Raw genomic sequence first — 54,551 nt, forward strand, 5'->3', positions numbered from 1 at the left:
CCATGCCGTTGGGACCGACGACGCCGATCTTCGCGCCGTGCAGGAACGACAGCGTGACGTTGTCGAGGACCACCTTGTCGCCGTGGGCCTTGCGAACGTTGCGCAGAGAGAGGACGTATTCAGCCACGCGCCAAATCTACGCAGCGACCACCTCACCGTCGCGCTCGGGGTCGCTGCCCGCGCCGGAGGCGGCGACCTTGACGAAGCTCGAGGTGCCGCGGGTGAGGTCGTGACCGATGGTGACGGCGTCGATCTCCAGGGCCACGACCTCGACGCCGCTCTTGTTGACGTACGTGCGGTGGTCGAGGCGCCCGTGGACGACCACCGCATCGCCTTGTCGCAGCGATGGCTCGCCGTTGGTGGCGAGCCGGCGCCAGGCGCTCACGGCGTACCACTGCGTCTCGCTGTCGACCCACGCACCGCTCGAGCGGTTGAAGTGGCGCGGGGTGCAGCCCAGCCGGAAGCTGAGGACGGGTACGCCGCCGACCTCGCGGAGCATCGGCGTGGTGCCGATCCAGCCCTGGACGGTGAGCATCGTCTGGTTCATCGGATCTCCCTTCGTCGGTGCCGGCCGCGGGAGCGACCGGGCGACGACGAGTCCACCCCATCGGTACGACGACCGGTGCCGGCGCGCCGGCATGCTGTGGAGAGCGCTGGTGGAGAACCACTCCTGTGGATGCGCGACGGATCCTTCAGGCAGTCCTGGTGCGCCTGGGACCGGGTCTCGTGACGCCCTTCGGCCGCTGTCCGCGGGTTCGCAGGCTCACCCGCGGGCGGCCTCCACCCCCCGCCGAAAGGCTGCGTACGACGCGAGCTCGGTGCGCAGCGGCTGCACCACGTCGCTCTCGAGGACTTGGTGGACGACCCCACGCAGCCGCTCGTCGGCCTGCTCGGCGCGCTGGCGGGCCAGGCCACGGACCAGCATCCGCCCGAGCGCGGAGAGCAGCAGGCCGAGCACCAGTCCCCCGAGGCCGAGCACGGCCGGCAGCGGGAGGCCGGCGACCTCGGTGAGGTTCCCGGTCGTCCCCTGGATGGCGGCGACGCCCCACCAGACGAGCCCGCCGACCGCGGCGAGCAGGAGCAGCCAGTGCAGCACCCGGACCAGGCTCACCCAGGCGGGCAGCCGGCCGCCGAGGTCGACGCCCTGCAGGCCCTTCTCGAGCTGGTCGCCGGTGGCGGCCAGCCGGGGCGTGATCACGTCGCGGACTCGCGGCGACCAGGCCGGCCCGACCCCGTCGGACGCCTCGTCGGCGAGGGCGCGGATCGTGGTGTCGACGGCCGCACGGTCCAGCGGCGCGACCGCGGGCTCGCCACCCACGATGTCGTCGCCGCGGCGCGGCAGCGCGAGGGGCGGCCAGGTGACCGCGCCCCGGGCCCGCTCGGCCACGGTGCGCTCGATGCCGTCGACGACGGCGGAGACACCGGCCGCGTCGGCGATGCGGTCCTCGACCTCCTCGACCCGACGACCGGGGAGCTCGCGGGCCGGGGTGGTGCCGCCGGCCTGCTCGAGCCGGCCCGCGGCGGCCACGATGTCCGCCTCGACCCGCAGGGTGGTGCTCTGCTTGTCGTGAACGCGGCGCAGGATCTCGGCGCGCAGCTCGGCCATGCCGATGCCCTCGCGAGCCGAGATCGGCAGCACGGGGACGTTGGGGAGCCCGTCCTCGGCGAGCAGCCGCCGGACGTCGTCGACCATCGCCTGGCGGCGCTCCACCGGCACCGTGTCGATGTGGTTGAGCGCGACGAGCATGACCTCCTGGTGGGTGCCCATCGGCTTGAAGTAGCGGTCGTGGACCGCCGCGTCGGCGTACTTCTGCGGGTCGAGGATCCACACCATCAGGTCGGCGACGGCGACGAGCCGGTCGACCTCGAGGTGGTGGGCGACCTCGGTGGAGTCGTGGTCGGGCAGGTCGAGGAGGACGACGCCGTCGAGCTCGGACTCCGAGGGGGTGTCGAGCATGGAGTCGCGCATCGTCTGGTGGCGCGGCGGGATCCCGAGCCAGTCCAGCAGCTCGCCGGCCCCCTGGCTTCCCCACACGACCGCGGTGGCCCAGGAGGTCGTGGGGCGACGGATTCCGACGGAGGAGAGCTCGAGCCCGGTCAGGGCGTTGTACGTCGACGACTTGCCCGAGCCGGTCGCGCCGGCGATGGCGACGACCGTGTGACGAGCCGAGAGACGCAGCCGGCCGGTGGACTTGTCGACCGCCGCGGCGACCTCGTCGAGCAGTGCGTCGGCCACCCGGCCGCGCGCCGCCTCGACCGCGGCGCCGAGCCCGTCGACGCGGGCCGCGATCGGCGTGCCGCGGGTCGCGAGGTCGCCCGGGATCGCGTCGGTCCCCTCAGCCAGCGGTGTTGTCACAGGTGTCCACCCGTCCCCTTCTTCGCCGCGGCGAACCGCAGGTCGTCCACTCGTCGCGCCGCCTGGCGCAGCTGGTCCGGCGCGTCGGGCTTGAGCTCCCACTGCGCGGCCGGCGCGAGGTACCGGGCACGCTCGGCGCCCATCAGCATCGTGAGCCGGCGGGCCAGGGTGCCGCGAGCCTGGTCGACCACGCGGGCCGCGCCGGCCTCGCCGATCGTGCTGTCCAGCAGGGTCCGGCCCAGTCGCACCGACTCGGCCGCGGCGCCCTGGACGTCGGGACCGGCGAGCGCCACGACGCCGAGGGTGACCGCGAGGCCGCGGGCGCCCAGGGCCAGGAAGCGCGCGCTGTGGCGCGCGTCGCCGGCCTCGTGCTTGACCAGCTCCTGGAGCTCGTCGTGCCAGGCCCGGATCTCCTGCTCGGCCTGCGAGCGCAGCCCACGCCCGGCCCGGGCGAGGTCGTCGGTCGTCGACTTGAGCAGCGCCTCGCCGTAGGACCGCTCGCGCCAGGCCGCGGCCGCCGTCGCGGCGGCCCGCTCGGCGTGGTCGGCGGCCAGCGCCTCGAGGCCCATCTCGATCGCGACGCCCACCCGCTCGGCCTGCTGCGGCTTGCCCTTGATCGCATTGACCAGCCGCTCGCGCACGAAGCCCACCTTGGCCTCCAGCGTGCGGGTCAGCTCGCCGCTGCCGACGAACTCCTGCCAGCGGGCGAGCAGGTCGCCGCGCAGCAGCGTCCCGTCGCCACCGGCGGCGAGCAGCGCGGCCTGGGCGTCGTCGTAGACCTGGTCGGCGACGGTGAGCAGCTCCCCCACCGACTCGACCTGGAGCGCGACGGCGTCGGCGATCGGGAACGCCTTGCGCGTCACGGTGCGCACCGCGCCGGCGACGGTCTGGTTCACGACGTCGCGCTTGGCGGCGACGTCGGAGGCCAGCGCCGCGAGCCAGCCGTTGATCTCGGTGCCGTACGACGCCGGCAGCAGCCCGTCCTCGCTCACCTCGCCCTGCGGTACGGCGAACAGCGGGCTGTCCTTGAGCCCGCGGGCCGCCATCATCCGCGCGAGGTGGACCGAGACGGTCGCGACGTCGTCAGGCGAGGTACGGCTCAGCACGAGGGCGACGGCGGTGTTGCGCTCGACGGCGTTCTTGAGGTGGTCCCACGGGACCTGGTCGGAGTAGCGGGCCGCCGAGGTGACGAACAGCCACAGGTCGGCGGCGGCGAGGAGCTGGGCGGCCAGCTCGCGGTTGCGCTCGTCGACCGAGTCGACGTCGGGCGCGTCGAGGATCGCCAGCCCGCGGGGCACCGAGTCGCTGGGCACCAGCTGGATCGCGAACTGGTCGGTCGTGGGCTGGGCGACCCGAGCCAGCTCGGGCAGCAGCCGGTCGGCGCCGAACCAGCGGCCGTCCTCGGGGTGGTGGACCAGGACGGGCGAGCGCGTGGTGGGCCGCAGCAGGCCGGGGATGGTGACCCGGCTGCCGATCAGGGTGTTGACGAGCGTGGACTTGCCGGCGCCGGTCGAGCCGCCGACGACCACGAGCAACGGCGCGTCGATCTCGGTGAGCCGCGGGATGATGTAGTCCTCGAGCTGCTCGATGATGTGCTCGCGGCCGACCCGCAGCGCGTCGACGCCGGGGAGGTCGAGCGGCAGCGGCGCGTTGAGGAGGGATCCGTGCAGGCGGACCACCTCGGTGAGCATCCTGCTCCCGAGGAAGGTGTCGCTGAGATCGGCGCCGAGGGTCATCGCTGGGGTACCACCTGTCCGGGGAATGCGATCCGTGGCCGGACCAGCTGGATCCGGCTGAGGAAGTCCTGGCCACGCACCTGCCAGTCGGCGGGCGCGGTGCCGCGCAGCAGCCGATGGTGCAGATAGCCGAGCTCGATGGCGGCCTGCTGGTAGTCGCGCATCGCGCGCTCCGCCTCGGGGCCGCCGGCCCGCCGCGCGTGCCGGCGGGCCTCGCGCCGGGCCCGCAGGTCGACCACCCAGCCGATGTCGGTGGCCGGCAGCAGGCCGCGCTGCGCGGCGTCGGTGAGGGCCACCCGCAGCAGGTGGGCCTCGGTCTCGCGGGCCCACCAGGCGAGCGTGATCATGCCGATGAAGGCGGGCGCCATGATCACGACGTACACGATCGCGAAGGAGCCGAACCCGAAGACGGTGGAGCCGTTCCAGGTCGCGTGCGCGAGGACGGCGAGCAGGTAGCCGCCGAGCGGAGCGAGCCAGCGCACCGCGCGGCTGCGCGAGGAGACTGCCAGCCCGACGCCGACGCCGGTGAACGCGGTGAAGAGCGGGTGCGCGAAGGGGCTGAAGACGCCGCGGACCACGAAGGTGCCGGTGATCGCCTCGATGCCGCCGGGGCCCATCCCGTCGGTGCCGTTCCAGGCCGCGGCGAGGTAGAGGATGTTCTCGGTGAAGGCGAAGCCGACGCCGACCATGCCGGCGTACACGATGCCGTCGAGGATCCCGTCGACCTCCGCGCGGCGCCACCACAGCAGCAGCACGAGGAACAGGCCCTTGCTGGCCTCCTCGATCACCGGCGCGACGACGGCCAGCGAGAAGGTGTCGGTGAACCCGACCACCAGGCCGCCGAGACCCTGGACCACGATCGCGGCCATGGTCGCCACGAACGCACCCCAGGCCAGGCCGGCGACGAGCAGCGCCCGCGGCTCGGGCTCGTAGCGGTCCAGCCACAGGTACGCCGCCAGCACCGGCCCGACCGGCAGCGCGGCGAGCGCGGTCGCGAGCAGGGTGATGGCGGGGGCGCCGGACAGCGCGAGGATCAGCAGCGTGAGCAGCGCGCCGAGCACCACCGCCACGGTCACGACGACCGTGAAGGCGAGGCTGTCGCGGCGGGCTGCGGGCATGGGGGAACCCTATCCGGAGCGGCTGCTCCGCCCCCGATCGCCGGTGAGATGAGCGAGCGTACATTGGTCGGGTGAGTGCGGACACCCCCAACGACAGTGCCCCGAACGCCCCCAAGACCGAGCAGCACGACCCGGCCGTGCCCGAGGCCTACGCCGCCTTCATGCGGACCGGCTGGGACGAGCGCGAGGACGACGTCGCCCGGCACCCGGTCGCCGACCTGGCCGCCGCCCGCCGGGCCCGGCTGGCCGAGGCGTTCCCGGGCGAGCGCCTGGTGCTGCCCGGGGGCGGCTACAAGGTCCGCGCGTACGACACCGACTACCGGTTCCGCGCCGACACCGCCCACGCCTACTACTCCGGCAACCACACCTCCGACGCCGTGCTGGTGGTCGAGCCCGACGGCTCGTCGGTGCTCTACGCCCGGCCCCGCTCGGGGCGTGAGAGCGACGAGTTCTTCCGCGACCGGCAGTACGGCGCGCTGTGGTCCGGCAAGCGCCCCTCGGCCGGCGAGCTGGAGGCCGCGCTCGGCCTGAGCGTCAAGCACGTCGACGAGCTCGAGGCCGACCTGGCTCGCGGCGCGAAGACCCGGGTCCACCGCGGGGTCTCGGCGAGCGTCGACGGACTGGTCGCCGGCGACGATGCCCGCGACGCCGAGCTGGCGCGGGTCGCCTCCGAGATGCGCCTGGTCAAGGACGCCTGGGAGGTCGCCGAGCTGCGGGCAGCCGTCGACGCGACCACGCTCGGCTTCGAGGACTGCGCGCGCGAGTGGGACCGCGTGATCGAGCACGGCGAGCGCTGGCTCGAGGGCACCTTCTTCCGCCGCGCCCGCACGATGGGCAACGACCTCGGCTACGACTCGATCGTCGCCAACGGCTCGCACGCCACGACCCTGCACTGGATCGAGAACTCCGGCGCCGTCGTACCCGGTGACCTGATCCTGCTCGACATGGGCGTCGAGGGCGCGAACCTCTACACCGCCGACGTCACTCGCACCCTCCCGGTCAGCGGCACCTTCACGCCGCTGCAGCGCGACCTCTACACCCTGGTGCTGCGCTCGCAGGAGGCCGCACTGGCCGCGTTGCGTCCCGGCGAGCGCTTCCTCGCCGGCCACGACGCCGCGATGCAGGTGCTCGCCCACGGCCTCGACGACCTCGGCCTGCTCCCGGTGTCGGTCGACGAGGCCCTCTCCCCCGACTCCCGGGTCTACGCCCGCTGGACCCTCCACGGCGTGAGCCACATGCTCGGCATGGACGTCCACGACTGCGGCCAGGCCGCGCCCGAGGCGTACCGCGAGGCGAGCCTGGTCGAGGGCATGGTGCTGACCGTCGAGCCGGGCCTCTACTTCCAGGCCGACGACCTGCTCGTCCCCGAGGAGCTGCGCGGCATCGGCATCCGGATCGAGGACGACGTGGTGGTCAGCGCCGGCGGCGTCGAGAACCTCTCCGCGGCTCTCCCCCGCACCCCGGACGCCATCGAGGAGTGGATGGCGGCCCTGCGCGGGTGAGGTGACCTCGGTCACGCTAGTTTTCTACGTCCAGGCATGAAGGAGAGAGCGATGGCGGACAAGACGATCGTGACCGGAGTCGACGGCAGCGAGACCGCGCTGGCGGCGGCCGAGCGGGCGGCGGTGCTGGCCGGCGCCCTGGGCGCGCGGCTGCACGTGGTGTCCGCGTACGGCAAGTTCGAGCAGGAGACCGTGAGGATCGGCAGCGACACGATGTTCCTCAGCTCCGAGAAGGACGCCGAGGACGTGGCTGCCAAGACCACCACGACCCTGCGCGCGGCGTACCCGGACGTCGAGATCACCAGCAGCGCCGCCGAGGGCAAGCCGGGTGAGGCGCTGGTGGCGACCGCCGAGGCGCTCGGCGCCGAGCTGATCGTGGTCGGCAACAAGCGGGTCCAGGGCATCGCCGGGCGGGTGCTCGGCAGCATCGCCCGCGACGTCGCGGCGCACGCGTCCTGCGACGTCTACGTCGCGCACACGCACCAGAGGTAGTCCCGCCGCCGCTCCCGGGTCGCCTGCGACTTCCGAGTAACCCCGGGGCGGGACGAGACTGGGGCCGTGCCCTCCAAGACCGCCACTGCCTCGTCGTACTCCATCACGATGCGCCTGCACACCACCGTCGACCACGGTGTCGTGGGCGAGGTCGCCACCGCGATCGCCAGCGCGGGCGGGATGGTGACCGCGATCGACGTCGCCGACTCCAGCGCGCACCGCCTCACCGTCGACGTCACCTGCTCGGCCGCCGACGCCGAGCACGCCGCCGAACTGCAGGCCGCGGTCGCCGCGGTCGACGGCGTCGAGGTCCACAAGGTCTCCGACCGGACCTTCCTCATCCACCTCGGCGGCAAGATCGAGGTCGCCTCCAAGGTCCCGCTGCGCACCCGCGACGACATGTCGCTGGCCTACACCCCCGGCGTGGGCCGGGTCTCGATGGCGATCTACGAGAACCCCGAGGACGTGCGCCGCCTGACCATCAAGGGCAACGCGGTCGCCGTGGTCACCGACGGCTCGGCCGTGCTCGGCCTCGGCAACATCGGCCCCGGCGCCGCGCTGCCGGTGATGGAGGGCAAGGCCGCGCTGTTCAAGAGGTTCGGCGAGATCGACGCCTGGCCGATCTGCCTCGACACCCAGGACACCGACGAGATCGTGCGCGCGGTCGAGCTGATCGCGCCCGGGTTCGGCGGCATCAACCTCGAGGACATCGCCGCCCCACGCTGCTTCGAGATCGAGGCCCGGCTGCGCGAGCGTCTCGACATCCCGGTCTTCCACGACGACCAGCACGGCACCGCCATCGTCGTCCTCGCCGCGCTCACCAACGCCCTGCGGGTAGTGAAGAAGGAGGTCGGCGCGGCGCGCGTCGTCGTGTCCGGCGGCGGCGCGGCCGGCACCGCCATCGTCAAGCTGCTGCTCGCGGCCGGCGTGCAGGACGTCGTGGTCGTCGACCGGCACGGCGCGCTCGTCGCCGGTGACCCCGGGCTGTCCGAGGCGCACCAGGAGCTGGCCGCGCTGACCAACCGCGCTCGTCGGACAGGCGGGCTGCAGCAGGTGCTCGAGGGCGCCGACGTGTTCATCGGCGTCAGCGCGCCCGGCATCCTCAAGCCCGAGTGGATCCGGACCATGGCGACCGACCCCGTGGTCTTCGCGCTCGCCAACCCGGACCCCGAGGTCGACCCGGCGGCCGCCGCCCGGTTCGCCGCGGTCGTGGCGTCGGGCCGCTCGGACTTCCCGAACCAGATCAACAACGTGCTCGCCTTCCCCGGCGTGTTCCGGGGCCTCCTCGACGCTCGGGCCTCGGAGGTGACGATGGAGATGATGCTGCGGGCCGCGGAGGCGATCGCGCACGTCGTGCGCGACGAGGAGCTGAACGCGTCGTTCATCATGCCGTCGGTGTTCCACCCCGAGGTGCATCACGCGGTGGCCGCGGCGATCGCGCACCAGGCAGAGTGAGCCCGGGCTCGGGGATCTCGCGGAAGTCCGAGGCGAACCAGACGCCCGCGCGCTGGTTGTTGCGGCTGGGCGTGATGCGGAGGGTCACGGATCCGGCGTGGTCCTGGGGCCGGACGTAGTAGCACTCGTCGGTGTCAGGGCAATAGACGCAGAACAGGTCGATCTCGGCCTTGTCGATCCGACGCGTGTGCGTACCGTGCTGGTCGGCCCACGACGACTTGAACGCGACGAACACCCCGCCGGACACCGCCGCGGGGTACTTCACCTGGATCCGATGGAATCGCCCGTCAAGGTAGGCCGCCAGGTCGAAGGGCGCGTGCTCGGTCATCGGCACGAGGACCTGGTATCCCTTGCCGACCAGGTCCGCATATGCCTTGGCGACGCCGAGATCGCCCTTGTCCTTGGTGTGGTGCGCCATGCCGCCTCCCGAGTCGCATCGCCGAAACCGGGCCATCGTGCCGGCCCGGCTCGACACAAATGTCGTAGCCGCCGCGGCCCCATCAAGAAGCCGGGCTAGCCTTGGGGAAGGCCTCCGTAGCTCAACTGGATAGAGTCGTGAGCTTCTACCTCACTTGTTGCGGGTTCGAGTCCTGCCGGGGGCGCCAGGCCCGGAGTTGGGTGGCTGAGAGTGACCTATCGATCACTCTCAGCGACCCAACTCCCCGTTCCGGGCCGGGTTAGACTGGCGCGACTCCTCAGACAAGTAGACAAGGTCAGCCATGCCCGCCCAGGTACGACGCGAGCCGCTCGCCGACCAGGCGGCCGAGCTCCTCCTCGCGCGGATCCGCGCGGGCGAGTGGCAGCTCGGCCAGCGCCTGCCCGGGGAGACCACGCTGGCGCCCCAGCTGGGCGTGGGCCGGTCGACCGTGCGCGAGGCGATCCGTCAGCTCGCGGGACGCGGTGTGCTGACCACCCGGCAGGGCGCGGGGGTCTTCCTCACCGCGCTCGACGTCCGGGAGGACTGGGACCTGGTGCTGCGGCGGGCCGACATCGTCACGGTGATCGAGGCTCGCACGGCGATCGAGGCCGAGGCGGCGGCGCTGGCGGCCGAGCGACGCACGCCCACCGAGCTGCGCGCGATCCGGCGGGCACTGGCCGACCGGGCCGAGCGTCGTACCGACATCGAGGCCCATGTCGACGCCGACATGGCCTTCCACCGCGCCGTGGTGGTCGCGGCCCACAACCCGGTCCTGGTCGAGCTGTTCGACGGCTTCGTCCCGCGCAGCCGCACCGCGATGGTGGAGATGCTGCGGCTGCGGCCCGGCTTCGACCACGCCACCGACCACGAGGCGCACGACCTGCTGTGCCGGGCGATCGCCGAGGGCGACGCCCCCTCCGCGGCCCGGCTGAGCCGCACCCACCTCACCTCGCTCAAGGAGAGCCTGACATGAGCAGCACCGTCCTCGACCTCAACGACGTCGTCTTCCGCCGCGGCGGCGGCGAGATCCTCCACGGCGTCGACCTGACCGTCCGGGCGGGCGAGCACTGGGCGCTGCTCGGGCCCAACGGCGCGGGGAAGAGCACACTGCTGGGCTTCTGCAGCGCGCAGGTGCATCCGACGTCCGGGACGGTCGACGTGCTCGGCCGCCGGCTGGGCCGGGTCGAGCTGCAGGAGCTGCGCCGCCACATCGGGCACGTCAACCCGCGCCACCCGCTGCAGTCCGGGCTCACCGTCCACCAGGTCGTGCTGACCGGGATCACCGGCACCATCGAGCTGCCGATGCGCTGGACGCCGAGCGCCGAGGAGATCGAGCGGGCCGACGAGCTGATCGTGGAGGTGGGCCTCTCCCACCGACGCGACGCCCGCTGGCCGAACCTCTCCCAGGGCGAGCGCGGCCGGGCCCTGATCGCCCGCGCGCTCACCGCCCAGCCCGACCTGCTGCTGCTCGACGAGCCGACGACCGGGCTCGACGTCGCGGCCCGCGAGCAGCTGCTGGGCGTGCTCGACCGGCTGGCGCACACCGCGCCGGAGGTGGCCTCGGTGCTGGTCACCCACCATCTCGAGGAGCTGCCGACCACCACCACCCACGCACTGCTGCTCGCGCACGGCCAGGTCGTCGTCGCCGGCCCGGTCGCCGAGGCGGTCACCACCGAGACCATCACCCGCACCTTCGAGCACCCGATCGAGGTCGACCGCGACGGCGGCCGCTGGCGGGCCCGGGCACTGCCCCCGGCGCGCCTCCACAGCGCCTGAGCCCGTTCGTCGTAGAAAGGAACCAGCCCCGCGGGAGGTATGAGCCCCGTGGGGCTCGTTCGTCCCTACCCCGGGTAGGCGGCGATCTCGGCCCGGACCCGGTCCTTCACGTCGTCGGGGGCGAAGGACGCGTCCACCCCGGCGCGCGCGAGGTCGGCCAGCCCGGACTCGTCGAGACCGAGCAGGTCCGCGGCGATCTCGTACTCCCGGTTCAGCGTGGTGCCGAACATCGGCGGGTCGTCGGAGTTGATCGTGACCACCACGCCCGCGTCCACGAACCGCGGCAGCGGATGCTCGGCGAGCGAGGCGACCGCGCGGGTCGCGACATTGGACGACGGGCAGACCTCGAGCGGGATCCGGTGCTCGGCGAGGTACGCGAGCAGCGCGGGATCGGCGGCCGCGGACGTGCCGTGGCCGATCCGCTCGGCGCCGAGGTCGCGCAGCGAGGTCCAGATGGTCTCCGGACCGGTGGTCTCCCCCGCGTGCGGGACCGAGTGCAGCCCCGCGGCCCGGGCCGCGGCGAAGTGCGGGACGAACCAGTCACGCGGCACCCCGATCTCCGGGCCGCCGAGCCCGAAGGCGACCAGGCCCTCGGGCGCGTGGTCGAGTGCGAAGCCCAGGGTCGCGTCGGCCGCGGGTACGCCCGACTCCCCCGGGACGTCGTAGATCCAGCGCAGCACCAGGCCGAAGTCGCGCTCGGCCGCGACCCGGGCGTCCTCGATCGCCTCGGTGTACGCCTCGATCGGCATCCCGCGGTCGGGGTCGTGGGGCAGCACGGAGGTGTACGGCGTGCAGGTGAGCTCGGCGTACCGGACCGACTGACCCTCGTGGAGCTCGCGCGCGATCTCGTAGGTGAGGTAGCGCACGTCCTCGGGGGTGCGGACCAGGTCGACGACCGCGAGGTAGACCTCGATGAAGTGGGCGAAGTCGCGGAAGGCGAAGAAGTCCCGCAGCAGGTCCGGGTCCGAGGGCACCGTGCCGGGATGCCGCGCGGCCAGCTCGGACACGATCCGCGGTGAGGCGGAGCCGACGTGGTGGACGTGGAGCTCGGCCTTGGGCAGGCCGGCGACGAAGTTGCTCAGCACGCGCCGATCCTGCCAGCCCGCCTCCCCCGCGGTCACTCGAGTGCCGCGACCAGGTTGCTGGCCATGTCCTGGATGGTGCGCCCGTCCTGGTAGACCTCGCCGTCGAGCAGGATCGTCGGCGTGCCGGTGACCCCGCTGTCACCGGCCTCCTTGGTGGCCTTGTCGACCCACGCCTTCTGCGCGACGCTCTCGATGTCGGCGCGCACGTCGCCCTCGGTGGCGCCCGCCTCGACGGCGAGCTTCACCAGGTCGTCGTTGGTGACCGAGTCCGGGTCCTTCTCGGAGGGCTGGTTCTCGTAGAGCAGGTCGTGGAACTTCTTCGCGACGTCCGGGCCGGACTTCTCCAGGACCACCGCGAAGGCGCTGGTGGCGCGGATCGGGTAGTCGCCGAGGCTGCTGAGCAGGTCGAAGGGACGGTACTCGACGTAGACCTTGCCGTCGGCCGCGAGCCGCTCGAGGTCCTTGCGGGTCGAGCGCTCGAGCTGGCCGCAGTAGGGACACAGGAAGTCCTCGTAGATGACCACCGCGTGCGGTGCGTCCGAGCTGCCGATGGTCACGCCGTAGTCGCTCGAACCGGCGCCGGCGGCCTTGACCTCGTCCTTGTTGAGCAGGCTGATGCCGATCGATCCGCCGACGATGAGCACCATCACGACGAGCACGCCGCCGATGGTGAGGATCCGGCGCCGGGCCTCCCGCCTCTTCTGGGCGGCCCGCATCTCGGCGGCCTTCTGCGCCCGCGCATTGGCCTTCGAGTTCGACGACATCAGCTCACGGCTCCTTCGGTGGCGGCCCGCTCCTCGGGCCGGTGGGTGAACAGCAGGGAATCCAGGGACAGCCGGGTGCGGCGCAGGGACACGACCAGCAGGGACGCGGCCAGCAGCGCGGCGTCGCGGGCGATCTCCCAGGGGTACGCCGACGCGGCGCCCGCCTTGGTCCCGCCGCCGCCGAAGCAGCCGCAGTCGATCTCGATCTCGCGCGCCCAGACCGAGGAGATGCCGACGATGAAGGCCACGAACAGCAGCGCCGAGACCGCGGCGGCGCCGCGGGCGAACACGCCCAGCACGAGCGCCAGGCCCACGACCAGCTCCACGGCGGGCAGCGCGATCCCGACCAGCTCGGCGAGCGAGGACGGCAGCAGCTGGTAGGCGCGCACCGCGTTGATGCTCGCGTCGGGCTCGGTGATCTTCAGTCCGCCGGCGACGATCCACACCGCACCGGTCACCAGACGGGCCGCCAGACCCGCCCAGGCCAGCGTGGATCGCCCGGTGTCCCTCATGCCGGTGAGGCTAGCCGGACCCGCTGAGCGGCTGCTGAGAACCCGGCGGTGCGGCGTCGTACGGCGTAGGGTGCAGCCTCGTGAACGAACGACTGGTCTGGATCGACTGCGAGATGACCGGCCTCGACCTCGGGGCGGACGCCCTGATCGAGGTCGCGGCGCTGGTGACGGACTTCGACCTCAACGTCCTCGGCGACGGCGTCGACGTCATCATCAAGCCGCCCGCGGAGGCGCTCGACCAGATGATCGAGTTCGTCCGGAACATGCACGAGTCCTCGGGCCTGCTCGCCGAGCTCGAGAAGGGCGTGACCCTGCGGGAGGCCGAGGAGCAGGTGATGGCCTACCTGCGCGAGCACTGCGGCAAGGACAGCCGGCCGCCGCTCGCCGGCAACTCGGTGGCCACCGACCGCGGCTTCGTGGCCCGTGACATGGCCGAGCTCGACGCCTTCCTGCACTACCGCATCGTCGACGTGTCCTCGATCAAGGAGCTCTCGAGGCGCTGGTTCCCGCGGGCCTACTTCAACGCGCCGACCAAGCGCGGCAACCACCGCGCCCTGGCCGACATCCAGGAGAGCATCGAGGAGCTGCGCTACTACCGCGACACCGTCTTCGTGCCTCTCCCCGGCCCGGACTCCGACGCCGCCAAGGACGCCGCCGCCCGACACGGCGGCTCGATCACCGGTCTCGGCGGCCGGGAAACCGATACCGATTCCTGATTCGGGAGCGCTAGCCTCTACACTCGTCCCCGGCTTGCAAGAGTCATGGTGGGTATAGCTCAGCTGGTAGAGCGCCGCGTTGTGGTCGCGGATGTCGCGGGTTCGAGTCCCGTTACTCACCCCAACGAGTCCGGCCCCGGTCCTTCAGGACCGGGGCCGGACCGCTTGTCGCCTCGGCTATCTCTTGGCCACGACCTTGGCCAGGGCGCTCCACGCGCCCTGTCCGGCGGTGTTGACAGCCGCCATCCGGACCCACGCCTTCCTGCCCGCCTTGCCGCGCACGACCGCGCGCAGGCCGGTGACCGGCACCGTGCGCCACGGCCCGCCCCGCCTGGTCCGCACCTGGACGACGTACGACGACGCGCCGACGGCCGCGGCCCAGGTCACGACCACCTTGCGATGCCTCGTGGCCCGGACCTTCGGCTTGGCGACGGGGCCCGGGGGCTGGGCGACGGGCGTGATCACGACCGGGCCGACGGGGGTGGCTGTCGCGACGGCGCTCCAGGGGCCGGCGCCCTGGGCGTTGACGCCCCGGACCCGGAAGTGGACCGGGACGCCGTTGGCGAGCCCGGAGACGTCGTACGACGTCGTGGGGACGGTGGCCAGGGTGGTCCACGGGCCGGTGGCCGAGGCGGCGCGCTGGACCTCGTAGCCGGTCGGGCCGGGCTCGCCGACCGAGGCGGGCGCGACCCAGGCCAGCGCGGCCGCGCCGTCGCGCGGCTGGGCCTGCACGCCGTTCGGCGCACGCCAGGGTGGCAGGGTGGCGAGGTCGCGCCGGACCGGGACGTCGGTGAGCGTGTCCTGGCCCGCGACCAGGCCGATCAGGGCCGGTGCGGGCTGCAGCGTCCAGGGGCCGGGGTCCGACAGGGTCAGCTCGGAGTACTGCGAGGCCGAGGCGGAGACGCCGGTGACCTGCCAGCCGCCGGAGGCGTCCGTGGTGGCGCAGTGCGGGATCTCCTGGAACCAGGTCCGCACGCACACCTCGATGCCCTCGACCGGTGGCTCGCCCGGGTCGCGGGTGCCGTCGGCGTCGAGGTCGAAGTAGAGGGTGCCGTGGGCGGCGCCGTGGGGGTGGGCGACGACCCCGGTGGCCGCGGTGGCGACGCCGGGTCCGACCGTGATCGTCGAGGTGGCCGGCGTGGTCAGCGACCAGCCGGCGAACGGCTCGACCGCCTGGGTGACGGCGTAGTCGCCCGGCGGCAGGCCGGTGACCGACCACTGGCCGTCGTGGACCGGCACCGTGAGGTCGATCCCGTTGCCCGGCGCCGGCCCGACGACATGGACCGTTCCGAGCGCCTCGTCGGGCAGCGCCGGGTCGCCGCCGGGTTGCCCGTTGCCGTCGACGTCCTCGACGAGGCTGCCGTGCAGCGAGCCGGTGGCGTCGTACAGGCCGATCTTGACCGCGCCGGGGCCGTCCGCGCCGACCCGGCCGTAGCGGGCGGCCTGGTTGACGGCGTACCGGCTCGCGGAGCGCGGCGGGTCGAGCCGGTAGACGCCGTCGGGCAGGCCGGTGAAGGTGACCTTGCCGTCGCCGTCGGTGCTGCCGGCGCAGCCGTCGGAGACCGACTCCCCCGTGGCCGAGCACGACAGCGGCACGCCGGACACGGGCGTCTCCCCCGCGTCCTGCTGCCCGTTGGCGTTGCTGTCGCGGTAGACCAGCGCGGTGAGGCTGCCGCGGTGCCCGGGCGTCGCGTCGACGGCCGCCAGCCCGTAGTCGACGCCCTGCCAGCCCCAGCCGGTGGCGTCGATCGGCAGCCGGTACGGCGCCGCCGGGCTCAGCAGGGCACGCCGGTCGCTCGCGGCGGCCGCGTAGGGCCACACCAGCCAGGTGCCCGGGGTGTTCGAGCTGTCGTGCCAGGTGCCGTCGGCCGCCACGTCGACGGTGTGGTCCAGCACCGCCGCGCCCTCGGCGTCGAGGGTGACCGCCTTGATCCGGATGCCGGCGGCGGTGCCGAGGCCGGGCTCGCCCGGTCCCTGGGCGCCGTTGCCGTTGCTGTCGGCGTACACCTTGCCGTCGAGCAGGTAGCCGCTCTGGTTGGCGAGAGAGGGGGTGACCACCTCGAGCGTCGGGTCGCTCGCCACCGGCGACTCGTTGCCGCCGGCGTCGAGCGCGTGGATCCGGTAGGTGTGGCCGGTGCCGGGGCTGAGCCCGGTGTCGATGAAGGTGGACACGTCGAAGGCGAGGTCGGCGACCGGGGTGCCGTCGCGGAACAGCCGGTAGCGGACCGGCGCGCCGTGACCGGTGACCCTCGGCAGGGTGAGCGTCACCGAGTCGAGGCCGGGCGTCCCACTGGTGATCGGGCCCGACCAGGTCCACGGCCCGACCGCGGTGCTGGTCGTCGGCGTGAAGGTCACCTGCAGCGGGGCACTGAGGTTGCCGGCCGCGTCGGTGGCCACCACCGCGAAGGTGTACGACGTGCCGACGGCGAGCCCTGTCAGCTGGTACTGCGTCACCCCCGGACCGACCTGGTCGATCGCCACGCCGTCGGCGCCGAGGATCCGGAAGCCGGTGATCGCGATGTTGTCGCTGCGGGTGGTCGCCGACCAGTCCAGCGCGCCGCCGGCCAGGTAGTTGAGCGTGCCCATCAGCTTGGGCGGGCAGCCGTCGTACGGCGGGGTGATGGGCGGCGCGAGGAGGGTGGCGGCACCCCCGCCGTTGACCAGGTGGTGGTAGCCGTCGGCCTGCCGGAGATAGGCGAGCGTCGTGGTGCCGGCGGGATCGGCGATGCTCTCGCTGTAGATCGTCGAGCCGTCCGGCGCGTAGAGGGTGCCGAGCCAGACCTGGTTGACGCCGTCGTAGCGGACGTAGGCGACGGCGGAGCCGTCGGGCGCGAAGGTGACCCGCGGGGAGAAGATCCCGTTGCTCGGGGCCGGTCCACTGCCGGTCGGCGTGGGACGGTCGGCGTTGAAGAACTTCGGCGTCCGGGGTGCGGTGTTGCTGGCGCCGAGCGCGATGAAGCCGTCGTCGGGCCCGAACGTCACCTGGTCGGGCAGCGCCGGGGTGTAGGTGGTCGGCTCGTCGACGACAACCTGTCCCGTCACGGCGTCGACCACCTTGGTGATGCCGAACGCGTTGTTGGACCCGTCCCGGGTGGCCGCGGCGATGAACTCCTGGCTCGGGCTGAACCCCACACGGATCTCGTTCATGTCGGAGCGCAGCGACCGCTGCCCACCGGCGAGGAGCGAGGTGGCCGGCTCCGCGCCGTGCATCCGGAAGGCCATCCAGCGGTAGCTGTTGCCCTGGGCCTGCTTCGTCGCCAGGACGACGGTGTCCTGGTCGGTGCTGAACCCGAAGCCGACCAGCGAGCCCGGCAGGATGTCGTCGACGACACGGGTCTGGTCGTCGGCCGTGTAGACCCTCAACCCCGTCGCCGCCTCGCCGTTCGCGGTCGTGGCGAAGACCTCGGCGTAGTACCGCAGCGACTGCTGGTCCTGCGATGAGAAGTAGGTTCCGAGGGAGCTCGACCCGAGGGGCACGATCGAGGAGCCGGTGGCGAAGGCCCCCGTCTGCCCGATCACCTGGCAGGTCCGGTCGTTGGGCGCTCCCTTCGTGGCCCGCGCCGGCGCCGGGACCCCCACGATCCCGGCCGCCAAGACGGCCACGACCACGGCCACCATCCCCACCCTCGTCCACCCCTGCATCACCCCAGCCTCCGCGAGCCCGCACCGGTACGGCGTCAGGGGGCGACCCGCATCTTTGGCTTGGTCCGCGGCAGATCTCTGACTAAAGTCAGAGAATGCTCACGGACGTGCTGCGGCGCTTCAACCGCACCTACACCCAGCGCATCGGCGTCCTCGACGAGTCCTTCCTCGGCACCGGCCGGCCGCTGGCGGTGTCGCGGCTGCTCTTCGAGGTCGGCCGCGCGCCCGGCGTGAGCGTGCGCGAGCTCCGTGACCGGCTCGGCCTCGACTCCGGGCAGCTGTCCCGGATGCTGCGCCGACTCGAGGCCGAGGGCCTGGTCGCGACCGAGCCCGACCCGGCCGACCGACGACGCCGGGTGGTGCGCCTGACGCCCGCCGGCGAGGCGGCGTACGACGACCTGGAACGCCGCTCCGAGGAGCGCGCCGTCGAGCTGGTCGCCCCGCTGACGCCGCGCCAGCAGGAGCGGCTCACCGAGGCGCTGCGCACCGCCGACCTGCTGGTGCGCGCGGCGACGGTCCGGCTCAGCGAGGTGACCACGGAGCACCCGATGGCCCGCGAGGCGACCCGGCGCTACGTCGCCGAGCTGGACGCCCGCTTCCCCGGCGGCTTCGACCCGGGCGGCCCGGACGCCCCCGAGCCCGGGGCGACGTACGTGATCGCGACCTCGGACGGCGAGCCGGTCGCGTACGGCGGCATCCGCCCGGTGCTCGATCACGAGACGGCCGAGATCAAGCGGATGTGGGTGCACGGCGACTGGCGCGGGGCCGGCCTGGGCGCGCGGATGCTGCGCCACCTGGAGGACCTGGCCGCCGCGCAGGGCCACCACCGCGTCGTCCTCGACACGAACGGGACCCTGCGTGAGGCGATCGCGATGTACGAGCGCTCCGGCTACGAGCGGGTCGAGCGCTACAACGACAACCCGTACGCCGAGGCCTTCTTCGCCAAGGCCCTGTAGCTCAGCCGCCGATCGGCAGCCCGAACCGGCCCTTCTGGAAGTCCTCGTAGGCGGCCATCACCTCGGCCTTGGTGTTCATCACGAACGGCCCGGCCCAGGCGATCGGCTCACGGATCGGCTGCCCGCCGACGACGATGACGTCGAGCTTCGGCGAGCGGCTCTCCTGTCGGTCGTCGGCGGTGATGGTCAGGTAGTCGCCGGCGCCGAGGACGGCCGTCTGGCCGGTGTGGACCGGACTCGGCTCGGTGGCGCCGACCGCGCCGGAGCCGTTGAGAACGTAGACCAGCGCGTTGTAGTCGACGTGCCACGGCAGGTCGAGGCGGGCACCGGGCTCGAGGGTGGCGTGGACGAGCGTCATCGGGCTGTACGTCGAGCCCGGGCCGGCGTGCCCGTCGACCTCTCCGGCGATCACCCGGACCAGCGATCCGGCATCGCCGCTGGTGAGCAGCGCGACCTCGCCGGAGCGGATGTCCTGGTAGCGCGGGTCGTTCATCTTGTCGGTCCTGGGCAGGTTCACCCACAGCTGGATGCCGTGGAACAGCCCGCCGGCCTGGACCAGCCACTCGGGCGGCGTCTCGATGTGCAGCAGCCCGCTGCCGGCGGTCATCCACTGGGTGTCGCCGTTGGTGATGCTGCCGCCACCGCCGTGGCTGTCCTGGTGGTCGAAGACGCCGTCGATGATGTAGGTGACCGTCTCGAAGCCGCGGTGCGGGTGCCACGGCGTGCCCTTGGGCTCGCCCGGCGCGTACTCCACCTCCCCCATCTGGTCCATCATGATGAACGGGTCGAGGTGCTTCATGTCGATGCCGGCGAACGCACGCCGCACCGGGAAGCCCTCCCCCTCGTAGCCCTGCGGCGCGGTGGCGACCTGCCGGACCGGGCGGGGCTGGTCGCCGAGCCCCGGCGCTCTCAGGCGCGGGAGGACGGTCAGGTCGTCGACGGTGATGGCAGGCATCGCATCCACCTCCAGGTGGCTGGTCGGGTTGGTTGCCATGTCAACCATAACGCACCTCCGGGCATTCCCGCACCCCTAGAGTGCGATCCATGACCCGGGGGAAGTACGACGTCGTCGTCGTGGGCGCCGGCCACAACGGCCTGACCGCGGCGGCCTATCTCGCCCGCGCCGGACTCTCGGTGCTGGTGCTCGAGCGGCTCGGCCACGTCGGCGGCGCCGCGGTCTCGGCCCAGGCGTTCCCCGGCTTCCCGACCCGGCTGTCCCGCTACTCCTACCTGGTCTCGCTGCTGCCCGACCGGATCGGCGCCGACCTCGGACTCGACCTGCGACTGGTGAGTCGCCCGACGGCGTCGTACTCCCCCACGGTGCGCGACGGGCATCCCACCGGGCTGCTCGTGGAGCGCGTCGAGGGCGAGGCGACCCGGGCGTCCTTCCGCGAGCTGACCGGCAGCGACGAGGAGTACGGCGCCTGGCGCGCCTTCTACGACGACGTCTCCGGGCTGGCGCGGGCCGTCGCGCCCACCCTGACCGAGCCGCTCGCCACCGACGCCGCGATCCGCGCCCAGGTCGACCCGCAGATCTGGCGCGACGTCGTGGAGCAGCCGATCGGCGTCGCGATCGGCCGTCGGTTCCGCGACGACCTGGTCCGCGGCGTCATCGGCACCGACGCGCTGATCGGCACCTTCGCCTCCCTGCAGGACCGCTCACTGGCCCAGAACCGGTGCTTCCTCTACCACCTGATCGGCAACGGGACCGGCGAGTGGCGGGTGCCCGTGGGCGGGATGGGCGCGGTCACCGACGCGCTGGCCCGCGCGGCCACCACTGCCGGGGCCGAGATCGTCACCGGTGCCGGAGTGAGCGCGATCCGGCCGGCAGGGGCGGGCGAGCCGGTCGAGGTGCGCTGGCACGACGGCTCCACGGAGCACCGGGTCGAGGCGTCGTACGTGCTGGCGAACGTGGCGCCGTGGGTGCTGCGGATCCTGCTCGGCGAGGAGGAGGACCCGACGACCAAGCCGGAGGGCGCGCAGATCAAGGTCAACCTGCTGCTCTCCCGGCTGCCCCGGCTGCGCTCCGGCATCGCTCCGGAGGTCGCCTTCGCCGGCACCCTGCACCTCGCCGAGACCGCCTCCGACCTCGAGGTCGCCTGGGCCGCCGCCCAGCGCGGCGAGCTCCCGGATCCGCTGCCCGGCGAGGTCTACTGCCACTCGCTGACCGACCCGAGCATCCTCGGCGACGTCCCGCCCGGCACCCACACCCTCACGTACTTCGGCCTGCACACGCCCGCCCGGCTGTTCGAGCACGACCCCGAGGGCATGCGTGCCGAGGCTCTGCGCCGCGCGATCGCCTCCCTGGACGCGGTGCTCGACGAGCCGATCGACTCCGTGGTGCTGCGCACCCCGTCCGGCGAGCCGTGCATCGAGGCCAAGATCCCCCAGGACATCGAGGCCGACCTCGCCATGCCCGGTGGCCACATCTTCCACGGCCACCTCGAGTGGCCCTGGACCTCGGCCCGCGCCCGGCTCGAGACGCCCGGCGAGCGGTGGGGCGTGCAGACCGGCCATCCCGGCGTGCTGCTGTGCGGGTCCGGCGCCCGCCGGGGCGGCGCAGTGTCGGGCCTGGGCGGGCACAACGCCGCCCAGGCGGTCCTCGAGGCCCGGTAGGCCATGCCGATTTCACCCGGATCGGACTACGCTGGTAATGTTCGATCTCGCGTTCGACGCACGCGCCATTAGCTCAATTGGCAGAGCAGCTGACTCTTAATCAGCGGGTTCGGGGTTCGAGTCCCTGATGGCGTACAGATCAAGAGGCCCGGTCGGATGACCGGGCCTCTTCGCATCTCCGCTCCGTCACCCACCCCAGAGAGCCGTGCGCCCCACCTCCCTGCTCGTCACCGTCCTGCTGGCTCTCGGCGTCCTCGCGACAGCCCCCACGCCGGCCCGGGCCGACGGGCCCCCGGATGCCGGAGGTACGTCGCCGACGAGCACCCGCACCTTCGAGGTGGTGGCCCATCGGGGCGCCAGCGGACGTCACCGCACGGAGAACGGCCTGCGCGCACTGCGGCACGCCGTGGCGCTCGGAGCGGACCGCGTGGAGCTCGACGTGCGACCGACGGCGGACGGCCGCCTCGTCGTGATGCACGACTCCCGGCTGAACCGGACGACGGACTGCGCCGGCCGGGTCGACGCCTGGACCCTGACTCGGATCCAGCGGTCCTGCCGGCTCCGCGACGGCAGCGAGGTCCCCTCGCTGGACGCCTACGTCGCCGAGGCCCGCCGGCTCGAGGTCGGCCTGCTCATCGAGCTCAAGCAGGCGCCCGGCTGGCGGAGCCGGACCTGGCGGCACCTGCGCGCGTCCCTCGATGCGCTCGACCACGCCGACCTCCGACTGCTGTCGTTCAGCCCGGCCCTTCTGCACCGAGCCGCGAAGGCACTCCCCGACGTAGCGACGGTCTGGATCGCGCACCGCTTCCGGCCGAGCGTGCGGCGGGTCGCGAAGGTCGCCGACGGCGTGTCGCTCGACGCGCGCTTCGTGACACCACGCCTGGTCAAGAGACTGCGGGCCGCCCGTCTCCTCGTCCTCGGGCAGGTGTCCAACCGGCGCGCCGACTGGCAGCGCTACCTGCGCGCAGGCGTCGACGCCGGCAGCACCGACCGCCCGGCCGACCTGTCCAGGTGGTGGCACCGGCGTCAGCCGGTCACGGACTGACCCGAGGGCCCTCCTGCGCCGGCCGCACGGCGCTTCCGAGCGTGGAAGCGACCCGGCGCCTGCAGGGGGCAGCGGTGGTCCGCCTGCCTGGCCCTGCTCACGTCCCGCCCCGGGCTGAACCGCCGGCGACCCGGGTACCGGGTGACCTGACCCCAGGAGGTACCCGTGCTCGACGACCGCAACGACATCGCGGCCGCCCTGACCGAGGCGGCCCGGTCCATCAACAGCCACCGCTCACTCGACGACACCCTCGACGCCATCGTGCGCGCCGCCCAGCAGACCGTGCCCGGCTTCGAGCACGTCGGCATCTCAATCACCCACGGCAACGGCCGGATCGAGACCCGGGCCGGGACGGGGCGGCTGGTGTGGGACATCGACGAGCTGCAGTACAAGCTCCACGAGGGCCCCTGCTACGACGCGATCACGTCGGGCGGCGTGACCATCATGGAGGACATCGCGACCGAGGGTCGCTGGCCGCGGTACGTCGAGGAGGCGGCCCGGCACGGCCTGTCCGCCCAGATGGGCCTGCAGCTCTACAGCGACGACAGCACCCTGGGCGGCCTCAACTTCTACTCGTGGCGGCCCGGCATCGATCCCGACGCCATCCAGCTCGCCGAGCTGTTCGCCGCGCACGCCTCGATCGCGCTGGGCCGGGCACGGCACGTGTACCAGCTCAACGAGTCGGTGACGACCCGCCAGGCGATCGGCACGGCGGTCGGCATCGTCATGGAGCGCTACCGGATCCCCGAGGACCGCGCGTTCCAGTTCCTGGTGCGCGCGAGCAGCACCGGCAACGTCAAGCTCCGCACCATCGCCCAGGAGGTCGTCGACTCCGCGAACCGGGAGTTCGCCGGGCAGACACCCGAGCGCCGGTGACTCAGGCCTCGGCGCGAAGCACCTGCTCGGACGGGAACCACTGGGTCTGGACGTGCCCCTCGGACTCGTAGGTGACCAGCGCCCTGAGCCGCTGGCGGTCCCACTTGAGCACCAGCCCCGGCACGGGTGGGCCGTCGACGGTGACCTGGACACGGACCTGCTCGGACATGCGGGCTCCTGCTGCGCAGTGGGGTCGGCACGACCCCGAGGCAGCCCGCGTCCTGAGCTGCGCCCCCTACGCTACCGCCGCGCCGACGTGTGGTGCATCAGCAGCTCCTCGGCGAGCACCACGCCCGCGGTGTCGAGGGCGGGCGGGTCCAGAACGGTGGCGGTGGGCCCGGCGGTGAGCAGCAGCCGGCCGACGCGCTCCTCCACGGGCGGCAGCAGGTCGAGGTCGACCACGACGTCGCGCTCGTCGTCCTCCACGAAGCCGACCTGCTCGGCGTAGAAGTCCGCGACCCACCGCGACTGCTGGGGCAGCAGCACCCGGACCTGGGTCGTGGCGCGCTGGCGGGCGAGATGGCCGGCGAGGTCGTCGGGGACCTCGAAGGTCCGGTCGAGCACCTCGGCCGAGCGGATGTTGGAGAGCAGGAAGGTGCGGATCCGGCCCCGGTCGTCGACCGGGCCGGCGTCGACCTCCCAGCCACGGCGGGTCTGCACGAGCCGGTACGGCTCGATCTCACGCTCGCGCACGCCCGGCGCCCAGGCCCGGGAGTAGACGACCCGGACGACCCGCTGCTCGTCCCGGGCCCGGCGCAGGTGCGGGAGCAGCGGGCTCGACGCGGCCGACGGCGCCTCACCGGCGCCCCCGGCGGCGTCGCCGAACATGGTCTGGGCGAGCACGTCGAGGGCCTCGGCGAGCTCGGCGTTGTCGGGCTCGATGTCGAGCAGCGCCTGCGCGGCGGCGTGGACCCGGGCGAGCTCGCCGGCGTCGACGTACTCGACGCCGAGGTCGATCGGGCTCTCCGAGACCAGCCGGACCACGTCGGCGGTGCCGGGGTCCTCGGTGGCGCCGTCGGGGCCGAGGAACTCCAGCACCTCGGGGCGCGAGAGGCCCCACACCCCGCCGACGTCGGCGGTGTAGAACGCGAGCAGGTCCTCGCGGAGCTCGGCCACGGTGGTGTCGAACTCGGCCGCCAGGTCGGGCAGCGCGAGTCCGTCGGGGTGGGCGGCGAGCAGCGCGAACACCTCCGGCAGCCGGGCGATCCGGGTGACGTACCTGGGGACGCTGCTCATGCCGTGGCCTCCTCGCCGCGCGCGGCCGCCAGGAAGGCGACCAGGTCCGCACGGGCCTGCGGCGGGCCCTCGATCCGGACCCGGTCGTCGAGCTCGACCAGGCGGGCGTGCAGCGCCGCGCGGTGGGTGACGCGGTAGTGCAGCAGCACGTCCTCGCCGTCGGCGGCGACCGCGGCCGGCTCCCCGAGCCAGCGGCGTACGTCGGGCTCGAAGTCGGCCGCGGCCCGCAGGGTGACCTCGAGGGGCGGGTCGATCTCCCACGACATCGGGTGCAGCGCGGCGTGTCGCGCCGGCGGCAGCGGGCGCGCGGTGCGGGGGTCGTCGACCTCGACGTCGAGCATCCGGGAGACGACGAAGGTCTTCAGCGCGGCGTCGGCGACGTCCTCGACGCCGCGCAGGTACCACACGCCGTTCTCGGTCCGGACCGACTCGGGGTGGACGACCCGCGGGGCGCCCTTGTAGCCGAACCGCAGCAGCCGCTGGTCGCGCACCGCGTCGACCACGAGCCGCAGCGCGTCGGGGACGGCGAGCTGGATCGTGGCGCCGCCCGGCTCCCCCGCGCCGCTCGCCGACGCCAGGCCGAGGCGCTGGACCAGGTGGCCGCCGTCGGCGAGCAGCAGGGCCCGGCGCAGGGCGGCCTGCTGACCGAGCGAGAGCCGCACCCGCAGCCGGTTGTCGACGGTCGTCATCCGGTACCAGGCCGGCTGACCGGCCGGGGCGACGTTCTCGATCCGCCAGCCCTGGTGCTCGAGGTGCCGGATGTCGCGCTTGAGCTGGTCGTGACCGGGGGTGTCGGGGAAGCCGGCCACCTCGTTCAGCCTCTCGGCGCTGACCCCCTGGTCGGGGTGCGCCTGCAGCATGGCGGCGATCCGCACCAGCCGCTCCATCGGTCCACGCTGGTCGCGTCCCGGGCCGTTGACCACCGTCGTCCCCCTGTCCCTCGTATCAGTCCTCGAACGCGCCGTGCCGACCGGCTCCGCCGGCGAACCGCGTCGCCCCCGCGAGCGTATCGGCGTCCAGGGAACGCAGCCCGTGCTCCCACTCCAGGGCCAGGGCGTCCGCGAGGCCCAGCCCGTGCTGTCCGTACGACGACAGCCGGTCCCCGCGCAGGCAGGTCTGCGGGAAGCCGGCGAGCCGGGTGGCCAGCGCCACCGCCTCCTCGAGCACGGCGCCGGGCGCCGAGACGCGGTTGGCCAGGCCGATCCGCAGCGCCTCCTCGGCGCCGACCTCGCGTCCGGTGAGGATCAGGTCGAGAGCGTGGGAGTGGCCGATCAGCCGCGGCAGCCGGACGGTGCCGCCGTCGATGAGCGGCACGCCCCAGCGCCGGCAGAAGACGCCGAACGCGGCGGTCGGGTCGGCGACCCGCAGGTCGCACCACAGCGCGAGCTCGAGACCGCCGGCGACGGCGTATCCCTCGACGGCGGCGAGGACCGGCTTCGACAGGAGCATCCGGGTCGGCCCCATGCCCGCGGGACCGGCGTCCGGACCGGCACCGGGCGCGCCCACCTCGACCCGGCCCTCGGCGACCGCCTTGAGGTCGGCGCCGGCGCAGAAGACCCCGCCCGCGCCGTACAGGATCGCGACCGAGGCGCTCTCGTCGGCGTCGAACGCCGTGAACGCCTCGGTCAGCAGCCGGGCGTGCTCGGCGTCGACGGCGTTGCGCACCTCGGGCCGCGACAGCGTGACGACGGTGACGGGACCGCGCTTCTCCACCTCGACGGACATGGCCACGAGGCTAGACCGTGGGGTCTACAGATAGAGGCCGGCCGCCTCGTCGCCGAGCCGGTCGGCGGCGACCGCGTGGATGTCGCGCTCGCGCATGACGACGTACACCTCGCCGGAGACCTCGACCTCGGCCTTGTCGTCGGGGTCGTAGAGCACCTTGTCGCCGGTCACCACCGAGCGGCAGTGGGGCCCGACCGCGACCACACGCGACCAGGCCAGGCGGCGGGCGCCCATGGCGGCGGTGGCGGGGATGACGATGCCGCCGGAGGACCGGCGCTCGCCGGCCTCGCTGTCGGCCTCGCACAGGATGCGGTCGTGCAGCATCTTGATGGGGGTCTTGTCGGACACAGGCTGCTACCTCGGCAGGTCAGCGGGTGATCTTGCGCAGGACGACGAACAGCGCGATCACGCCGACGACGCCGCCGACCGTCTTGAGGATGTTGTCGGTGCGCGGCTCGCCCGTGGCGGGGTCGACGTAGTGCGCCTTCACCTGGGCGACCTCGCGGCTCACGACGGTCTTGGGGTGCGAGCGGTACAGCAGCTGGTCGATCGTGCCCGCGAGGCGCTCACGGGCCTCCTCGATCTCGCGCTCGATGTCAGAGGGAGTCTCACTCACCGGGGCAGGCTATCAATGGGGACCGCACGTGGGTCGAACCCCCACGGGAGTTCCAGCCGGTGGGCATGCATGAGGGCCTCGTCGGTGAGCACGTCGTAGGTCTTCCCGTCGGCCACCACGCGGCCGGCGCTGAGCACCACGGCGCGCGGACACAGCTCCAGGGCGTAGGGCAGGTCGTGGGTGACCATCAGCAGGGTCACGTCGAGGCTGCGCAGGATGTCGGCCAGCTCGCGCCGCGAGGCGGGGTCGAGGTTGGAGCTCGGCTCGTCGAGCACGAGGATCTCCGGCTCCATCGCGAGCACGGTCGCGACCGCGACCCGGCGGCGCTGGCCGAAGGAGAGGTGGTGGGGCGGGCGGTCGGCGAAGTCGGCCATCCCGACCTGTTCGAGAGCGTCCATCACGCGCCTGTCGAGCGCCGCGCCCTTGAGGCCGAGGTTGGCCGGGCCGAAGCCGACGTCGGCGCGCACCGAGCCCATGAACAGCTGGTCGTCGGGGTCCTGGAACACGACGCCGACCCGGCGCCGGATCTCGAGCAGGTTCCGCTTGGTCACCGGCAGGCCGCTGACCGCGACGCTGCCCTCGCCGTGGCCGGTCTCGCCGGACAGGATGCCGTTGAGGTGGAGCACCAGCGTGGTCTTGCCGGCGCCGTTGGGCCCGAGCAGGGCCACCCGCTCGCCCCCGTGGACGTGGAGATCGACGCCGAAGAGGGCCTGGTGGCCGTCGGGATAGGCGAAGGCGAGGCGCCGGACGTCGAGCACCGGCGTCATCGCACAGCCTCCGGCAGCTTTCCGTCGTACCCCCGGGACAGCATGGCCAGATGCACCCGCTCCCCCCTCTCGTACGACCTCACGAACAACGCGCCGAGCGTACGCGCCAGTGCCGGCCAGTGCCGCGGCGAGCGTGGGTCGACGCCGCGCGAGCGCATCGCGGTGACCATCCGCCCGAGGTCGCCGGTGACGACGTCGAGGTAGCGGATCATGAAGCCCATGATCTGCACGATCAGATCCGGCATCCGCAGCCGCTGCAACCCCCGCAGCACCTCCGTCGGCTCGGTGGTGGCGGCCAGGGTGAGCGAGGCCAGCACGCCCAGGGTGCCCTTGGCGACCAGTCCCCAGGCGGCCAGCAGCCCGGACTCGGACAGGGAGATCTCCCACCCCCCGAGCAGTACGCCGACCCGCGGGCCCTCGGCGACGAACGGCATCAGCGCGGCGAAGACCAGGAACGGCACCTCGACGACCATCCGCGGCAGCAGATAGGTCAGCGGCACCCGCGCCAGCAGCACCACGCCGAGCAGCAGCGCCAGGTAGCCGCCGAAGACCGGGTACCACTCGCGGGGCGTGGCGACGACCGTCAGCACGAAGCCGAGCAGCAGCAGGATCTTGAGGTGCGCCGGGGCGCGATGGACCACCGAGTGCCCGTGGAAGTGCAGCCGGTGGCCGTGCCCCGCGCCCACGGCTCAGTCCTGCTCTTGTTCGACCGGGGTGCGGCGGCGCAGCACCCAGAACAGCCCACCGCCGATGCCGAGGCTGAGCAGGACGCCGGCCACGCCCGCGATCCCCCCGCTCAGCCGCGCGTCGTCGACGCCCCTGGTGCTGTAGTCCGCGAACGGGCTGCCGGTGTCGACCGGGTCCTTCGCCGAGTCGAGGAAGCCGGTCTGGTGGGCGACGTACTCCAGGCCGTCGGGGTGGCTGCTGGCGTAGTAGCTGCCGACACCGGCGATGAGGAGGGCGACGAACAGCCCGATCAGGAGGAAGCGGCGGCTCTTCACGCGACGACCTCCCCCGGAGTGAGCAGCGCCCGTCTCCGGGCGAGTCCGCGGGCGCCGTGGACCAGGTCGGGTCGCGCGGCGACCACGGCGCTGATGACCAGGCCGGTGATGACGGCCTCGCCGATGCCGATCACGGTGTGCCAGCCGACCATGGCGGCGAACACCTTGCCGGTGGCGATGTCGGCGGTGCCGCCGATGGCGAACAGGAGGGTGAACGCCGTCGCCGCGACGGGTACCGACACCAGCGCGCCGAGCGCGGCGGCGAGCGGGACCGAGCCGATCCTGCGGGGCAGCACGCTCAGCACGATCCGGAACACGCCGTACCCGACGAAGACGCCGACCAGGCCCATCAGCGTGATGTTGGTGCCGAGCGCGGTCAGGCCGCCATCGGCCATGAACAGGCCCTGCACGAGGAGGACGACACTGATGCACAGGGCGCCGGTCCACGGTCCGACCAGGACGGCGGCGAGGGCGCCGCCGAGCAGATGCCCGCTGGTGCCCGCGCCGACCGGGAAGTTGATCATCTGGCACGCGAACACGAAGGCGGCGACCAGGCCGGCCATCGGTGCGGTGCGGTCGTCGAGCTCGGCGCGCGCCTTGCGCAGCGCGATGCCGACGCCGGCCGCGGCGACGACGCCGGTCGCGACCGAGGTCGGGGCGTCGAGGAAGCCGTCGGGGACGTGCATGGTTGCTCCTCCACTCGATCCGGTGTTCGGACGCCCGGCACCGGGGTAGTTAGATGGTCACGAGCACCGACCACCTTATTGCATGCTGCTTGCAACAGCATCACCGCGTCAGGAGAACCCCTTGAGCGACCAGACCAGGCTGGCAGCGGGCGACCGCGCCCCGGACTTCTCCCTCGCCTCCGACCAGGGCGGCGAGGTCGACCTGTACGACCTGCTGAAGCAGGGCAGGAAGGTGATCGTCTACTTCTACCCGGCCGCGATGACTCCTGGCTGCACCAAGCAGGCCTGCGACTTCACCGACTCGCTCGACGCGCTCCAGGGCGCCGGGTACACCGTGGTCGGCATCTCGAAGGACACCACGACCAAGCTGGCGAAGTTCCGCGAGCGCGACGGGCTGACCATCACCCTGCTCGCCGACCCCGAGCTGGCGGTCCACCGGGCCTACGGCGCCTACGGCGAGAAGAAGCTCTACGGCAAGCTCGTGGAGGGCGTCATCCGGTCGACCTTCGTGATCGACACCGACGGCACCGTCGAGCTGGCGCAGTACAACGTCAAGGCGACCGGTCACGTGGCCAAGCTGCGCCGGGACCTCGGGCTCCCCGTCCCGCCCGCCTGACCCTCCCTCCCCGTACCTGACCCGTACCTGAAGGACACCCGATGAAGCTGCACCAGTCGCTCGCCGAGCTCGCCCGCGACCACGGCACCGCGCTGTTCCGCGACGCGACCGCGTTCCGCGGCTCTCTCGACGACTACCTCGACGAGGGCCAGGCCTCCAGCGGCACCATCAACCTGCTCACCGACGCGGTCCGGCTCGGGGCGCTCGACGGCCTGGTCACGATGCTCGACAGCGGCGCCAACCCGGCCGACGCGGTCGAGTCGGCGGGGCAGCGGCTGGCCCGCGACCGCGGCAGTGCCGACGTCCGCGGCTGCCAGTGGGCGATCGCGGTCCTCGGCTTCGCGCTCGGCAAGGTCCCCGAGTCGCTCGTCGAGGGGCTCGACCCCGACGCCGGCACGTCCGCCCCGCCCAGCCACGGCCCGGGCGGCACCGCGCCGACCCAGCCTCCGCTCACCTCGCCGGTCCACCAGCCGATGACCTCGCCGGTCCAGCAGCCGTTCTCGGCGCCCGGCCAGCAGCCGCCGATCGTCTCGCCGACGCACCAGCCCGGACCGCCGTCGTACCCCGCTCCGGGCCAGGCCTCGTGGTCGCAGCCGACGCCGCGGAAGAAGTCCAGCACCGGCTTCATCGTCGCGGCCATCGCCGTCGCGCTGGTCGTGGTCGTGGCCGGGATCATCGGCATCATCGCGATCGCCGGCAGCGACGACGACAAGCTGGCCGACGACCCGACGTCGAAGACCACCGACACCGGCTCGGAGAGCACCGACGAGCCGACCGACGAGTCGACCGACAAGAAGACGGACAAGCCGAGCGGCAACGCCGCCACCGGCACCGGCTACGAGGTCGGGCTGCCCAAGGGCTGGATCGACGGCACCGACGACTTCACCGCGCAGAACCCGGGCCTGAGCACGCTCGACCGGGTGTTCATCTGGGGCGCGACCTTCAACACCGCGCGCGGCAACGTGATCGTGGAGACCCAGTCGTCCTACGGCAGCACCGACCCGGCCGACCTGGCCGACGACTGGAAGTCCGCGCTCACCTCCGACGACGACACGGCGTACACCACCGACATCGACGACACCACCATCGGCGGCGAGAACGCGCTCGGGGTCGACATCACCCGCACCAACGACAACGGCATCGACGTCGCCCAGCGCTCCTACCTCGTGATCAGCGGGGACACGGCGTACTCCATCACCGTCTCGCTCAAGGACGGCGACGACGACGTGCTCACCAAGTTCGACGAGATCCTCGGCGACTGGCACTGGACGGAGTAGTCGGTGAACGGACGCGCCGAGGCAGCCATCGGGGCGTTCGCGGCCGCACTCCTGTGGACCCTGGTCGCCGCGGGGCCCGCACACGCTGACGACGGCCCGACCCCGGCCGTGGGCGCGCCGACCGACCCGGGCGCCGCGGCCGAGGCGGCGCTCGCCGAGCGGTTCGCACCCGTGCTCAACCTGGTGCATCAAGAAGAGGCGTGCGGTCCGGGCGAGGCATACCCGCCCAGCGAGGTCGAGGTGCTCTTCGACAACCCCACCGTGGCCCTCCGGGGCCCGTGGACGCCGCGGGACCTGGTGCGAGTCGGGCCCTCCGCCGAGGATCTGGCGCCCGGGCTGCCGGGCTACGAGCTCGACCTCCCCGGCAACCCGCTGGCTCCCGGATGCGACTACGAGCGCTGGGCGAAGCGCCAGTGGCGCGGCACCGAGCCGACGATCTACGCGCACGTCGCCACCGAGAAGGGCGTGAGCGACCGGATCGCGCTGCAGTACTTCTTCTTCTACGCGTTCAACGACTACAACAACAAGCACGAGACCGACTGGGAGCGGATCCAGCTCGAGTTCGAGGCGCCCGACGCCGCGACCGCCCTGGCCGAGGAGATCGAGCCGGTCCTCGCCGTCTACTCCCAACACTACGGCGCGGAGAAGGCGGCCTGGGGCGACGACAAGCTGGAGGTCGAGGACGACACGCATCCGGTCGTGTACGTCTCGGCCGGCTCGCATGCCAGCCAGTTCTCGGCCGGCGTCTTCATGGGCAACAGCGCCGCCACCGGGTTCGGCTGCGACACGACCGCCGGCGACCACGACGTCATCCGGCCGGCGGTGAGGTCGATCCCGTCCGACCCCGAGCTGGCACGCGCGGCGTACCCGTGGATCACCTACGAGGGCCACTACGGCGAGGTCGGCCCGAAGCGCTTCTACGACGGACCGACCGGCCCGAACCGCAAGCAGGCCTGGACCAAGCCGTTCACCTGGTCGGCGAAGGCACGCGCCTCGTCGATCGCCCTCCCCGGCGGGGCGGCGAGCAGCAACGCGGTCGCGGAGACCTACTGCGACCTGGTCGGGCGCGGCAGCGACCTGTTCCGGCGCTACGTGGACGCGCCGTGGCGGGGGCTGGTCGTCTTGGTGGCGGCGATGCTGGTCGCCGGCTGGCTGGTGCGGCGTACGCCGTGGACGACGACCAGCCTGCCCCTGCGGGCGGGGCGGTCCAGCGGCCAGGTGGTCGCGGCGTCGCTGGAGGTGCTGCGGCAGCGACCGGCCCTGTTCGCCCGGACGATGGCACCCCCGGCGCTGCTGAGCGTCCTGGCGGCGGTGCTGCAGGGCGTCGCCGTGACGAGTGCGGTCCCGGGCTGGCTCGGCGGCCTGGCCGTGCTGCTGGGCGTGCTGTCCCTGCCGGTCTCGGCAGGCGCGCTGGCTGTGGTCCTCCAGGCCCTCGACACCCACGGCCTGCACGCGCGGGTCGGCCTGCGCGCGGCGTACGGCGTGAGCCTGCGTCGCCTCGCCGCCGGCCTGCCGGCCGTCCTCGTGACCGCGCTGCTCGTGGTCGGCCTCACGACCTCGATCGTGCTCGCGCCGCTCGCCCTCGTCGCGCTGACGGCCGGCGTGCTGCTCGTCCCCGTCGTGGTGCTCGAGCGGCGCGGCGGCTTCGCCGGACTGCCTCGCAGCATCCGGCTGATCCGGCACTCCGTCGGCACCCTGATCCCGGTGCTGGCCCTCGGCCTGCTGCTGCTCACCACCGTCGGCGCGGTCGTGGCGGCGCTGCTGTTCGTGGTCGTCCCGCTGCCGTTCGTGGTCCTCAACGTCGTGCCGTCGGTGGTGCTCGGCGCGGTCTGGCCGTTCGTCGCGCTGATGTGCGTCTACGCCTACGGCGCGGCCTCGGAGCGGTCGGCTCAGGCGAGCCAGGACCGGGCCGCGACCACCAGCGCCGCCACCCCGGACTCCAGCGTGGGACCGGCGAGCGGGGCGTAGCGCGGCGAGTGGTTCGAGGGCAGGTCCGCGACGACCTTGCGGATCTCCTCGACCGTCGTCGCGCCGGCGAACAGCGCCGGGTCGGCCCCACCGAGCAGCCAGTAGGCGCAGGGCGCGCCGGCGGCATCGGCCAGGATCCCGACGTCCTCACTGCCGGTGACCGGCCCCGGGTCGACCACGATCCACCGGGCCGCGGCGGCGAACGACTCCCGGACCCGATCGCTGGCCGCCGCGTCGTTGACGACGGGCGGGAACGAGTTGAGCACCTCGATCTCGGGCTCCTTCGGCGCCCCGGCGGCCGCCGCCTCGGCCCGGACCATCCGCTCGACCGTGGCCAGCACGCTCGCGCGCACCCGTTCATCGGCGGTCCGGATGCTCAGCCCGAGCACCGCGCTGTCGGGGATCACGTTCGGCACGACGCCCGCGTGGAAGGAGCCGACGGTGACCACGACGGTGTCGGTGGCCGCGACCTCGCGCGAGACCACCGTCTGCAGCCGCTGCACGAGCGCGCCGCCCATCACGATCGGGTCGACGGTGGCCTCAGGACGCGAGCCGTGGCCGCCCGAGCCGTGCAGGGTGACCCGCAGCGCGTCGGACGCCGCGAACGCCGGGCCCGACCGGAGGCCGAGCACGCCGACCGGTACCGGCGCGACATGCTGGCCGAGCACGACGTCCGGCGTGCCGAACCGCTCGAACAGGCCGTCGTCGACCATCGCCCGCGCCCCGCCGCCGCCCTCCTCGTCGGGCTGGAAGACCAGCAGCAACCGGCCCTGCCAGCCCTCGTCGTCGGCGAGCTCGGCCGCCGCGCCGAGCAGGCAGGCGGTGTGCATGTCGTGCCCGCAGGCATGCATCACCGGCACCGTCTCGCCCTCGGCGTTCGTGGCCGTCGCGGTGCTGGCGTACGGCAGGCCGGTGTCCTCGCGCACCGGCAGCGCGTCCATGTCGGCGCGCAGCAGGACCGTACGGCCCTCGCCCCGCTGGAGCACACCGACGACACCCGTGCCGCCGACGCCCGTGGTGACGTCGTACCCGAGGGCCCGGAGCTGGTCGGCCACGATGCCGGCGGTGCGCCGCTCCTGCCGGCCGAGCTCGGGGTGGCGGTGCAGATCCTCGTAGGTCGCGATGAGGGCGTCGAGCTCGATGGTCATGGCCCGATCCTGCCCGGGCTCCCCCGAGGCGGCAATCGCCCGCGCCCGGCCTCGATGAGCAACTCCAAGGGGTCGTGCGTTGAGCGCCGCTCGGCGCCGCGTCGGCAAGGCGTCGGCGCGAGGGCATGCTGGGCGCACGTCGAGCGTCGGCAACGCAGCCGACGTGGATGCTGGGTGGGGCTCGGCGTGCGAGAGCTTGGAGTTGCTCATCTAGACTCGTCCCGCTCACGCCGGAGTGGTGGAACTGGCAGACACGCGGCACTTAGGATGCCGTGCCTTCGGGTGTGCGGGTTCGAGTCCCGCCTTCGGCACCTCGGGTTCGACGAGCCGTCCACGTCGTCGATCCACGCTCATCCTCGCCGAGCGTCGGGCAAACCTTGCCCACGCTCGGCAAGGTCAGGCTCAGGGTCCGCCGAGCAGGCCCGCCACCAGTGGTGCGACCTCGCGCAGCGCCTTGCCGCGGTGCGAGACGGCGTCCTTGTCCTCGCGGGTGAGCTCCGCGGTGGTGACACCGGGGTACTCGTCGGCGACGAACAGCACGTCGTAGCCGAAGCCGCCGCTGCCGCGGGCCTCGCGGATGACGTGGCCGTCCATCCGGCCCTCGACGACCAGCTCGCGGCCATCGGGGTGGACGACGGCGACCGCGCACGCGAAGTGCGCCGTACGACGCTCGTCGGGCACGTCGTGGAGCTGGGCGAGCAGCAGCTGGTTGTTGCGGTCGTCGGACTTCGGGGGCCCGGACCAGCGGGCGGAGAGCACGCCCGGCATGCCGTTGAGCGCGTCGACGCACAGGCCGGAGTCGTCGGCGAGGGTGGGCAGGCCGGTGGCGGTGACGCCGGCGCGGGCCTTGAGCAGCGCGTTGCCCTCGAAGGTCGGCTGGTCCTCGACCGGCTCGTCGAAGGGCGTCACGTCGTCGAGGCCGACGACCTCGACCGAGGACAGGTGATCGGCGAGGATGCGGCGCATCTCCTCGAGCTTCTTGGCGTTGCGGGAGGCGACGAGCACCTTCACGAGCCGAGCGCCTCGCGCTGCATGCGGGTCAGGTCGGCGCAGCCCTTCTCGGCGAGCGCGAGCAGCGCGTCGAGCTCGGCGCGGTCGAAGGCGGCGCCCTCGGCGGTGCCCTGGACCTCGACGAACTTGCCGTCGCCGGTCATCACGACGTTCATGTCGGTCTCGGCGCGCACGTCCTCGACGTAGGGCAGATCGAGGCGGGGGGTGCCGTCGATGATGCCGACGCTGACGGCGGCGACCGAGCCGGTGAGCGCGGCAGGGACCCGGAGCTTCGCGCAGGCGTCGGCGAGGGCGACGTACGCGCCGGTGATGGCGGCGGTGCGGGTGCCGCCGTCGGCCTGGAGCACGTCGCAGTCGATCTGGATGGTGTTCTCGCCGAGTGCCTTGTCGTCGATGACGGCGCGCAGCGAGCGGCCGATCAGACGGCTGATCTCGTGAGTGCGGCCCCCGATCCGGCCCTTGACCGACTCGCGGTCGGAGCGGGTGTTGGTGGCGGCGGGGAGCATCGCGTACTCGGCGGTGACCCAGCCGAGCCCGGAGCCCTTGCGCCAGCGCGGAACACCCTCGGACGCGGACGCCGCGCACAGCACGCGGGTCCTGCCGAACTCGACCAGCACCGAGCCGGCGGGGTGATCGAGCCAGTTCCGGGTGATCTTGATGGGGCGCAGCTCGTCGTCGGCGCGGCCGTCCTCGCGAGTGGTCATGGCGCCCAACCTATCGAGCGGCCGCCAACGCCCTGCGCACCGCCCACGGGCCCAGGGTCACGGGCCGTGGCGGAGCCCGCTACGCGCGGGCCCCGCCACGGTGACGTGTCCGGCAACCTTCGGCGAAGGGCCGGGGCGGGTGCTACTTGACCTCGGCGCGCATCACCCGGATCCAACCGGCGACGAACGGCAGCACGATCCAGATCAGCGAGGTGACGCCGAGCTGGGCGTACTCCTTCCCGCTCAGCTCGAACTCACCCTCGAGCAGGGGCGACTGGGCGGTGCCCAGGTCGAGCCAGGGGGCGGCGTCGTGCAGGCCGCTGATCGTGCCGAAGATGATCGACGACGCGATCGGGAGCACGAAGAAGACCACGATGGCCGCCGGCGTGTTCAGCAGGATCAGGCCGTAGGCGAGGCCCTGCAGGATGGTCAGCAGCTGGAACGCGAAGAACAGCAGGAACACCGTCAGGCTCAGGTCGGCGAACCTCCCGTCCGCCCCGCCCACCAGGGTGAAGAGGGTCGCGATCACCACCGCGGCGACGAAGGCTCCCGCACCCCAGATCAGGGCGGCCACCACCTTGGAGGCGATCACCCGGGTGCGCGAGGGCTCCAGGGCGAAGGTGACCATCGCGGTGCGCTGGGACCACTCCGTGGTGACCAGCAAGATGCCGAGCACCGGGAGCAGGAAGCCCTGCGGGGTCGCGGCGAACCCGACGAAGTTGCCGAAGACCCGGTCGTCGGCGTCCGCGACGGCGAAGAAGATCACCATGGCCAGTGCGGTGATGGCGACGATGGTGCCGAGCAGCCAGACGCCGGCCCGGGTGTCCCAGGTCTTGCGGACCTCGACGCCGACCAGACGCAGGAACGGCGTCCGCGGGGTGCTGCTGACGTCCAGGGTGAGGGTGGGCTGGGCGGGAGCAGTCATCACTGCACCTCCTGGATCGTCGTGGGAGCCGCCAGGCCCTCCCGGGCCGTGGCGGAGGTGAGCTCGAGGAAGAGGTCCTCCAGGCCGGCGCCGCCGGAGCGGAGGTCGGTCAGCACGACACCGGCCTCGAGCGCAGCCCGGCCGACCTGCTCGGTCGTGGTGTTCACCTTGAGGCCGTCGCCGGCCGGCTCGACGACGTGACCGGCCCGCTCGAGCGCCGCGCCGAGCGCGGCGTTGTCGAGGGAGGTCACCATCGTGATGGCGGCGCCGTCGCCGGCCGCGGCCAGCAGCGTCTTCTTGTCGCCCTGGGCCACGATCCGGCCGTGACCGATGAGGATCATCTCGTCGGCGATCAGCTCGACCTCGTGCAGCAAGTGGCTCGACAGCAGCACCGTGCCACCGCGGTCGGCGTAGCCCTTGAGCAGGCCGCGCATCCAGCGGATGCCGGCCGGGTCGAGACCGTTGGCAGGCTCGTCGAGGATCAGGACCGAGGGGTCGCCGAGCAGGGCGTGGGCGATGCCGAGACGCTGCTTCATCCCGAGGGAGTAGTTGCGCAGCCGGCGCTTGGCCTCCGAGGAGGTCAGCCCCACGAGCTCGAGAAGCTCGTCGACCCGGGAGTCCGGCAGGCCCATGGTCTTGGCGCCGATGGTGAGGATCTCCCGGCCGGTGCGTCCGGCGTGCTGGGCCGAGGCGTCCAGCAGCACGCCGACGTGGCGACCGGGGTTGGGGATGTCGTGGTAGTCCAGGCCACCGATGGTGACCCGGCCGTGGGTGGCCGGCGTGAGGCCCACCATGACTCGCATGGTGGTCGACTTGCCGGCGCCGTTGGGCCCGAGGAAGCCGGTGACCCGGCCTGGCTGGGCGACGAAGCTGACGTCGTCGACGGCGGTGAACGCGCCGTAGGAGACAGTGAGGCGATCGACGGTGATCATGGGTCCAGCCTGCCCGACCCACCCCCGGGACACATCGAACCGGCGTCGCGAGTCGCCCCGACCAAAGTAGGTGGTGGCCCGGTCCCCGGACGCTGCCGTGCGCCTGCCCGCAGGGCCTAGGGTCTGCTGTCGTGGAGGAGCCGACGCCGGACGACTACCAGCCGCGCCTGCGTTGGTACAACCAGGCCTGGCGCTACCTGCTGGCCCTCGCCATCGGCCTGGTCGTGTGGGTCCCGGTGGTGGACGCCCAGGTGGACCGGAGCCCCTGGCTGTTCTGGGCCGATCTCCTGATCGGCGTGCTGGCCTTCGTGCTCGTCTCCTTCCGCCGCCGCTGGCCCTTCACGATCGCGGTCCTCACGCTCCTGATGGCCCCCGTCAGCTCGCTGTCCGCCGGCCCGGCCTCCCTCGCCACGGTGTCGCTGGCCACCCGCCGCCGCTGGTGGCAGGTGATCACCGTCGGCCTGCTCAACGTGGTGTTCAGCCTCGTCTACTACGCCGTCCAGCCCAGCGACCCCGTCGACCCGTGGTGGGTGAACCTGGCCGTCACCGTCGCCGTGGTGATGGCGATCACCGCCTGGGGCATGTACATCGGCTCACGCCGCGAGCTGATCTGGACCCTGCGCCAGCGGGCCGAGACCGCCGAGGCCGAGCGTGACCTTCGGGCCTCCCGGGCACGCTCCAACGAGCGGGCCCGGATCGCCCGCGAGATGCACGACGTGCTCGCCCACCGGATCTCCCAGATCTCCATGCACGCCGGCGCCCTGACCTACCGCGAGGACCTGTCCGCCGACCAGATGCGCAGCAGCGTCGCCGTCATCCAGGCCAAGGCGCACGAGGCGCTGACCGACCTGCGCGAGGTGCTCGGCGTGCTCCGCGACGTCGACGGCGCGACGGGCGCCGGTCCGCTCACCGGCCCCCAGCCGACGTACCGCGACCTCGAGGCGCTGATCGCGGACGCCCGCGCGGCCGGCGCCGCCATCGCGTACGACGACCGGCTGGCCGGGCACGACGAGGAGCCACCCGACGCCGTCGGCCGGACGGTCTACCGGATCGTGCAGGAGGGCATCACCAACGCCGGCAAGCACGCCCCCGCCGCCACCCTGCGGATCACCGTGAGCGGCTCCCCCGCCGACGGCGTCGAGGTCGTGCTCCGCAACGCTCTCGGCTTCGGCCCCACCCGCACCCCCGGCGCCGGACTGGGCCTGGTCGGGCTCACCGAGCGGGCCGAGCTGCGCGGCGGCACGCTGGAGCACTCCGTCGAGCGCACCCCGGCCGGCGACGTGTTCGTGCTGCGCGCCTGGCTACCGTGGGCTGCCGAGCCCGCCCAGGGAGAGGACCACCCGTGAGCGACCAGATCCGCGTCATCGTCGTCGACGACGACCCGTTGGTGCGCTCCGCACTGACCCTGATGCTCGGCGGGCAGGCCGACATCGCCGTCGTCGGCGAGGCCGGCGACGGGCGGGCCGGCATCGCCCTGGCCCGCGAGCTGACGCCCGATGTCGTCCTCATGGACATCCGGATGCCCGTCCTCGACGGCCTGGCCGCCACCCGGATCCTGCACGCCGACCCGAACCCTCCGCGAGTGATCGTGCTGACCACCTTCGACGCCGACGACTACGTCGTGGGCGCCCTCGCCGCCGGCGCCGACGGCTTCCTGCTCAAGGACACCGCTCCCCCGGAGATCGTCGCCGCGCTGCGCAAGGTCGCCGACGGCGACCCGATGCTCTCCCCCTCGGTGACCCGCACCCTCATCGAGCGGGTCCGCACCGAGTCCGGCGACAGCCGCGCCGCCGACGCCCAGCGCCGCCTCGACCGGCTCACCGAGCGCGAGCTCGAGGTCGCCGGCGCGGTCGGCCGCGGGCTGTCCAACGCCGAGATCGCGCGCGAGCTGCATCTGTCCGTGCCCACCGTGAAGGGGCACGTCTCGAAGCTGTTCGAGAAGCTGGAGACCACCAACCGGGTGCAGATCGCGCTGACCATCCGCGATGCGGGGCACCCCGTGGAGTGAGGCTCACAGCTCGTAGACGGTCCCCTGCGCCGCGAGCTCGGTCGGCCCGTCGTACGCCGCCTCGGCCTCGGTGAGCATGGTCGCCGCGTCGTGCCACGGCGGGACGTGGGTGACCACAAGCCGCTTGGCGCCGGCCTTCGCGGCGACCTCGCCGGCCTCGGTGCCGGTGAGGTGGAGGCTGGGCGGGTTGTCGTCGCAGGAGCGGAAGGACGCCTCGCACAAGAACAGGTCGGCGTCGGCGGCGATGTCCATCAGCGCGGGGGTGGGGCCGGTGTCGCCGCTGTAGGCGAGGACCTTGCCGAACGCCGAGACCCGCAGGCCGTACGCCGGGACGGGGTGGTCGACCTCGTAGGGCTCGACCCGGAACGGGCCGACCTCGATCGGGTCGGCGTAGACGCGGAAGGAGAACTCCTCCTCCATGCCGGGCTTGCGGGGCAGGTCGTAGGCCTTGGCCAGCCGCTTGGCGGTGCCCTTGGGGCCCCAGACCGGGATCTTCGGCTGGGTGCCGGTGGGGTGGTACTTGCGCAGCACGTAGTAGCTGGTCATGTCGACGCAGTGGTCGGCATGGAGGTGGCTGATGAGCACGGCGTCGACCTGCAGCGGGTCGACATGGCGCTGCAGGGCGCCCAGCGCGCCGTTGCCCATGTCGAGCACCAGGCTCCAGGTGCGCTGCCCGTCGAAGGCCTGGACGAGGTAGCAGCTCGCCGGCGAGTCGGGTCCGGGATAGGAGCCCGAGCAGCCGACGACGGTCACCTTCACCGTGTTCGGGCTCGGCGGCACCCGCAGGGCCGCCGTCTCCGGTGCCACGACCGCACCGCTCTCCTCGACCATCAACGCACACCCCCTGCGAACTGACCTGCCGCGACCAGCTCCGGTCCGAGGAACCGTCGCCCGATCGTCTCGAACTCGGCCGGAGAGCCCGTCGTCGTGAAGGTGTACGACGGCTCGCCGGCCGGCCGCATGAGGCCGGAGTCGGCCAGCATCCGGTAGACGTCCTTGGCGCACTCCTCCGCACTGCTCACCAGCGTGACGTCGTCGCCCATGACATAGGAGATGACGCCGGTGAGCAGCGGGTAGTGGGTGCAGCCGAGGATCAGGGTGTCGATGCCGAGCTCGGTGAGCGGGTCGAGGTACTCGTGGGCGACGGCGATGAGCTCGTCGCCGCCGGTCACCCCCGCCTCCACGAAGTCGACGAAGCGCGGGCAGGCGCGCGTGGTGAGGGAGATCTGGGGGGCCGCGGCGAAGGCGTCGTCGTAGGCCATCGACTCGGCGGTGGCGCGGGTCGAGATCACGCCGATCCGGCCGTTGCGGGTGGCGGCGACCGCGCGCCGGGCGGCCGGGTAGATCACCTCGACCACGGGGACGTCGTAGCGCTCCCGGGCGTCGCGCAGCATCGCGGCCGACGCGGAGTTGCAGGCGATGACGAGGGCCTTCACGCCCCGGTCGACGAGGTGGTCGAGACACTCGAGGGCGTACTCGCGGACCTCGCCGATCGGCTTGGGGCCGTAGGGCTGGCGGGCGGTGTCGCCGACGTAGGTGATCGACTCGTGGGGCAGCTGGTCGATCACGGAGCGCGCGACGGTGAGGCCGCCGAAGCCGGAGTCGAAGATCCCGATCGGAGCATCGAGATCTGATCCGACGCCGCCGTCGGGCTGGTTCACCTGCCGCACCCGGTCAGACTACGGCGTCGTGGTGCCCGCAGTCGGCATTCCGGGACCGAGATCACGTCGCCCGCGGAGCGCGACGTAAGGTCAGGTCGGTGAGTTCCCTGCGCCGTCCCGCCGCCGTCCTCGCCGCCGCGCTCGCGGTCTCGCTCCTCGCCGGCCCCGGTCCCGCCACGGCCGATCGCGCCGACGCGGGCCGGGTCACGGTCAACGACCGGCACGTGATCGCGATCTCGGTCGACGGCCTCAACCCGCGCGCGCTCAACAGGCTCGGCCGCACCGGCGCGCCCCACCTCAACCGGCTGATCAGGGACGAGGGCGCCGGCACGCTCAACGCCCGCACCCAGCTCGAGATGACGGTGACCCTGCCCAACCACACCAGCATGGTGACCGGGCGCCGGATCAAGGCGAGCAAGGGCGGGCACGGCGTCACGTGGAACGACGACAAGGTGACCAAGACCGTCCAGCAGGCGGCCGGTCACGACGTGGCATCGGTGTTCACGCAGGTCCATGAGGCGGGCGGCACGACCGCGGTCTACGCGACGAAGTCGAAGTTCTGGCTGTTCGAGCGCTCCTGGCCCCAGGCGGTCGACCACACCTTCATCCAGGTCGAGAGGAACGCCGCCGTGGTCAAGGCGCTGCGCAGCGACCTCGCCACCGACCCCGCGTCGTTCTCCTTCGTCCACCTCGGCAAGCCCGACCAGGTCGGTCATCACTCCGGCTGGATGTCGGCGAAGTACCTCAAGGCGGTCGCCAAGGTCGACCGGCTGGTCGGCAAGATCATGGACCAGGTCCAGTCCACGCCGGCGCTGCGCGACAACACCGTCATCGTGCTGACCTCCGACCACGGCGGCATCCCCGGCACCCGGAACCACGCGGTCAAGACCAACCGCGAGGACTACCGCGTCGCCTTCGCGCTCTGGGGCGCCGGTGTCCCCCATGCCGACCTGTACCGCCTGAACCCCGACCGCGCCAAGCCGGGCCGCACCCGCCCCGGCGCCGGCGCCTCGCCCCAGCCGATCCGCAACGGCGAGGTCGCCAACGTCAGCCTCGACATCCTCGGCCTCGGACCGGTGCCGGACAGCCTGTGGGACGACCAGCAGGACCTCACCTGGAAGTGAGCTCGGCCCGGGTCGGCCACGGGTTGAGCCGGCAGCCGCCGGTGCCCTTCGACTGCTGCATCATCACCGGCGCGAGCGCGCCGCGCCGCGGGCACGACGCGTGCCCGTAGCCGAGCCAGTGCCCGGTCTCGTGGTTGACGACCATGTGCCGGTAGTCCCGCAGGGAGCGGCCGGCCCGGTTCCACGCGGGTGACGCGCCTCGCCACCGGTCGAGGTTGACCACCACGTTGCGGCCCACCCGGCACGACCACTGGGCGCTGCAGACGCCCGAGAAGGCCGGCACCAGCCGGGCCTGCGCCAGCCACAGGGTGAAGGCGCCACCGTGCTTCACCTGCCGGAAGCGCACGCCCTTGGCCCGCCAGCCGCGCGGGTCGTCGTACGTCTCCTGGGCGAGGCGGCGGAAGTCCGCGACGTCGACGCCGCCGAGGTCGCCCCGGGTGCGGACGCTGTAGCGGACGGTACGCCGCACCGCGACCCGGTGCTTGACCCGCCCGACCGCCAGCGCGACGGTGGTGTCGGCGTACCCGGTGGCGCCGACGACGACGAGGACGTCGATCTGGTGGCCGACGTCCTCGGGCGCGATCTCGTGACGGCGTGCCGTCGCGCCGGGAATCGCGACGCCGTCGCGCAGCCACTGGTAGGCGACCCGCTCCGGCGTGGGCGACCAGGTGCCCGGGTCGGCCCGCAGCGTGCGGCCGTACTTCCGCGCGCCGTCGAACGAGGGCGCCTGGACCTGGCCGAGCGGCGGCAGGTCGTCGGCAGCGGCCGCGCGCGGGAGCGTGAGGGCGGCGGAGAGGGCGAGCAGCAGGCCGAGCAGGACACGGGTCACGGTCATCGAGCCTACGAGCCGCGCCGGTGGAGGAGCCAGGCCAGATAGCAGCCGCCGAGCACGACGGTGACCATGCCGACCGGCATCGGCGTCGGGGCGAAGACCCGCTGGGCGACCAGGTCCGAGGCAGCGAGCAGCGCCGCTCCCATCGCGGCCGAGGCGGCCAGGGCGGGTGGGGTGCCGCCGACGGCGCGCCGGGCGAGCTGGGGTGCGGCGAGCGCCACGAACGCGATCGGACCGGCCGCGGCCGTGGTGACGGCGGTCAGCGCGACGCCGACCCCGATGGCGAGCAGCCGCCGCGAGCGGATGGGTACGCCGAGCGCGACGGCCACGTCGTCCCCCAGCTCGTGCAGGGCGAGCGCGCGGGCCAGGAGCAGGCAGCCGGGCAGCAGCACCAGCCCGCACAGCGCGGCGAGCCGCACGTCGCCCCAGGTGGTCTCGTTCAGGGTGCCGACGCCCCACTGCGAGGCCTGCAGGCCCTCCTCCGCGGTGACCCGCAGCAGCAGCCAGGTGTTGACCGAGGAGAGCAGCGCCGCGGCGGCGATGCCGAGGATGACGAAGCGCCCGCCACGCAGCCCCTCGTGTCCCGCCAGTCCGAGGACCAGAGCCGCGACGAGCAGGCCGCCCACGGTCGCGGCCAGCGGGACGGCGGTGCCGCTGAGGCCGAGGACGAGCATCGCCACGATCGCGCCGGTGTAGGCGCCGCTGGCGAAGCCGATCACATCGGGCGAGCCGAGCGGGTTGCGGGTGACGACCTGGAAGATGGCGCCGCTGAGTCCCATCATCGCGCCGAAGAGCAGGGCGGCGAGGACCCGCGGCAGCCGCCAGTCGAGGACCACGAGCTCGCTGACCCGGGTGCCCCGCCCGGCCAGCACGTCGACGGTCTCGCCGAGCGACACCCCGGCGTCCGGGCTGGGCAGCGAGGTCACGCCGATCGCGGCCGCGACCAGGACCAGCCCGGCGACACCGAGCACGCCCCGCACCCGGACCCGACCGCTGATCCGCTCGCCGAGCAGGCGCACGGGCACGACCCGGTTCACGGGCGCCTCCGGATGACGACGGCGAGCAGGACGGCGCCGACGGCGGCGGCGACCACGCCGACCGGCAGCTCGCGGGGCTGGACGAGGTACCGGCCGAGGAGGTCGCAGCCCAGCACGAGCACCGGGCCGGCCAGCAGCGAGCAGGCCATGACGCGGCGGTGGTCGGGGCCGATCAGGGCGGCGACGATGTGCGGCACCATCAGGCCGACGAACACGATCGGGCCGGCCGCGGCGGTCGCGGCTCCGCACAGCAGGGTGACCGCGACCAGGGCGAGGACCCGGGTCCGCAGCAGCCCCACACCCAGCGCCTGCGCGGTGTCGTCGCCGAGCGCGAGCGCGTTGATGCTGCGCCCGAGGACCGGCGCGATGGCCACGCCGGCCACGACGAAGGGCAGCACGGCCAGCACCCGGTCGTAGCCCACGACGGTGATCGAGCCGGCGCCCCAGCTGCGCATGCTGTCGAAGGCGCGAGGGTGCAGCAGGACCAGGCCGGAGGTGATGCCGGTCAGCACGGCGCCGACCGCGACCCCGGACAGCGTGAGCGTGACGACGTCGCCGCCCCGGCGCGGGCGGCCGATCACGGCGACGCCCAGGGTCGTGAGCCCGGCGCCGGCGAGGGCGAACCACACCTGCCCACCGGGGGCGACGATCCCCCACTGGGTGATCGCCAGGGCGACGCCGAGCGCGGCGCCGGCGTTGACGCCGAGGATGCCCGGATCGGCGAGGGGGTTGCGGGTCAGGCCCTGCATGAGGGCGCCCGAGAGACCCAGCGCGGCGCCGACCAGGAGGCCGACCACGGTCCGCGGGACCCGCAGGTCGCGGATCACCTGGTCGTGCGCGGAGCCGTCACCCGACCACAGCGCCTGCACGATCTCGACCGGGCCGAAGAGCCGGCCGCCCAGGCACAGGCTGGCCACCGTCGCGAGCGCGACGGCGGCCAGCAGGGCCGCGAGGGTGCGACCCGTGGTCACGAACGTGCGGCGAGGGGTTCCAGGACCTTGGTCTCCACGACGTCGAGGAACGCCAGCGCGGTGTCGTAGTCCGTGACGCCGTAGGGCAGGTCGAACACGGAGTCGGACGTCGCCGCGGGCAGCGAGGTGAACAGCGAGTTGCTCTTGATCGCGGCGAACGGCTCCCACGGCGTCCCGTCCGCGTTGGCCGGGGTGACGACCACGTCGGCGGTGGCGAGGATCTCGTCGAGCCGCTCGAACGAGTAGCTCGCGTAGCCCGGCTCGGGCGACGCCTCGGGGATGCCCGGCGCGGGCGTCGCGCCCAGCTCGTCGAGGAGGGCGCCGACGATGCCCGTCGGGTAGAGCACCGAGAACTCCGCCTCGGCGTCGCCGATCGAGACCGTGGCCCAGCTCAGGGCGAGCTGGTCGGCGTAGCTCTCCTTGAGCTCGGCCACCTTGGTCGTGTAGGCCCGCTCCCGCTCGGCGAGCGCCTCGCCGGCGCCGGTCGCGTCGGCGAGCCCGGCCACGATCGCCTTCCAGTCGCCGCGGGAGCTGCCCTTCACGACCACCGTGGGGGCGATCTCGGAGAGCCGCTGGTACGCCTTCTCGTCGACCTCGTAGGCGTCGCCGACGATCAGGTCGGGGGCGGCCTTGACGATGGCGTCGTAGTTGGTCTCGCCGAAGGAGCCGATCGTCGCCACCCCCTTGACGAACGCCTGCTGGTCGGCGGTGAACGAGTCGATCCACTTGCCGTAGTCCTGGGTGGCGACCGGCTTGACGTCCAGCGACTGCAGCTGCCAGGGCGTGTCGTAGCTGACCGCGACGACCCGCTCGGGCGTGGCCGGGACCTCGACGTCGCCGTACGCCGACGCGACGGTGCGCGTGTCCGCGCCGGACGTGCCCGGGTCGTCGTCCTCGCTGCCGCAGGCGGACAGGGCCAGGGCCGCCGCCAGGGTGAGGGCCACTCCGAGACGGCCGAGATGACGGGTCGTGCGCACCACGCTGCTCCACTCTGTTCTTTGGTTAGGCTTGCCTGACCAAGAGTGGAGATCGTCGGCGCCGATGGCAACGGCTACAGCGACGAGTAGGTGCGCGAAACGGACAGGTGATGTCGCGAACGCGACATCAGGTGACCTGGGTCATGTGCTGCCGGTGCTGCGCCGGACTGGCACCGGTGGCGCGGCGGTAGGCCGCGATGAACGCGCTCGGAGTGCGGTAGCCGACCTGGCGGGCCACCGAGGCGACGGTCCGGCCCTGGTCCAGCAGGCTCGCGGCCAACGCCATCCGGGCCCGACTGCGCCACTGTCCGAAGGCAAGACCGGTCTCGGCGACGAAGGCCCGGTTCAGGCTGCGCGAGCTCATCCCGAACTCGCCGGCCCACTGCTCCGCCGTCCTCGGCACCGTCAGCTCGGCGAGGACGGCATCGGCGATCCGCCGGACCCCGGCACTCGTGGGCCGAGGCACCGAGAGCGGGCCCCGGGCGTCGGGAACCAGCAGGTCGAGCGCGAACTCCTCGGCCCGGCGCCGACGGTCGGGGCCGGTGGTGTCGATGCGCAGATGGTCGAGCAGGTCGACCAGCAGCGGCGACATCGGCAGCAGCACCGGCTCGGTCGCATCGACCGGCGAGCGGGCGCGGTCGATCCAGGTGCAGTTGAAGCCGGCGCCCGAGACCGCGCACGCCGAGTGCGGCACCCCCGCCGGGATCCACAGCCCGAAGCTGGCGGGCACCCAGTACTCGCGCCCGGCGACCTGGACGCCGACCTTGCCGTCGGAGCCCCAGAGCATCTCGTGGTCGGGGTGGACGTGCTCACCCCACGACACCGGCAGCCGCGGCGTGCGGATCCAGTTGGTCGCGATGAGAACCGAGCGGTCCGCGGCCTCCGGCCCGACCAGCTCGCGCCACCACAGCGTGTAGTGCCCGAGCGAGTCGATGACCTCCGGCGCGCCCGGCATCACGCCCAGAGCTGGCCCTCGAGCCGGTCCTCGGCCTCGTCGATGGTGCCCTCGTAGGCGCCGGTGGACAGGTACTTCCAGCCGCCGTCGGCCACCACGAACGCGATGTCGGCCGGCTCCCCCGCCTTGACCGCCTTGGCGGCCTGCCCGAGCGCGGCATGCAGGATCGCACCGGTGGAGATGCCGGCGAAGATGCCCTCGAGCTCGAGCAGCTCGCGCACCCGTCGTACGGCGTCGCGGGGGCCGACCGAGAACCGGCTGTCGATCAGCTCGGCGTCGTACAGCTCGGGCACGAAGCCCTCGTCGAGGTTGCGCAGGCCGTAGACGAGCTCGCCGTAGCGCGGCTCGGCGGCGACGATCCTGACCTCGGGCTGGGCGCGGCGGAAGAACCGGGAGACGCCCATCAAGGTGCCGGTGGTGCCGAGGCCCGCGACGAAGTGGGTCACCGAGGGCAGGTCGGCGAGGATCTCGGGGCCGGTGCCCTCCTCGTGGGCGAGCGCGTTGGCGGCGTTGCCGTACTGGTAGAGCATCACCCAGTCGGGGTGCTCGGCCGCGATCTGCTTGGCCACCCGCACCGCCTCGTTGGAGCCGCCGGCGGCCGGGCTGGAGACGATCTCGGCGCCCCACATCCGCAGCAGCTGGCGCCGCTCCTCGGAGGTGTTCTCCGGCATCACGAACACGGTGCGGTAGCCCTTGAGCTTGGCCGCCATCGCGATCGAGATGCCGGTGTTGCCGGAGGTCGGCTCGAGGATCGTGCAGCCGGGGCGCAGGGTCCCGTCCTTCTCCGCCTCCTCGATCATCTTCAGGGCCGGGCGGTCCTTGATCGAGCCGGTCGGGTTGCGGTCCTCGAGCTTGGCCCAGATCCGCACCTCGGGCGCGCCGGACGCGTTGAACGGCGCCGACAGTCGCGGCAGGCCCACCAGCGGCGTGTTGCCGACGGAGGTCAGCAGACTGTCGTAGCGCACCATCGGGTCGTGCTCAGCGAGCGCCGCCGGCGACAGCCGGCAAGATGACGACCTGGTCGCCGTCGGAGAGTCCGGCCTCGAGGCTGCCGATGAACCGGACGTCCTCGTCGTTGATGTAGATGTTGACGAACCGGCGCAGGTCCTCGCCCTCGATCAGGCGGTCCTTGATGCCGGGGTGGTTGGCCTCGAGGGAGTCGATCAGCGCGCTCAGCGTGGCGCCGTCGGCGCTGACCGCCTTCTCGCCACCGGTGTAGGTGCGCAGGATGGTCGGGATCCGGACCTCGATGGCCATGTCAGCTGCTCTCCTCTGCTGCGTCATTGGTGCCGGCGATCGCAACCTCTTCCTCGGTCACGACGCCGTCGATGATTCTGTACGACCTGAACTCCACGGGGCCGGGGTTATTCCCGTGCGCGCGCGTGCTGACCAGCACGTAGTGCGCGCCGGGCTCGCCGGCCAGGTTGACGTCGGTCACGCTGGGGTACGCCTCGGTCGCGGAGTGCGAGTGGTAGATGACCACCGGCTCCTCGTCGCGCTCGTCCATCTCCTTGTAGAGCTGGAGGAGGTCCGTCGAGTCGTACTCGTAGAACGTCGGGCTGCCCGCGGCGTTGACCATCTCGACCAACCGCTCCGGGCGGTCGCTGCCGATGGGTCCGGCCACCATCCCGCACGCCTCGACCGGGTGGTCCCGCTTGGCGTGCTCCACGATGGCGTCGTACGTCGACTGGTCGATCCGCAACACGCGTCCAGGGTATTGCGTCACGGGCGCTCGCCCGGAATCGGGACGGGGGCGCGGAGCTCAGAGGACCGACTTGGCCCGGATCCGCTCGGGAGTGGGCCAGCGCACGTCCCGCACCCAGCCGAGCTTCTCCAGCACCCAGATCACCCGGGCGGACGTGTCCAGCTGGAACCTCTTCACACCGTGGCGCGCGGAGGTGGGGTCGGCGTGGTGGAGGTTGTGCCACGACTCGCCGCCGGACGGGATGGCGAGCCACCACACGTTGCCGGAGAAGTCACGGGACGCGAACGGCCGCTCCCCCAGCGTGTGGCAGATCGAGTTGATCGACCAGGTGACGTGGTGGATCAGGCCGATCCGGACGACGGTGCCCCAGAAGAAAGCGGTGAGCGCGCCCTGCCACGACCAGGTCAGCAGCGCGCCGAGGAGCGGCGGGAGGAGGATCGAGGTGAGCACCCACAGCCAGAACAGCCGGGAGACGCGGACCAGGTCGCGGTCCTTGGCGAGGTCGGGGGCGTACTTGTCGATGGACGTCTGCTCGGGGTCGAACAGCCAGCCGACGTGCGCCCACACGAACCCCTTGGTCAGGCCGCGCAGGCTGCTGCCGTAGCGCCACGGCGAGTGCGGGTCACCGTCCTTGTCGGAGTACTTGTGGTGCTTGCGGTGATCGGCGACCCAGCGGATCACCGGGCCCTCGACCGCCATCGAGCCGAGGATCGCCAGCGTGATCTTCACGGGCCGGTTCGGCTTGAACGACTTGTGCGTGAAGAGCCGGTGGAAGCCGACCGTGATGCCGTGCAGCGTCAGGCCGTACATCACGAAGGTGATCACGACGTCGCTCCACCCGAGCCAGCCGCCCCAGGCGACGGGGACCGCGGCGGCGAAGGCGACGAACGGAACCGCGATGAACAGCCCCAGCGCAAGCCGTTCCCAGAATCCCTGGGTGTCGCCACCCATCGTTGCCCGGGGGGTCGGCGGCTGCTGCGGGCGCTCGTCGATCGCGGTCACGAAGCCCAGCCTAGGCCGTGAGCCGGTACCTGCGCTCGGGCCGTCCGGTGCCGCCGTACCGCAGCCGGACCTCGGCGGCGCCCGCGTCGACGAAGTGCTCGAGATAGCGCCGCGCGGTCACCCGCGACAGGCCCACCGCGTCGGCGGTCTCCGAGGCCGAGATCTCTCCCGCGGCCCGCGCCGCCTCCAAGACCAGCTCGGCCGTCTCGGGGCTGAGCCCCTTCGGCAGTCCCGGCGGTACGACGACACCCCGGCCGGTCCCGAAGGCCCGGTCGATCGTGGCCTGGTCGACCTCCTCCTCGTCCGGTCCACCGCTGTCCGGCAGCGTGGCGAGCGTGGCCGCGACCCGGCGCAGGCGGTCGGCGAGGTCGGCGTACTCGAAGGGCTTGACGAGGTACTGCATCGCGCCGCCGTGGAGGGCGGCGCGAACAGCGGCGGCGCCGCGCTCGGCGGTGACCATGACGACGGCGATGTCGCGGCCCTGCTCGCGGGACCGGCCACGCAGCCGCTCGAGCACCTCGAGGCCGGACAGGTCGGGCAGGTGGACGTCGAGGAGCACCAGGTCGGGCTGCAGGGCGGCGGCGAGCTCGACGGCCTCGCCGCCGGTGTGGGCGGTGCCGACGACCTCGAAGCCGTCGGTCTGCGCGACGAAGCGGCCGTGGATGCGGGCGACCATGAAGTCGTCGTCGACGACGAGGACCCGCAGCGCCCGGCTCACGGTCGCCCATCCTCGCCGACGGCGGCGCCGATGGGGAGCACCACGCGGAACTCGGCGCCGGTCGCGTCGGGCGGGTCCGCGTCGTCCACCACGACCTCGCCGCCGCGCTGGGTGCAGATCAGCCGCACCAGCGGCAGGCCGATCCCGCGCCCGCCGAGCACCTCCTCCTTGGTCGAGAACCCGCGCACGAAGATCGCGTCGCGCAGCTCGGTGGGGATGCCGGGGCCGTTGTCGCGGACCCGCAGGCGGACCGACGAGGAGTCGGCATGCACCCCCACCTCGACCAGGGGGTCGGGCCGGCCGGCGCAGGCGTCGACCGCGTTGTCGACGAGGTTGCCGAGGACGGTGGTCAGGTCGGCGCTCTCGTCGGGCTCGAGCGCGGGCAGCCTTGAGCCGGGGTCCAGCTCGAGCGCCACGCCGCGCTCCTCGGCGACCGCGTGCTTGGCCACGACGAGCGCCGCGACAGCGGGGTCGGCGAGCCGCTCGGCCACTCGCTCCCCGACCTCGGCGCGGTGCCGGGTGAGGGTGCCGACCAGGGCCGCCACCTCGTCGTACTCACCCAGCTGGACCAGCCCGGAGATGGTGTGCAGCCGGTTGTCGAACTCGTGGGTCTGCGCGCGCAGGGTGTCGGTGATGGACAGGTTGGAGCTGAGCTGGCTCTGCAGCGATACCAGCTCGGTGCGGTCGCGCAGGGTGGTGACGGTGCCGATGCCGCGGCCGCCGGAGGACGCGTCGCCGCGGTTGAAGACCACGACCCGGGTGCCGACGAGGGCGAGCGCGTCGCGGACCTCGATCCCCTCGCCGGTCAGCAGCGCGACGACGTGGGGGTCGAGGCCGAGCTCGTCGACCCGTCTCCCCACCGGGTCGGGTCCGGCGTCGAGCCCGAGGGTGGCCCGCGCCGCGTCGTTCATCGCGGTCACGCGGCCGTCGGTGCCGACGCCGACGACGCCCTCACGGATGGCGTGCAGCAGCGCCTCGCGATGGTCGGCGAGGTGGGCCAGCTCGGTGGTGCCGAGCCCCCGCGTCGAGCGACGTACGACGCGCGCGACCAGCCAGGTGCCGACCAGGCCGAGCACCGCGCCCAGGCCCAGGAAGAGCCCGAGCTCAGGCACCGCCTCCGCGAGCTGGTCGCCCAGGGAGGGATAGGCCGCCTCCGCCACGACGGCGCCGACGGCACCGTTGTCGCCGGGCAGGTCCGCGATGACGGGCGCGTGTGCCGCCACCCGCCGCTCGCCCCCGGCCTCCACGTCGGTCGTCCCGCCCCGCCCGGCGGCCACGTCGACCCCGGCCCGCGAGCCCACCCGGCTGGCATCGGTGGCCGCGAGGACGGTGCCGTCGGGGCCGACCACGAGGACGTCGGTGGCACCGGAGAGACGCACCCCGCGCTCGGCGTACGACGTCAGGTCGGCGGTGACCTGCCACAGCTCGGTGCCCCCGCGCAGGTCCTCGAGCGCAGACCGGACGAAGTCCTGCACGGCGACGTACTCCGCCACCGAGCGCATCTGCGCGCCCCGCTCCTCGGCGAAGTCGGCGTTGGACTGACGGATGCTCAGCACGCCGACCGCCACGAGCAGCACGACGATCACGAGGAGCTGCAGGAGCAGCACCTTCGCCGCCAGCGTCGGCTCACCGCTCCGGACCCGTGACCACAACGACCACAACCTCCTTTGCGTCCGCAAGCGTGACGGCCGCCACAGCCCACGGCCATGCTGGCACGGATCGCCCGTGACGGCGCTCACCACCCAACCCGGAGGTACCCATGCATCGCCTGATGGCGCTCCTCGTCGCCCTGGCGCTCGCCGTGGTCGCGAGCGGCTGCGGCGTCACCCGCGGCTCGGACGATCCGAGCAACCGACGACTGCGGATGATGATCCCCAACAGCGTCGGCGGCGGCTACGACCTCACCGGCCGCGCCGCGGCGCGCGCGATGGAGGACAACGACCTCACCGGCCGCTTCGAGATCACCAACGTGCAGGGCGCGAGCGGCACCGTCGCGATGCAGCGGCTGGTCAACGAGAGGGGCGCCGACGACGTCATGATGCTCATGGGCCTCGGCGTCGTCGGCGCGGTCTACACCAACAGGTCCAGCGCCACCCCGCTGAAGATGACGCCGATCGCGCGGCTCGTCGAGGAGCAGGAGGGCATCCTGGTGCCGGCAGACTCGCCGTTCGAGACCGTCGACGACCTGGTCGAGGCGTGGCGCAAGGACCCCGGCGGCCTCACCGTCGGCGGCGGCTCGAGCAACGGCGGCCCCGACCACCTGTTCCCGATGCAGCTGGCGGACGCGATCGGGGTCGCCCCGAAGCAGGTCAACTACATCTCCTACGACGGCGGCGGCCCGCTCACGACCGCGCTCCTCGGCGCCAAGATCGACGTCGGCATGTCCGGCCTCGGCGAGTTCGAGGGCCAGATCGAGGACGGCAAGCTGCGGGTCCTCGCGGTCTCGGGCGCCGAGCGCCTCGACGGCATCGACGCCCCGACCCTCACCGAGTCCGGCGTGGACCTGGTCTTCACCAACTGGCGCGGGGTGCTGGCGCCGCCCGGGATCTCCGAGGAGCAGCGGGCCTACCTGACCGAGCTGCTGACCGAGATGCACGACACGGCCCAGTGGAGGGACGCCCTCGAGGCCAACGGCTGGACCGACAACTTCGCGACCGGCAAGGAGTTCGAGGACTTCCTCGCCGAGCAGGACGACCGCGTCGCCGACACCCTGAAGGAGCTGGGACTCGCATGAGCGCGACACCGACCATCGACAAGGCGCAGTACGGCCTGGCCGCCTTCCTCGGCCTCGCCGGCGGCTACGTCCTGATCGACGCCGCCGGCCTCGAGGACGGCTTCGCCGACCAGCCGGTCCAGCCCTACACGCTGCCGTACGTCGTCGGCGCCGCCCTCGTGGTCCTCGGGATCCTGCTCGCTCTCGCCACCGCGCGGGGCGATCGCCCCGAGGCCGAGGAGGGCGAGGACGTCGACCTCACCCAGGGCACCGACGTGCGCACCGTCGGCCTGCTCGCCCTCGTGCTCGTCGCCAACATCGCCCTGATCGACCTCCTGGGCTGGGCGATCACCGGCGCCCTGCTGTTCGCCGGCTCGGCCGTGGTCCTCGGCAGCCGCAGCTGGGTGCGTGACCTCGCCGTCGGCGTCGCCCTGTCGGTCGGCAGCTGGTACGGCTTCTACGTCGGCCTCGGGATCCCGATCCCCGCCGGCATCTTGGACGGAGTGCTCTGATGGACCTGCTGCTCGACGGCTTCCAGACCGCCCTCACCCCGCAGAACCTGCTCTTCGCCGCCCTCGGCGTGCTGCTCGGCACCGCGGTCGGCGTCCTGCCCGGCATCGGCCCGGCGATGACCCTGGCCCTGCTGCTGCCGGTGACCTACAGCGTCGGCGCCGACAGCGCGATCATCATGTTCGCCGGCATCTACTACGGCGGCATGTACGGCGGCTCCACCACCTCGATCCTGCTCAACACCCCCGGCGAGTCCTCGTCGGTGATCACGGCCATCGAGGGCAACAAGATGGCCAAGGCGGGACGAGCGGCCCAGGCCCTGGCCACCGCGGCGATCGGCTCGTTCGTGGCCGGCAGCATCGCGACGGTGCTGCTGTGGATCGTCACCCCGCAGGTGGCCGACATCGTCGTCACCCTGGGCTCGCCGTCGTACTTCGCGCTGATGGTGCTGGCACTCTTCGCCGTCACCGCGGTGCTCGGCTCCTCCAAGCTGCGCGGCTTCATCGCGCTCTTCCTCGGCCTGGCGATCGGCCTGGTCGGCACCAGCACCGGGCAGGCGCGGCTGACCTTCGGCGAGCCGCTGCTGGCCGACGGCATCGACATCGTCGTGGTCGCGGTCGCGCTGTTCGCGATCGGCGAGGCGCTCTGGGTCGCCGCGCAC

At 72.9% G+C, this 54,551-nt stretch carries 58 protein-coding genes and 4 tRNA genes (2 of these 62 running past the window's edge); 23 read left to right on the top strand and 39 right to left on the bottom strand.

From position 1 onward, the window contains the following. From ettA to ACUP6Y_RS16370, 5 genes are all read right to left on the bottom strand, one after another. On the bottom strand, positions 1-127 hold the start of the coding sequence (gene ettA, locus ACUP6Y_RS16350) for an energy-dependent translational throttle protein EttA (RefSeq protein WP_462551862.1). Its footprint begins 1,556 nt before the window's first position; the window shows 127 of its 1,683 coding nt (coding positions 1-127); it begins with the start codon at positions 125-127; the stop codon falls past the left edge of the window. Positions 128-136: 9 nt separating this feature from the next. Then, positions 137-547, bottom strand: a complete 411-nt coding sequence (locus tag ACUP6Y_RS16355; protein WP_462551864.1) for a single-stranded DNA-binding protein — start codon at positions 545-547, stop codon at positions 137-139. A gap of 216 nt (positions 548-763) precedes the next feature. Then, on the bottom strand, positions 764-2,356 hold the full coding sequence (locus tag ACUP6Y_RS16360) for a GTPase (protein ID WP_462551865.1): 1,593 nt from the start codon (positions 2,354-2,356) through the stop codon (positions 764-766). Next, entirely contained in the window at positions 2,353-4,092 is a 1,740-nt protein-coding gene (locus ACUP6Y_RS16365) for a dynamin family protein (RefSeq protein ID WP_462551867.1), read from the bottom strand. Before ACUP6Y_RS16365 ends, ACUP6Y_RS16360 begins: the two co-directional genes overlap by 4 nt. After that, positions 4,089-5,210, bottom strand: coding sequence for a PrsW family intramembrane metalloprotease (locus tag ACUP6Y_RS16370; protein WP_462551869.1), 1,122 nt, complete (start codon positions 5,208-5,210; stop codon positions 4,089-4,091). The genes ACUP6Y_RS16365 and ACUP6Y_RS16370 overlap by 4 nt, the downstream gene beginning before the upstream one ends. 71 nt (positions 5,211-5,281) lie before the next feature. On the opposite strand from ACUP6Y_RS16370, the gene ACUP6Y_RS16375 reads away from it, so the two are divergent. From ACUP6Y_RS16375 to ACUP6Y_RS16385, 3 genes are all read left to right on the top strand, one after another. Further along, a complete protein-coding gene (locus ACUP6Y_RS16375; protein WP_462551871.1) occupies positions 5,282-6,712 on the top strand; it encodes an aminopeptidase P family protein in 1,431 nt (476 codons plus the stop codon). A gap of 51 nt (positions 6,713-6,763) precedes the next feature. Beyond that, positions 6,764-7,204 carry a universal stress protein gene (locus tag ACUP6Y_RS16380; protein WP_462551873.1) on the top strand — a complete coding sequence of 147 codons (441 nt, stop codon included), beginning with the start codon at positions 6,764-6,766 and terminating at the stop codon, positions 7,202-7,204. 108 nt (positions 7,205-7,312) lie between these two features. Then, a complete protein-coding gene (locus tag ACUP6Y_RS16385) occupies positions 7,313-8,659 on the top strand; it encodes a malic enzyme-like NAD(P)-binding protein (RefSeq protein WP_462556747.1) in 1,347 nt (448 codons plus the stop codon). Here ACUP6Y_RS16385 and ACUP6Y_RS16390 read toward each other — a convergent pair. Next, a complete protein-coding gene (locus tag ACUP6Y_RS16390; protein ID WP_462551875.1) occupies positions 8,589-9,077 on the bottom strand; it encodes a group I intron-associated PD-(D/E)XK endonuclease in 489 nt (162 codons plus the stop codon). The genes ACUP6Y_RS16385 and ACUP6Y_RS16390 overlap by 71 nt on opposite strands. 110 nt (positions 9,078-9,187) lie before the next feature. Between ACUP6Y_RS16390 and ACUP6Y_RS16395 the strand changes: the two genes are divergently transcribed. The 3 genes from ACUP6Y_RS16395 (at position 9,188) to ACUP6Y_RS16405 (ending at position 10,853) form a co-directional block, all read left to right on the top strand. Continuing rightward, positions 9,188-9,264: transfer RNA gene (locus tag ACUP6Y_RS16395), tRNA-Arg, on the top strand. Between the two features lie 114 nt (positions 9,265-9,378). Further along, a complete protein-coding gene (locus ACUP6Y_RS16400; protein WP_462551877.1) occupies positions 9,379-10,050 on the top strand; it encodes a FadR/GntR family transcriptional regulator in 672 nt (223 codons plus the stop codon). After that, on the top strand, positions 10,047-10,853 hold the full coding sequence (locus ACUP6Y_RS16405; RefSeq protein WP_462551878.1) for an ABC transporter ATP-binding protein: 807 nt from the start codon (positions 10,047-10,049) through the stop codon (positions 10,851-10,853). The genes ACUP6Y_RS16400 and ACUP6Y_RS16405 overlap by 4 nt, the downstream gene beginning before the upstream one ends. A 65-nt stretch (positions 10,854-10,918) precedes the next feature. On the opposite strand, the gene ACUP6Y_RS16410 is transcribed toward ACUP6Y_RS16405, so the two are convergent. Genes ACUP6Y_RS16410 through ACUP6Y_RS16420 form a run of 3 tightly spaced genes read right to left on the bottom strand, consistent with a single transcriptional unit; the run spans position 10,919 to position 13,214 of the window. Continuing rightward, the gene (locus tag ACUP6Y_RS16410; RefSeq protein ID WP_462551879.1) at positions 10,919-11,938 is read right to left on the bottom strand and encodes an adenosine deaminase; all 1,020 of its coding nucleotides are present in this window, start codon (positions 11,936-11,938) and stop codon (positions 10,919-10,921) included. Positions 11,939-11,970: 32 nt separating this feature from the next. Further along, the gene (locus ACUP6Y_RS16415; protein WP_462551880.1) at positions 11,971-12,702 is read right to left on the bottom strand and encodes a DsbA family protein; all 732 of its coding nucleotides are present in this window, start codon (positions 12,700-12,702) and stop codon (positions 11,971-11,973) included. Further along, entirely contained in the window at positions 12,702-13,214 is a 513-nt protein-coding gene (locus ACUP6Y_RS16420) for a MauE/DoxX family redox-associated membrane protein (protein ID WP_462551881.1), read from the bottom strand. The genes ACUP6Y_RS16415 and ACUP6Y_RS16420 overlap by 1 nt, the downstream gene beginning before the upstream one ends. Positions 13,215-13,294: 80 nt before the next feature. Between ACUP6Y_RS16420 and orn the strand changes: the two genes are divergently transcribed. Then, entirely contained in the window at positions 13,295-13,930 is a 636-nt protein-coding gene (gene orn / locus ACUP6Y_RS16425; protein ID WP_462551882.1) for an oligoribonuclease, read from the top strand. Between the two features lie 48 nt (positions 13,931-13,978). Next, positions 13,979-14,054 (top strand) — tRNA-His (locus tag ACUP6Y_RS16430). A gap of 53 nt (positions 14,055-14,107) precedes the next feature. On the opposite strand, the gene ACUP6Y_RS16435 is transcribed toward ACUP6Y_RS16430, so the two are convergent. Then, entirely contained in the window at positions 14,108-17,572 is a 3,465-nt protein-coding gene (locus ACUP6Y_RS16435; RefSeq protein ID WP_462551883.1) for an SdrD B-like domain-containing protein, read from the bottom strand. A 95-nt stretch (positions 17,573-17,667) separates the two neighbouring features. Between ACUP6Y_RS16435 and ACUP6Y_RS16440 the strand changes: the two genes are divergently transcribed. Next, positions 17,668-18,528, top strand: a complete 861-nt coding sequence (locus tag ACUP6Y_RS16440; protein ID WP_462551884.1) for a bifunctional helix-turn-helix transcriptional regulator/GNAT family N-acetyltransferase — start codon at positions 17,668-17,670, stop codon at positions 18,526-18,528. Position 18,529: 1 nt separating this feature from the next. On the opposite strand, the gene ACUP6Y_RS16445 is transcribed toward ACUP6Y_RS16440, so the two are convergent. Then, positions 18,530-19,483: a pirin family protein gene (locus ACUP6Y_RS16445; RefSeq protein ID WP_462551885.1), complete on the bottom strand. Its 954-nt coding sequence runs from the start codon at positions 19,481-19,483 to the stop codon at positions 18,530-18,532. An 89-nt stretch (positions 19,484-19,572) separates the two neighbouring features. On the opposite strand from ACUP6Y_RS16445, the gene ACUP6Y_RS16450 reads away from it, so the two are divergent. From ACUP6Y_RS16450 to ACUP6Y_RS16465, 4 genes are all read left to right on the top strand, one after another. After that, the gene (locus ACUP6Y_RS16450; RefSeq protein ID WP_462551886.1) at positions 19,573-21,144 is read left to right on the top strand and encodes a phytoene desaturase family protein; all 1,572 of its coding nucleotides are present in this window, start codon (positions 19,573-19,575) and stop codon (positions 21,142-21,144) included. Positions 21,145-21,206: 62 nt separating this feature from the next. Continuing rightward, positions 21,207-21,279, top strand: a tRNA-Lys gene (locus ACUP6Y_RS16455). A 70-nt stretch (positions 21,280-21,349) separates the two neighbouring features. Beyond that, the gene (locus tag ACUP6Y_RS16460; RefSeq protein ID WP_462551887.1) at positions 21,350-22,189 is read left to right on the top strand and encodes a glycerophosphodiester phosphodiesterase; all 840 of its coding nucleotides are present in this window, start codon (positions 21,350-21,352) and stop codon (positions 22,187-22,189) included. 165 nt (positions 22,190-22,354) lie between these two features. Then, positions 22,355-23,065 carry a GAF and ANTAR domain-containing protein gene (locus ACUP6Y_RS16465; RefSeq protein WP_462551888.1) on the top strand — a complete coding sequence of 237 codons (711 nt, stop codon included), beginning with the start codon at positions 22,355-22,357 and terminating at the stop codon, positions 23,063-23,065. Between the two features lies 1 nt (position 23,066). On the opposite strand, the gene ACUP6Y_RS16470 is transcribed toward ACUP6Y_RS16465, so the two are convergent. The 10 genes from ACUP6Y_RS16470 to ACUP6Y_RS16515 form a co-directional block, all read right to left on the bottom strand. After that, complete coding sequence (locus tag ACUP6Y_RS16470; RefSeq protein ID WP_462551889.1) at positions 23,067-23,234, bottom strand: hypothetical protein; 168 nt, start codon at positions 23,232-23,234, stop codon at positions 23,067-23,069. A gap of 71 nt (positions 23,235-23,305) precedes the next feature. After that, positions 23,306-24,301, bottom strand: a complete 996-nt coding sequence (locus tag ACUP6Y_RS16475) for a helix-turn-helix transcriptional regulator (protein WP_462551890.1) — start codon at positions 24,299-24,301, stop codon at positions 23,306-23,308. After that, positions 24,298-25,188, bottom strand: a complete 891-nt coding sequence (locus tag ACUP6Y_RS16480) for a WYL domain-containing protein (protein ID WP_462551891.1) — start codon at positions 25,186-25,188, stop codon at positions 24,298-24,300. Before ACUP6Y_RS16480 ends, ACUP6Y_RS16475 begins: the two co-directional genes overlap by 4 nt. Positions 25,189-25,246: 58 nt before the next feature. Then, positions 25,247-26,026 carry a crotonase/enoyl-CoA hydratase family protein gene (locus tag ACUP6Y_RS16485; protein WP_462551892.1) on the bottom strand — a complete coding sequence of 260 codons (780 nt, stop codon included), beginning with the start codon at positions 26,024-26,026 and terminating at the stop codon, positions 25,247-25,249. Between the two features lie 24 nt (positions 26,027-26,050). Then, positions 26,051-26,374: a GroES family chaperonin gene (locus ACUP6Y_RS16490; RefSeq protein WP_462551893.1), complete on the bottom strand. Its 324-nt coding sequence runs from the start codon at positions 26,372-26,374 to the stop codon at positions 26,051-26,053. Between the two features lie 19 nt (positions 26,375-26,393). Then, the gene (locus tag ACUP6Y_RS16495) at positions 26,394-26,642 is read right to left on the bottom strand and encodes a DUF3618 domain-containing protein (protein WP_462551894.1); all 249 of its coding nucleotides are present in this window, start codon (positions 26,640-26,642) and stop codon (positions 26,394-26,396) included. Further along, positions 26,639-27,409, bottom strand: coding sequence for an energy-coupling factor ABC transporter ATP-binding protein (locus ACUP6Y_RS16500; RefSeq protein ID WP_462551895.1), 771 nt, complete (start codon positions 27,407-27,409; stop codon positions 26,639-26,641). The genes ACUP6Y_RS16495 and ACUP6Y_RS16500 overlap by 4 nt, the downstream gene beginning before the upstream one ends. Further along, entirely contained in the window at positions 27,406-28,095 is a 690-nt protein-coding gene (gene cbiQ / locus ACUP6Y_RS16505; RefSeq protein WP_462551896.1) for a cobalt ECF transporter T component CbiQ, read from the bottom strand. Before cbiQ ends, ACUP6Y_RS16500 begins: the two co-directional genes overlap by 4 nt. Positions 28,096-28,098: 3 nt before the next feature. Continuing rightward, positions 28,099-28,410 carry a PDGLE domain-containing protein gene (locus ACUP6Y_RS16510; protein WP_462551897.1) on the bottom strand — a complete coding sequence of 104 codons (312 nt, stop codon included), beginning with the start codon at positions 28,408-28,410 and terminating at the stop codon, positions 28,099-28,101. After that, positions 28,407-29,096: an energy-coupling factor ABC transporter permease gene (locus ACUP6Y_RS16515; RefSeq protein WP_462551898.1), complete on the bottom strand. Its 690-nt coding sequence runs from the start codon at positions 29,094-29,096 to the stop codon at positions 28,407-28,409. Before ACUP6Y_RS16515 ends, ACUP6Y_RS16510 begins: the two co-directional genes overlap by 4 nt. Before the next feature lie 121 nt (positions 29,097-29,217). Here ACUP6Y_RS16515 and bcp point away from each other — a divergent pair, with 121 nt between their 5' ends. Genes bcp through ACUP6Y_RS16530 form a run of 3 tightly spaced genes read left to right on the top strand, consistent with a single transcriptional unit; the run spans position 29,218 to position 32,957 of the window. Then, positions 29,218-29,712, top strand: coding sequence for a thioredoxin-dependent thiol peroxidase (bcp, locus tag ACUP6Y_RS16520; RefSeq protein WP_462551899.1), 495 nt, complete (start codon positions 29,218-29,220; stop codon positions 29,710-29,712). Between the two features lie 41 nt (positions 29,713-29,753). Beyond that, entirely contained in the window at positions 29,754-30,989 is a 1,236-nt protein-coding gene (locus tag ACUP6Y_RS16525) for a hypothetical protein (protein WP_462551900.1), read from the top strand. A 3-nt stretch (positions 30,990-30,992) separates the two neighbouring features. Further along, on the top strand, positions 30,993-32,957 hold the full coding sequence (locus tag ACUP6Y_RS16530) for a hypothetical protein (RefSeq protein ID WP_462551901.1): 1,965 nt from the start codon (positions 30,993-30,995) through the stop codon (positions 32,955-32,957). Here the strand turns inward: ACUP6Y_RS16530 and ACUP6Y_RS16535 are convergent. Continuing rightward, complete coding sequence (locus ACUP6Y_RS16535; RefSeq protein ID WP_462551902.1) at positions 32,879-34,105, bottom strand: amidohydrolase; 1,227 nt, start codon at positions 34,103-34,105, stop codon at positions 32,879-32,881. The genes ACUP6Y_RS16530 and ACUP6Y_RS16535 overlap by 79 nt on opposite strands. Before the next feature lie 229 nt (positions 34,106-34,334). Between ACUP6Y_RS16535 and ACUP6Y_RS16540 the strand changes: the two genes are divergently transcribed. After that, positions 34,335-34,416: transfer RNA gene (locus ACUP6Y_RS16540), tRNA-Leu, on the top strand. 91 nt (positions 34,417-34,507) lie between these two features. Here the strand turns inward: ACUP6Y_RS16540 and rdgB are convergent. From rdgB to ACUP6Y_RS16560, 4 genes are all read right to left on the bottom strand, one after another. Continuing rightward, on the bottom strand, positions 34,508-35,116 hold the full coding sequence (rdgB, locus tag ACUP6Y_RS16545; RefSeq protein ID WP_462551903.1) for an RdgB/HAM1 family non-canonical purine NTP pyrophosphatase: 609 nt from the start codon (positions 35,114-35,116) through the stop codon (positions 34,508-34,510). Further along, a complete protein-coding gene (gene rph / locus ACUP6Y_RS16550) occupies positions 35,113-35,820 on the bottom strand; it encodes a ribonuclease PH (RefSeq protein ID WP_462551904.1) in 708 nt (235 codons plus the stop codon). Before rph ends, rdgB begins: the two co-directional genes overlap by 4 nt. Before the next feature lie 142 nt (positions 35,821-35,962). Then, complete coding sequence (locus ACUP6Y_RS16555; RefSeq protein WP_462551905.1) at positions 35,963-36,745, bottom strand: ABC transporter permease; 783 nt, start codon at positions 36,743-36,745, stop codon at positions 35,963-35,965. Beyond that, positions 36,745-37,677: an ABC transporter ATP-binding protein gene (locus ACUP6Y_RS16560; protein WP_462551906.1), complete on the bottom strand. Its 933-nt coding sequence runs from the start codon at positions 37,675-37,677 to the stop codon at positions 36,745-36,747. Before ACUP6Y_RS16560 ends, ACUP6Y_RS16555 begins: the two co-directional genes overlap by 1 nt. 131 nt (positions 37,678-37,808) lie before the next feature. On the opposite strand from ACUP6Y_RS16560, the gene ACUP6Y_RS16565 reads away from it, so the two are divergent. Together ACUP6Y_RS16565 and ACUP6Y_RS16570 are read left to right on the top strand one after the other, a co-directional pair. Continuing rightward, complete coding sequence (locus tag ACUP6Y_RS16565) at positions 37,809-39,023, top strand: sensor histidine kinase (protein WP_462551907.1); 1,215 nt, start codon at positions 37,809-37,811, stop codon at positions 39,021-39,023. After that, positions 39,020-39,685 carry a response regulator gene (locus ACUP6Y_RS16570; protein WP_462551908.1) on the top strand — a complete coding sequence of 222 codons (666 nt, stop codon included), beginning with the start codon at positions 39,020-39,022 and terminating at the stop codon, positions 39,683-39,685. The genes ACUP6Y_RS16565 and ACUP6Y_RS16570 overlap by 4 nt, the downstream gene beginning before the upstream one ends. 3 nt (positions 39,686-39,688) lie before the next feature. Here ACUP6Y_RS16570 and ACUP6Y_RS16575 read toward each other — a convergent pair whose 3' ends face one another. Further along, positions 39,689-40,516, bottom strand: coding sequence for an MBL fold metallo-hydrolase (locus tag ACUP6Y_RS16575; protein ID WP_462551909.1), 828 nt, complete (start codon positions 40,514-40,516; stop codon positions 39,689-39,691). Then, positions 40,516-41,355, bottom strand: a complete 840-nt coding sequence (murI, locus tag ACUP6Y_RS16580) for a glutamate racemase (RefSeq protein ID WP_462551910.1) — start codon at positions 41,353-41,355, stop codon at positions 40,516-40,518. Before murI ends, ACUP6Y_RS16575 begins: the two co-directional genes overlap by 1 nt. Positions 41,356-41,444: 89 nt before the next feature. Between murI and ACUP6Y_RS16585 the strand changes: the two genes are divergently transcribed. Beyond that, entirely contained in the window at positions 41,445-42,470 is a 1,026-nt protein-coding gene (locus ACUP6Y_RS16585) for an alkaline phosphatase family protein (protein ID WP_462551911.1), read from the top strand. On the opposite strand, the gene ACUP6Y_RS16590 is transcribed toward ACUP6Y_RS16585, so the two are convergent. The 11 genes from ACUP6Y_RS16590 to ACUP6Y_RS16640 form a co-directional block, all read right to left on the bottom strand. After that, positions 42,457-43,299, bottom strand: a complete 843-nt coding sequence (locus ACUP6Y_RS16590) for a DUF3152 domain-containing protein (RefSeq protein WP_462551913.1) — start codon at positions 43,297-43,299, stop codon at positions 42,457-42,459. The genes ACUP6Y_RS16585 and ACUP6Y_RS16590 overlap by 14 nt on opposite strands. Before the next feature lie 11 nt (positions 43,300-43,310). Then, positions 43,311-44,339: a FecCD family ABC transporter permease gene (locus ACUP6Y_RS16595; protein ID WP_462551914.1), complete on the bottom strand. Its 1,029-nt coding sequence runs from the start codon at positions 44,337-44,339 to the stop codon at positions 43,311-43,313. Beyond that, positions 44,336-45,310, bottom strand: coding sequence for a FecCD family ABC transporter permease (locus ACUP6Y_RS16600; protein WP_462551915.1), 975 nt, complete (start codon positions 45,308-45,310; stop codon positions 44,336-44,338). The genes ACUP6Y_RS16595 and ACUP6Y_RS16600 overlap by 4 nt, the downstream gene beginning before the upstream one ends. Beyond that, entirely contained in the window at positions 45,307-46,290 is a 984-nt protein-coding gene (locus tag ACUP6Y_RS16605) for an ABC transporter substrate-binding protein (RefSeq protein ID WP_462551916.1), read from the bottom strand. Before ACUP6Y_RS16605 ends, ACUP6Y_RS16600 begins: the two co-directional genes overlap by 4 nt. A gap of 124 nt (positions 46,291-46,414) precedes the next feature. Further along, positions 46,415-47,242, bottom strand: coding sequence for a helix-turn-helix domain-containing protein (locus tag ACUP6Y_RS16610; RefSeq protein WP_462551917.1), 828 nt, complete (start codon positions 47,240-47,242; stop codon positions 46,415-46,417). Continuing rightward, on the bottom strand, positions 47,242-48,207 hold the full coding sequence (locus tag ACUP6Y_RS16615; RefSeq protein ID WP_462556749.1) for a PLP-dependent cysteine synthase family protein: 966 nt from the start codon (positions 48,205-48,207) through the stop codon (positions 47,242-47,244). Before ACUP6Y_RS16615 ends, ACUP6Y_RS16610 begins: the two co-directional genes overlap by 1 nt. A 13-nt stretch (positions 48,208-48,220) precedes the next feature. Beyond that, the gene (locus ACUP6Y_RS16620) at positions 48,221-48,499 is read right to left on the bottom strand and encodes a MoaD/ThiS family protein (protein WP_462551918.1); all 279 of its coding nucleotides are present in this window, start codon (positions 48,497-48,499) and stop codon (positions 48,221-48,223) included. Between the two features lies 1 nt (position 48,500). Then, complete coding sequence (locus ACUP6Y_RS16625) at positions 48,501-48,947, bottom strand: M67 family metallopeptidase (RefSeq protein ID WP_462551919.1); 447 nt, start codon at positions 48,945-48,947, stop codon at positions 48,501-48,503. A gap of 57 nt (positions 48,948-49,004) precedes the next feature. Continuing rightward, positions 49,005-49,949 carry an acyl-CoA desaturase gene (locus ACUP6Y_RS16630; RefSeq protein ID WP_462551920.1) on the bottom strand — a complete coding sequence of 315 codons (945 nt, stop codon included), beginning with the start codon at positions 49,947-49,949 and terminating at the stop codon, positions 49,005-49,007. A 10-nt stretch (positions 49,950-49,959) separates the two neighbouring features. Further along, positions 49,960-50,667: a response regulator gene (locus tag ACUP6Y_RS16635; protein WP_462551921.1), complete on the bottom strand. Its 708-nt coding sequence runs from the start codon at positions 50,665-50,667 to the stop codon at positions 49,960-49,962. Beyond that, positions 50,664-52,319, bottom strand: a complete 1,656-nt coding sequence (locus ACUP6Y_RS16640) for a sensor histidine kinase (protein ID WP_462551922.1) — start codon at positions 52,317-52,319, stop codon at positions 50,664-50,666. The genes ACUP6Y_RS16635 and ACUP6Y_RS16640 overlap by 4 nt, the downstream gene beginning before the upstream one ends. 107 nt (positions 52,320-52,426) lie before the next feature. On the opposite strand from ACUP6Y_RS16640, the gene ACUP6Y_RS16645 reads away from it, so the two are divergent. The 3 genes in view from ACUP6Y_RS16645 to ACUP6Y_RS16655 are tightly spaced (each overlapping or abutting the next) and all read left to right on the top strand, a layout consistent with a single transcriptional unit that may run on beyond the window. Next, complete coding sequence (locus tag ACUP6Y_RS16645) at positions 52,427-53,401, top strand: Bug family tripartite tricarboxylate transporter substrate binding protein (RefSeq protein ID WP_462551923.1); 975 nt, start codon at positions 52,427-52,429, stop codon at positions 53,399-53,401. Further along, entirely contained in the window at positions 53,398-53,892 is a 495-nt protein-coding gene (locus tag ACUP6Y_RS16650; RefSeq protein WP_462551924.1) for a tripartite tricarboxylate transporter TctB family protein, read from the top strand. Before ACUP6Y_RS16645 ends, ACUP6Y_RS16650 begins: the two co-directional genes overlap by 4 nt. Further along, on the top strand, positions 53,892-54,551 hold the start of the coding sequence (locus tag ACUP6Y_RS16655; protein WP_462551925.1) for a tripartite tricarboxylate transporter permease. Its footprint extends 843 nt past the window's final position; only the first 660 of its 1,503 coding nucleotides appear in the window; it begins with the start codon at positions 53,892-53,894; its stop codon lies beyond the right edge, outside the window. The genes ACUP6Y_RS16650 and ACUP6Y_RS16655 overlap by 1 nt, the downstream gene beginning before the upstream one ends.

It is taken from the genome of Nocardioides sp. S5-5 (genome assembly GCF_054954065.1).

Excerpts from the sequence above, each read along its gene's own strand:
- ACUP6Y_RS16645 (WP_462551923.1), top strand. The coding sequence starts at position 52,427 with ATGCATCGCCTGATGGCGCTCCTCGTCGCCCTGGCGCTCGCCGTGGTC.
- ACUP6Y_RS16525 (WP_462551900.1), top strand. The coding sequence starts at position 29,754 with ATGAAGCTGCACCAGTCGCTCGCCGAGCTCGCCCGCGACCACGGCACC.
- ACUP6Y_RS16620 (WP_462551918.1), bottom strand. The coding sequence starts at position 48,499 with ATGGCCATCGAGGTCCGGATCCCGACCATCCTGCGCACCTACACCGGT.
- ACUP6Y_RS16535 (WP_462551902.1), bottom strand. The coding sequence starts at position 34,105 with ATGACCATCGAGCTCGACGCCCTCATCGCGACCTACGAGGATCTGCAC.
- ACUP6Y_RS16475 (WP_462551890.1), bottom strand. The coding sequence starts at position 24,301 with ATGAGCAGCGTCCCCAGGTACGTCACCCGGATCGCCCGGCTGCCGGAG.
- ACUP6Y_RS16485 (WP_462551892.1), bottom strand. The coding sequence starts at position 26,026 with ATGTCCGTCGAGGTGGAGAAGCGCGGTCCCGTCACCGTCGTCACGCTG.
- ACUP6Y_RS16380 (WP_462551873.1), top strand. The coding sequence starts at position 6,764 with ATGGCGGACAAGACGATCGTGACCGGAGTCGACGGCAGCGAGACCGCG.
- ACUP6Y_RS16420 (WP_462551881.1), bottom strand. The coding sequence starts at position 13,214 with ATGAGGGACACCGGGCGATCCACGCTGGCCTGGGCGGGTCTGGCGGCC.
- ACUP6Y_RS16560 (WP_462551906.1), bottom strand. The coding sequence starts at position 37,677 with ATGATCACCGTCGATCGCCTCACTGTCTCCTACGGCGCGTTCACCGCC.
- ACUP6Y_RS16470 (WP_462551889.1), bottom strand. The coding sequence starts at position 23,234 with ATGTCCGAGCAGGTCCGTGTCCAGGTCACCGTCGACGGCCCACCCGTG.
- ACUP6Y_RS16355 (WP_462551864.1), bottom strand. The coding sequence starts at position 547 with ATGAACCAGACGATGCTCACCGTCCAGGGCTGGATCGGCACCACGCCG.
- ACUP6Y_RS16400 (WP_462551877.1), top strand. The coding sequence starts at position 9,379 with ATGCCCGCCCAGGTACGACGCGAGCCGCTCGCCGACCAGGCGGCCGAG.
- ACUP6Y_RS16500 (WP_462551895.1), bottom strand. The coding sequence starts at position 27,409 with ATGACGCCGGTGCTCGACGTCCGGCGCCTCGCCTTCGCCTATCCCGAC.
- ACUP6Y_RS16445 (WP_462551885.1), bottom strand. The coding sequence starts at position 19,483 with ATGCCTGCCATCACCGTCGACGACCTGACCGTCCTCCCGCGCCTGAGA.
- ACUP6Y_RS16390 (WP_462551875.1), bottom strand. The coding sequence starts at position 9,077 with ATGGCGCACCACACCAAGGACAAGGGCGATCTCGGCGTCGCCAAGGCA.
- ACUP6Y_RS16515 (WP_462551898.1), bottom strand. The coding sequence starts at position 29,096 with ATGCACGTCCCCGACGGCTTCCTCGACGCCCCGACCTCGGTCGCGACC.
- ACUP6Y_RS16450 (WP_462551886.1), top strand. The coding sequence starts at position 19,573 with ATGACCCGGGGGAAGTACGACGTCGTCGTCGTGGGCGCCGGCCACAAC.
- ACUP6Y_RS16365 (WP_462551867.1), bottom strand. The coding sequence starts at position 4,092 with ATGACCCTCGGCGCCGATCTCAGCGACACCTTCCTCGGGAGCAGGATG.
- ACUP6Y_RS16440 (WP_462551884.1), top strand. The coding sequence starts at position 17,668 with ATGCTCACGGACGTGCTGCGGCGCTTCAACCGCACCTACACCCAGCGC.
- ACUP6Y_RS16385 (WP_462556747.1), top strand. The coding sequence starts at position 7,313 with ATGCGCCTGCACACCACCGTCGACCACGGTGTCGTGGGCGAGGTCGCC.
- ACUP6Y_RS16435 (WP_462551883.1), bottom strand. The coding sequence starts at position 17,572 with ATGCAGGGGTGGACGAGGGTGGGGATGGTGGCCGTGGTCGTGGCCGTC.
- ACUP6Y_RS16650 (WP_462551924.1), top strand. The coding sequence starts at position 53,398 with ATGAGCGCGACACCGACCATCGACAAGGCGCAGTACGGCCTGGCCGCC.
- ACUP6Y_RS16610 (WP_462551917.1), bottom strand. The coding sequence starts at position 47,242 with ATGCCGGGCGCGCCGGAGGTCATCGACTCGCTCGGGCACTACACGCTG.
- ACUP6Y_RS16370 (WP_462551869.1), bottom strand. The coding sequence starts at position 5,210 with ATGCCCGCAGCCCGCCGCGACAGCCTCGCCTTCACGGTCGTCGTGACC.
- rph (WP_462551904.1), bottom strand. The coding sequence starts at position 35,820 with ATGACCACTCGCGAGGACGGCCGCGCCGACGACGAGCTGCGCCCCATC.
- ACUP6Y_RS16480 (WP_462551891.1), bottom strand. The coding sequence starts at position 25,188 with ATGGAGCGGCTGGTGCGGATCGCCGCCATGCTGCAGGCGCACCCCGAC.
- ACUP6Y_RS16575 (WP_462551909.1), bottom strand. The coding sequence starts at position 40,516 with ATGGTCGAGGAGAGCGGTGCGGTCGTGGCACCGGAGACGGCGGCCCTG.
- ACUP6Y_RS16415 (WP_462551880.1), bottom strand. The coding sequence starts at position 12,702 with ATGTCGTCGAACTCGAAGGCCAATGCGCGGGCGCAGAAGGCCGCCGAG.
- ACUP6Y_RS16555 (WP_462551905.1), bottom strand. The coding sequence starts at position 36,745 with ATGACTGCTCCCGCCCAGCCCACCCTCACCCTGGACGTCAGCAGCACC.
- ACUP6Y_RS16405 (WP_462551878.1), top strand. The coding sequence starts at position 10,047 with ATGAGCAGCACCGTCCTCGACCTCAACGACGTCGTCTTCCGCCGCGGC.